Source organism: Flavobacterium hibernum (assembly GCF_000832125.1).
Taxonomy (GTDB): domain Bacteria; phylum Bacteroidota; class Bacteroidia; order Flavobacteriales; family Flavobacteriaceae; genus Flavobacterium; species Flavobacterium hibernum.
On the sequence record NZ_JPRK01000010.1, the window covers coordinates 57,672 to 115,342 of the forward strand.

The window sequence follows — 57,671 nt, forward strand, 5'->3', positions numbered from 1 at the left end:
TGTACAGCCATTAATGATGCGTTCTCTTTACAGTATTGGTGATATCCGAATTGTTTTCCCGGATCCTGCTGTAAAAGGTGTTATTGATTATGAATCTAATAACGATTATAAAGCAAAATCTCATCACGATGCCTTAATTGTAAAAGTTAAAGCTGAAGGGCAAGAAAAAGAGGTAAGACTTTTAGGTTCTAAAGGTAGTGTGGGCGAGCCACAAACCGTTAAAATTGGTAAAATCGAATACAGCTTATTCTACGGAAGTAAAGCTTATGTTTTACCTTTTAAAATAAAATTAAACGATTTTATCGCAACAAAATATCCTGGAACAGAAAAAAGTTATTCTGCTTTTGAAAGTAAAGTAACCGTTTTAGATTCTACCGAAACTTTTGATGCTGATATTTATATGAATCACGTTTTAGATCATAAAGGATATAGATTTTTTCAATCGTCATTTGATCCGGATGAAAAAGGAACCGTATTATCTGTAAACCACGATTTCTGGGGAACTTCGATTACTTATTTTGGATACTATATGTTATATATCGGATTAATGGCTATTATGTTTACCAAACATTCTCGTTTTGCTGATTTGAAACGTAAGCTTGACGGCGTAAAAAAGAAAAAAGAAAAACTTATTACCATTTTGGTTTTAATGATTAGTTTGAGTGGTTTTGCTCAAGCACCACACGTTCATACACCAGGTCACGATCATAATCATACAGCTGATCCAAATGATCATGCCAATCATGTTACAGCGGCGCCAAGTCAGAAACAATTAGATTCGTTATTGACGATTTATAAAGCACCGAAAGAGCATGCTGCAAAGTTTGGTCGATTGATTATTCAGGATGCTGGAGGTAGAATGAAACCTATTAATACTTTCTCATCTGAATTGTTGAGAAAAGTAAGTCAAAGTGATACTTACAATGGAATGAACTCTGATCAGGTATTCTTATCAATGACGCAATACGCTCAGGTATGGATACAGGTACCGCTTATTTATTTAAATACAAAAGATGATAGTATTCGTAAAATTATTGGTGTTGACAGAAAAGTAAAATTAGCTCCTTTTGTAAAGTTCTTTGACGAAAACGGAAACTATAAACTTTCTCCTTATTTAGATGCGGCTTACAAGGCAGCAAATCCAAATAGTTTTGAGAAAGATTTTATCGACACCGATAAAAAAGTAAACTTAATGGAATCTGCTCTAAGTGGTAGTATTTTGAAAATTTTTCCAATTCCAAATGATCCGGGCAATAAATGGATTTCTTACTTAGAATTACAGAATGCTGGCTTGAAAGGAATGGATTCTACTTATGTAAAGCAAATTTTGCCACTTTATTTTAGTGCGTTAAATAATGGCTCTATTTCTAAGAATTGGGATACTGCCGATCAATTGGTTGAAAGTATTAATGGTTTCCAAAAGAAATTTGGAAGTAAAGTAAGACCTAGTGATAAGAAAATTGATCTAGAAATCGCTTATAATACCTATAACATTTTACCAAAAATGATTACCTGGTATTCACTTGCCGGAATCTTTATGTTGATTTTTACTTTGCTAAATATTTTCTTCGATAAAAAGTTTTTACGTATAACAGTAAATGGTTTTCATATTTTAATAGGTATCATATTTGCATTTCATACAGTTGCACTAATTGCTCGCTGGTATATTTCTGGTCACGCACCTTGGAGTAATGCTTACGAATCAATTGTTTATGTAGCCTGGGCAACGATGTTCTTTGGATTGGCTTTTGATCGAAAATCAAAACTTACAGTAGCTTCTGCAGCATTTGTAACTTCTATGATTTTCTTTGCAGCAAATTTAAACTGGATAGATCCTGAAATCGCTAATTTACAGCCCGTTTTAAACTCGTATTGGTTAATGATTCACGTAGCGGTAATTGTTGCAAGTTATGGTCCGTTTGCATTGGGTATGATATTAGGTTTTGTTTCATTATTGTTAATTTTCTTTACGAATGAAAAGAACAAAGCCAAAATGGAATTGAACATTAAAGAGATTACCTATATCAACGAAATGGCTTTAACAATTGGTTTGATTATGTTAAGCATCGGAAACTTTTTAGGCGGACAATGGGCCAACGAAAGTTGGGGACGTTACTGGGGATGGGATCCAAAAGAAACTTGGGCTTTAATTTCGATTATGATTTATGCTTTTGTAATTCACGCTCGTTTTGTTCCTTCATTACGTGGTAAATGGTTCTTTAACTTAATGAGTATGTTTGCTTTTGTATCGATTTTATTTACATACTATGGAGTAAACTTCCACTTAGTTGGTTTGCATTCATATGCAAGTGGAGAAGCACATTCTTTAAGTTGGATTTGGTATTCATTAGGAACAATTTCTATAATTGGAGCCATAACATATCCTAAATACCGTAAGTATTACAAAACAAAAAAAGTAAAGAAATAGAGAATTATTTAAGTTCTTATTAATTCATAAAAAAAGGTTCAACTTATGTTGAACCTTTTTTTGTTTAAATTTTTACTTGCTTAATTCACTTTATACAATTTCACCTTTTTTAAACCCGTTTGGATACATAATTGCAATTAAAACAATAATCAACAAGAAGTTATATTCTGCACCATTTCTTCCTCCGCCAACAACAAACCAGCCTTCCTGAAAATGAACGAGAATAATTCCCATAATCAAAACAAAAATGGTCACAAAACTTGCGAGCTTCACATATTTATTTAAAAGTAAAAGTACTGCAGCAACAATATGTGATAATTTTATGGACCAGGCTAGAAAAACACCAAAAGGAGCAAACCCAATTTGATTTAAATATAAATTTCCAAAGTCGTTAATCCCGTTATTAAAAATTCCAACAACAGAGTGGGTTAGGAGTATAAAAGCAACGGCAAATCTTAAAAGTAAAGTTCCATTCATAATTTGGTTATTGAGGTTGTATAATTAAAAAAAAAGCGCGTATTAATTCAATACACGCTTTAAGTTTTATAAATGAATCAGTTTTTAGACTTTTCCTAAAGTATACAATTGAGTCATTGTTGGAGTTAAACTTCCTCCGGCAGGCTCCAGTGTAATTCCAAAAGCTTCTGCTGAATCTGTTTGACTAACGGCAAATATTTTTTGGCTGTTTCCTTCAAAATTATCCAATAAACCAATACTAGTTGGCGTAAGAACTGGACTAAGTTTTAAAGACCAAACTTGGTAAACCATTCCTTTTGGAGGTTTTGGTAAACCAGCAGCATCAACATAAGTTGTTTTGGTATCTTTATTCCAGTAAATTTTTGCAAAAGAGTTAGGAGAAACAGCTTGTCCGCCAAGAGTTACACCAGTATTTTTAATATCTCTTACAATAGTTAAACTTTTTTCAATTTCTTTATTCTGTTGCCCTAGAAAAGCATAATCTCTTTCGATTTTGTTCTTTTCAGTACCAACAGTAGCAATAGCTTCTTTTGTTTTGGTAAGTTCTAAAGTTTGATAACCAAAGCCCAAAAGCAATAGTACAGCAGCTGCCCAGCCCACATATTGAGACCAGTTTGAAGCTGGTTTCATATCGACTACTTTGCCGTGTTTCAGTTCTAAACGAGCTTTTATCTTCTCAAAATTTGCTACCGAATGAAACGGAGAGAAACTTGAAGACAAAGCCACAATAGCTTTCTCGATCGAAATGATTTCCTGATGAACCTCAGGATTTTTCTTTGCTAGTTCGGCTATTTCTAAATTCTCAGTTTCGGTCAATAAACCATAAACATAAAGTTCTAGAATTCCTGATTCTATATATTCTTTTGCTTCCATTATATTTTTAGATAATTTCTTAAGTCATTAATACAGTTTCTGTTATGTGTTTTGATAGTTCCCAGTGGCATTGCCAATTCTTCTGAAGCTTCTTGTTGGGTATATCCTTTGAAAAATAATAAATCAATAATCTCAATACATTTTGGTTTTAACTTCTTTACAAATTCTTGAATTCCAATAGTATCAATTCTATTAACGAGTTTATTACTGTCTTCTAACAGATTTACGAAATTATCCGATGAAAGGTTTTTTTGAGTGTTACTAAAATTTTTAGATCTCAATTTATCGATAGAGGTATTTCTAGCAATATTAAGGATCCAGGTATAAAAACGTCCTTTACTTTCGTTATACGAATCAATGTTTTTCCAGATTTTTACAAAAACTTCCTGCAAAACATCTTCAGCTTCTTCACGATTTTTTACTAAAACATTAATGACCGAAAATAAACTTTTTGCATACATATCATACAAATGGGTAAAAGCTCTTTCGTCTTTCTTGTAAATTAAAACTAATAATTCTTCTTGACTCATAGATTTGGGTTTTAAGTTAAAACAAAAAAAATAGAAACATTTTTATTGGCTCGAGATAAAGATAATTTATTTTTTTGTGAAAATTAAAAATTTTTTAACAGTCTTAAACCTAGAAAAATAAGGAGTTTAAAAAAAACATCACTTTTTTTTTACTTTTTTAAAACCAAAAGCAATCCAATTACGTAAATGCTATTATAACATCAAAATAATATTTAGCAAAATAGCAAAAGGATAAAAAACGAATCAGAATTAAAATATTCGTTCTGAAGATGTTTATAAAGACGTTGATGAAATTTAACATTTATTCAAAATAAATTGTAGAATAAATCTCAATAATTAAAACCAAAATGTCATGAGTTACGTAAATGAAATTAAGATACTAATTATGGCTTTGACATCTGTATTAGCCGTAACAAATTTCAATAGTAAAATGATTTGTTCAAGTATTGTTCTAAATCAGAATGAAGATTTTGTTTGTAAAATTATAAATAGTTGATGTCTTCGGACTTCCAACCGAAAATTTTAAAAAGAATTTTAACTATCAATTCATGCCCAAACTAAAGAGTTAAGAAATAAATGCCCGCAAAATATATATAAGAAGGTATAAAATTCTAAAAATATAATTTTCACAATAACCGGGACATCAACTATAATTACAGTATATAAGCCAAAATGCACAATAATTATTTCATGGTTTGATTTGTTTGTATGGGGGAAGCCTAGCGTCTGATTAACGCTAGGCTTATTTTTTTATTTAACTTATGTTTAATAAAAATAAAGCCTTCAAAGCCATTCTGTAAAAGAGAATTTAACTAATTTTATAAAAAAATACAAGATGAAAAAAATAGCATTTATAGCCTGTTCCGTTGTCTTTTTGTTAAGCACACAAATTCAGGCTCAATCAAAAAAAAGTAAATTATCTAAAACAGATAAAGACATGACAAAAGAAACGATTTACCAATTTAAGGTTGATGATTTATCTGGAGACACTTTTGATTTTGCTTCTTTAAAAGGCAAAAAAGTGATGATTGTAAACACAGCATCAAAATGCGGATTAACCCCGCAATACAAAGATCTTGAAGCAATTTACAAAGAATACAAAGATAAAGGTTTTGTAATTGTAGGTTTTCCAGCCAATAATTTTGCTTCTCAAGAGCCAGGAACGAATAAAGAAATCGAAACATTTTGCCAACAAAATTACGGAGTAACTTTTCCAATGATGGACAAGGTTTCTGTAAAAGGAGACGATATGTGCGAAGTGTATAAATTCTTGACTCAAAAATCTAAAAATGGCTTACAAGATTCAGAAGTTGAATGGAATTTTCAAAAGTATCTGATCAATGAAAAAGGACAACTGGTAAAAGTCATTAAACCAAAAACGTTACCAACAGATCCTGAAGTTATCAATTGGATAAAAAGTTAATTAGAATAACTATCTAAACCATAAATCCACAAATTTGAATGCAAATTTCAAGTTTGTGGATTTTTTTTTATGAAATAAATTCTAAGAAACAGAAGTTTGATTGATTTTCTTTTTAAAGATTTAAAACTTCCAAAATTCGTTTTTCAATTTCGGGTTCTGAATCAGAATGTCCTCCGTTTTGAATATATAGAGTAGATTTTTTTAATTTAGCATGTAATTCTTCGGCGTATATAATAGGACAAATCGCATCATCTCTACCGTGAATTATAGTGATTGAAATTTCATCTAAAACGCTGCTATTTTCAAGTATATAATTCTCTTCAAGAAAACAATAATTACTTAAATAATGTGCTTCCATAATAGCCAAAGAACGATATGGAATTTGTTTTAAAATAGCATCAATTTCAGAGTCAGTAATTCCTTTCTTGTAAATAGATAATTCATAAAACACCCATTCATAACAATAAAATTCTTTGTTTTCTGGAGTTCCGTACAACATTTGGTTAAGATAGTATTCAGCAATACTTAAAGTTGTCGCAGGAGAAACCCTGTTTTTAAATCTATTCCATTCTTTAGGAAATTCAATTTCGACACCTCCATTTAAATAGTATTCAATAGCATCTTTATTACCTAAAAATACGCCTCTCAATAAAAGACTTTTTACTTTTTCTGGATTTTGAATAGCAAATATAAGTGATAGAGTAGTTCCCCACGAACCACCAAAAATATTTATTTTTTGAATACTAAAATGATTCAAAAGTTTATTTATATCCTCAACAAGATCTTGAGTTGTGTTGTTTTCTATACAGCCAAAAGGCTTACTTTTTGAAGCTCCTCTTTGGTCAAAAAAAATCACTTTATGTTTCTTAAAGTCAAAAAAACGTTTATCATCTTCTGAAAATCCAGCTCCTGGTCCACCATGAACAAACAAATATGGTTCTCCATTTATATTACCACAAACTTCGTAATATATTTCATGGATTTCACTAACTCTAAGATGACCTTTTTGTATTTGATAAGCTATTTTCAATTCTCTTTATATAATTAAATTAAGAATGTTAATGTCTAAAAATCTAAACCAATATCAATTGCATAAAAACCAAATCAAGCCAATGATCAAATTTGTAACCTACTTCACGAATAGTTCCAGTTGCTATAAATCCAAATTTTTCATGAAAAGCAATACTTCCGGCATTATCGGCGTCGATTGCGCCAATCATAACATGATAGCCTTGCTCTTTTGCCAAACGAATTAACTCGGTTAATAATTGAGATCCAACACCTTTTCCTATCACATTATCAACCACATAAACAGAATGTTCTACTGTGAATTGATAGCCAATTTTTTCACGAAATTGACCGTAACTTCCAAAACCAACAACTTCGCCATCTAAATCGGCTACAACAATAGGAAGATTTTTTGCTTTCTTGTCTTCGAACCATTTCGTTTGCACTTCAATAGTTTGAATGTCATAACTATAATTTGCCGTAGTATGTAAAATTGAATGGTTTACAATTTTTAGAATTTTTTCTAAATCGTTTGTAGTTGCCGGTCTAAGAATCACGCTCATGTTGCTATTTTTTTCTACCTTTTCTCGAATGACATATTTCAATTCAATTCGCGAATTTGGGGCTATTTTTATTTTTTATTAAGTTCTGCGAGTAAAGAATCAACTTCCTTAGCATCCCAATTCATTTCCTTCGAAATATCTTTGGCATCTTTGGCATATTGCAAAGCCAATTTCTTGTCTTTTATTTTATTATAAAGTCTTGCCAAGAGTAAATTTCCATCATAAGAATCGTTTAATTCTAAAGAATGTTTTACCCATGAAATGGATTTTTTTAAACTCTCAGTATCAGAAATATGCTTCAAGTAAGTTTGTCCAATTTCTTTTAGGAAACTAGCATCATTCCAAACTAATTTTTGAGTATCGTCAAGTGTTACTTTTTTATAAAACTGCCATTTTTCAGTTCTTTCAGCCAGAGTCAAGTCAAATTTAAAAACAAGAGAATCCGTTTTCTGTAATCGAATAGATTTTGCAATTTCTCTTTGTTTGTAATAATTTATCGTGTCTAAATTGTCAACTAGCGGACGAAGCATTTCATTAACAATACTTTCAATTTTTCTATCTACACGGTTTTGAGAAGCTACTGCAGCAAACTCTTTTTGATGATTTAAAACATATTGAAATTCTCTGGATTTAATATCAGTAACTCCGTTGGCAATAACACGCCAATTGGTTTCGCTCAACAATTGTGCATCAGATTGTGTATTAAGATAAATATGAGTAGGAACAGACAGATCTGTTCTATCTTTTCCCTTCTTTAAAGTGTTTAAGTATGTAAAATACTTGTCAGAATTGCTAGGATCGGCCAGAAACTGTTTTTCTAAATAAGGTAATTGCATTGTAGGATTCAAAGCATAATTGGCTTCAGCCAGAAAATCAGCTTTTTTTAATTCACCTTTCAATGCATATAAAAGTGTTTCATCATTAGGATCGATAAACAAAAACGTTGGCAATGATTTGGTATTGAATTTATTTTTAAGAGTAATTCCTTCCTCTTTTTCAATATCCTTCCAAGTGCATACATAGTTTTTCTTTAAGAAATCCATGACATTCGAATCACTAAAAACTTCTTTTTTCATAAGATTACAATGCGGACACCAATCGGCATAAAGCATAACAAACAAAGGTTTTCCTTGAGATTTAGCATTCTCTAGCGCAGTTTTGTATGGAACATTATCCGGAACAAACTGATTTTGAGAGTTTACGATTTGTAATGAAATAAAAAGCACTAATGTATATATGAAACGCATAAAGACTCTATTTTGTATTAAAATTCATTATTACAAATATATTCCCTTTTTACAAAAGCGCACTTAATATATTCCTATTTATAAGTTAAATCCAATGCGAAGTTTGTAACTTTGTGATATCAAAAAGAAATTAAACTTGTACATTTCTTTTCAAAAAAGTAATACGCCATAAGAATGATTTACCCCAAAATAGCGCTTGCACAAAGCATTATCGAAATTTGTTTAGCAAAAGGAATCACCAATATTATAATTTCTCCAGGATCAAGAAACGCACCTTTAACGATAGGATTTGCACAAAACCCAAACTTTAAATGTTACAGCATTGCCGATGAGCGCTGCGCAGCTTTTTTTGCTTTAGGAATTGCACAGCAAACCAAAAAACCAACTGCAATTGTTTGCACTTCGGGATCTGCATTATTAAATTATTATCCGGCTGTAGCCGAGGCATTTTATAGTCAAATTCCGTTAATTGTGATTTCGGCAGATCGTCCGCAAAGCAAAATAGATATTGGAGACGGACAAACCATTCGCCAGCAAAATGTTTTTCAAAATCATTCCGTTTTTAATGCCAATTTGGTAGAAGAAGCTTCTGTAGAAAATGATTTAAAAATTAATAAAGCGATTGAAACAGCCATACTACAAAAAGGTCCGGTTCATATTAATGCGCCTTTTGAAGAGCCTTTGTACGAAACTGTTACAGCACTTTCTGTTGATCCAAAAATTACATATTCTGACGAAATTCTTGGAACTAAGCTTATAGAAAATGAAGCTGAATTTGTCTCAATTTGGAATCAAGCCAAGCGTAAACTAGTTTTGGTTGGTGTAAACGAAGCCAATACAATTGATAATGTAATAATTGAAAGCTTTGCCAAAGATCCATCTATTGTAGTCTTGACAGAGACAACTTCTAATTTACATCATCCAAGTTTTATTAATAGTATTGATACTTTAATTACTCCTTTTGATGACTCTGATTTTAAAGACTTTGAACCAGAAATCCTAGTGACTTTTGGCGGAATGATTGTATCGAAAAGAATCAAGGCTTTTTTAAGAAAATACAAACCACAACATCATTGGCATATTGATACTTTGCGTGCTTATGATACTTTTAACGCGTTAACACAGCATTTTGTAATGCAGCCCAATGATTTTTTTAATGCGTTATTATCAAAAACGATTTTTACAGAAAGTAACTATTTCTCTCAAATCAATTCAATTTACGAATCAAGAAAAGTTAGAAGAAACGAATATGTAGAAAAGATTCCATTCTCAGATTTTAAAGTGTTTGAGAAAGTAATAGAATCTTTGCCTGAAAACAGTCAGCTACAAATTAGCAACAGTTCAGCCATTCGATACGCACAATTAATTGATATCGATAATTCGATCGAAGTTTTTTGTAACAGAGGTACAAGTGGTATCGATGGTAGTACATCTACAGCAATTGGAGCAGCAGTTGGCAGTAATAAACAAGGTGTTTTTGTAACAGGTGATATTAGTTTTTTATATGATAGTAATGCTCTTTGGAATTCTTATGTCCCAAAAAACTTCAAAATTATTTTAATTAATAATGGAGGAGGAGGAATTTTTAGAATTTTGCCCGGACATGAAGAAAAACCAGTTTTTAATACTTATTTTGAAACTTCACATCATCTAACAGCAGAGTATTTGGCAAAAATGTATGGTTTCAATTATCTGACAGCTTCTGATGAAACAGCTTTAAAAATAGGAATTGACGCATTGTATTCGCAAAATGAAACTCCGTCTATTTTAGAAATTTTTACTCCAACTTTAGTAAATGATGTAGTTCTAAAGCAATACTTTAAAGAATTAAATATTTAGTAAGTTAAATATTGTTAAAATTTACTTAAACCTCAGTTTTAATTATAATTTTGATTGCATTAATTATAACTAATATAAAATTATGAGCGCAAGAGAAGAATTAATTAAAAAGTATGCTGCTGATCTTAAGGAAAAGTGTGGAGTAACTCCTAACATGGATTTGCTAACGAAAGTAACCATTGGATGTGGACCATCAATTTATAACGCGGATTCATCAACTGTGGCGGGATCGCAACAATCAGAATTAGATACCGTTAAGAAAAATTTCTTAATTAAAAAATTAGGTCTTACAGATGGTCTAGCTTTAGACATTGCAATTCAAACTGTTCTAGAACAGTACGGTAAAACCAATAAACATAAGTACAGAGCTGTTGTTTATTACCTTTTAACTTTACACTTTAAAAAAGAAAGTGTTTATAAATAAAGCAAAAGAAAAGCGCCATTTAGGCGCTTTTTTTATGTCATTTTATCGAATTGGAATAGGAAAAACGGGCAAACTCGCATGACCTAAGGCATCAACAGTTTGTACTGCAAAAAAGTAATTGTCTTTAGAATACGGAATTTCTATTTGAGTATCTTTTGTAAAAAAGGTTTTTCCCCAATGCGAAGATGATGTTTCCCTCATTAAAATTTGATAACCGTATTGTGCTTTCCCATCTGGAGACGACCATTTTAAAGTAGAAGAGTTTGATAATTCCTTAACTTCAATTCCAACACTTGTTGGTGCTTTTGGCGACCACGCAAGATTGGCAAGAGTAGCCAGATTAGAACAAGTGTTTTTTCTTAAATATTCAAAATCCATAAATTCAGGAAGATCGCCGTATTTGATATTATTCTCGGTTCTTAAATCCTGATGCTGATGATTGAAATTTTCATTCATCTCGCAAAAACGAACAGCAGTAAAACCATTCTGACTAAAAGGTGTATGATCGCCTCCACGTAAAAAACGATCATTTCTATACACTAATTTCACTTTTAATTGATCTACGTATTGCTCTGTAACAGTTTTAATATAACGTGCCAATAATCTAGACGGACTATCATTGTCGCGACTTGTAGCTTTTCGCATTTTAGCTTCGTCTTCGGTTTCTAAAAACGGAATTGTTTCACTAAAGATTCGAACCTGAGTATTATCTCTTAAATTAGTGCCGCTGGATAAACTGTTACCAATCATATCGTTATTAAGCATTGCAACAATATTCCAGTTTGATTCTTTTGCTAATTCTGCCAAATGTCTTGCACCATAAAGTCCTTGTTCCTCGCCAGTTACAGCAATAAAAATAATAGTAGCAGGAAAAGATCTCTTACTCATTATTTTGGCCAGTTCTATTACCGCAGCCACGCCAGAACCATCGTCATTGGCACCTGGAGCATCAGATTTTACATTCATAACGTCCGAAACTCTCGAATCTAAATGTCCGCTAATAATAAGAATTCGATTGTCATTTGGGTCAGTTCCTTTTAAAGTTGCCATTACATTTCCAAGCTGACTGTCTTTAGCAATGCGTTTTCCATCGGCTTTAACTTCAAAATAATCAATTTTAGAGGTTAGTCTTCCATTCGACTCTAAAGCAAATTTATCAAACTCAGATTTTACCCATTGTTGTGCCGCACCAATACCTTTTGTTTTACTTTTTGTGTCACTCAAAGTATGTCTCGTTCCAAATGAAACTAGCTTATGAATTGTAGCTTCGAGGTTTTCAGCTTTAATTTCGCTTATCATCTTTCTAATTTCAGGGTCTTCAACAACTTGAGAACTTGAAATGTGCGTGAATGACAAAAAGATAAAAATGGCGTAAAAAATGGTCTTTTTCATTGATTTGGGATTAATTTACAGGTTCTCAAATTTAATTAAAAAAAGGAGAAACCGAAAAAAGATGTTTTGTGCCTTTTATCTAAAACATTTTTAGGTTTACCATTTTCAAACTTCGTACATTTGCAGCTTAGAAACTTAGTCGCTTATTGGCTTAGAACCTTAAAGAATATGATTGAATTAGGAAAATACAATACCCTTACTATATTACGTGATACCAAAGTTGGTTTATTTTTAGGAAATCCTGAAAAAGACCCTGAGGGAATTCACGATATTTTATTACCAAATAAATACGTTCCAAATGAGTTTGAAATAGGCGAAGAGCTTATTGTTTTTGTTTATTTGGACCACGAACAACGCCCGGTTGCTACAACGCTTGAACCTTATATTTTATTGAATGAATTTGCTCTTTTGAGAGTGAATTATATTAATAATGTTGGTGCTTTTATGGATTGGGGAATGGAAAAAGATATTCTTGTTCCGTTTAAAGAGCAAGCGCGTCCAATGGAAAAAGGAAAACGCTATTTAGTTTATCTTTATATGGACGAAAAAACCAATCGTTTGGTTGCTTCAAGTAAATTGAATCAATTTTTGAGTAATGAAAATTTAACGGTTGAAAAAGGAGAAGAAGTAGATTTGATCGTTTCGCATATTACCGAGTTAGGAATCAATGTGATTATCAATGAGAAACATAAAGGTTTATTGTATAAAGACGAAGTTTATGATGACGCAATAAGAACCGGAGACAGAATGATTGGATTTATTAAAAACATTCGTCCTGATAATAAAATAGATGTGGCTTTGCAAGTGCAAGGTTATCAAAGTATTGAACCAAATGCAGAGAAAATTTTAGACGAATTAAGAGCTAATCGTGGTTTCTTACGATTAAATGATAATTCGCACCCTGAAGACATTAAAACGGTCTTGAAAATGAGTAAAAAGACCTTTAAAAAAGCAATTGGAGCTTTGTATAAAGATAAACTTATCGAAATTAAAGAAGACGGAATTTATCTTGTAAAAGAATAAATTTTCTGAAATTCAAAAAAAATTAAATTCCAAATTCCAGTGCTTTATATAGTATTGGAATTTGGAATTTTTTTATTGGAATTTAGTTTTCGTTAGAATTTAAACGAAACTAATACAAACAAGAAAGGCTACCCATTACGAGTAGCCTTTCTCTTTTTTATTCTAGTTTTAAAAAAAATTGTAATTAAAAAAAAACAGAAATAAAATAAATTCGAATCCATTCAAAAAATAATAGCTTTAAAAATTTTAGAAATTACTTCCTGAACCGGTATGTCTTTAAACAATCTATACATTCATATTTAAAAGCGAAAAAATCAATTTCACGGCTAGACCATTGGTTTAATAAAATAACTTATAGAAAGTTTTAGTTAGTATTTCTCCTCTTTTCGTAATCAAACTGATACTAATTACTTAAACAATTCTAGCATTTAACCTTAGGTGTTACTATTTCCTTTTCGAAGTTTCAACAAACGCGTAAATCATTTGCTCATTAATCAAAGGCTTATGAATAAAAACCGTAAAAAAATGAGCGACAAATTTTTTAAATTTTCTCAAAAAAATCATTTTTTAGGTTAATAAATCAGTGAAAGAAAATCAATCTTATATCAATAAAATAAAATGTATCTCATTGATTTCTAGGGTGTAAAATTACTTATTAATTTTCGAAACTAATGTTAAAAAATGTTATTTTTTGTTCCTCGCATCCATTTGTTAACATTGAAAGATATTTTCAGGCAGACTAAAACCAAATTGAGTAGGTAAAAATGTAAAAATGCTTTATTTTTACACTATAATTATTTAAAATAAAACAAATAGAAATGGATTGGATTACTGCCAGAGAATTTGAAGATATAACTTATAAAAAATGTAACGGAGTTGCCAGAATTGCATTTAACAGACCCAATGTTAGAAACGCTTTTCGTCCTAAAACAACTTCAGAATTATACCAAGCTTTTTACGATGCACAAGAAGATACTTCAATTGGAGTAGTTTTGCTTTCGGCAGAAGGACCATCAACTAAAGATGGAGTTTATTCTTTTTGCAGTGGAGGAGATCAAAATGCGCGCGGACACCAAGGATATGTGGGCGAAGATGGTCAGCACCGTTTAAATATTCTTGAAGTACAACGTTTAATTCGTTTTATGCCAAAAGTTGTTATAGCAGTTGTTCCTGGTTGGGCAGTAGGTGGCGGACACAGTTTGCACGTAGTTTGCGATATGACTTTAGCCAGTAAAGAACACGCCATTTTTAAACAAACTGATGCAGATGTAACGAGTTTTGATGGTGGCTACGGATCTGCGTATTTGGCTAAAATGGTAGGTCAGAAAAAAGCACGTGAAATATTCTTTTTAGGAAGAAATTATTCAGCTCAGGAAGCAATGGATATGGGAATGGTAAATGCTGTAATTCCTCACGATGAGTTAGAAGACACCGCTTATGAATGGGCACAGGAAATTCTTCAAAAATCTCCAACTTCTATAAAAATGCTAAAATTCGCCATGAACTTGACTGACGACGGAATGGTTGGACAACAAGTTTTTGCTGGCGAAGCAACTCGTTTAGCTTACATGACCGAAGAAGCAAAAGAAGGAAGAAACGCTTTCTTAGAAAAAAGAAAACCAAATTTTGGAGAAAATAAATGGCTTCCATAAGTTCTAAATTAGTATGCAGTCTCAGTCTCAGTCACATTCTGAAAACTGAAACTGAGACTGCTAACTTTTTAAACGATCAAAACTCTAAAATCTAAAATCAAAAAAAGAATGAAACATTGGATAGAAGCCGCTAGATTGCGCACATTACCTTTATCAGTTTCGGGAATCATAGTTGGTAGTATTTATGCTTTATCAAACCCTACAGAAACAATCAATACACCAACAGAAGTATTTAGTTGGAAAATTTTTGGTTTTGCGCTATTAACAACGCTTGGTTTACAAGTTTTATCCAATTTTGCCAATGATTATGGCGATGGAGTAAAAGGTACAGATAACGAAGATAGAGTAGGACCAAAACGTGCTATTCAAAGTGGTATAATTACGCCGCAACAAATGAAAAAAGCGATAATTATTACCTCATTATTGACGTTATTATCTGCAATCATCTTGATTTATTTTGCGTTTGGCGAAAGTAATTTTGGATACTCAATCTTCTTTTTACTATTAGGAATTGCAGCAATTGTTTCGGCAATTCGTTACACAGTAGGTAATTCGGCATACGGATATAAAGGATTTGGAGATGTTTTTGTTTTCATATTCTTTGGACTTGTAAGTACTTTAGGAGTTAATTTTTTATACTCAAAAGAAGTTGACCCTCTATTAATTTTACCTGCAATTTCAATTGGATTATTAAGCGTTGGTGTTTTAAACCTAAACAATATGCGCGATGAAGAATCAGACAGAAAATCTGGAAAAAATACAATTGTAGTGCAAATTGGTGGAGCAAAAGCTAAAATTTATCATTTTTCATTGATTATTACAGCAATGCTTTTAGTGGTCATTTTTGCCATTTTGAGCGATTATAATTTCGATCAATATCTATTTTTATTGGCCTATATACCTTTAACAAAACATTTAATTACCGTTTATAAAAATCAAGATCCTAAGTTGTTAGATCCAGAATTAAAAAAATTGGCACTTAGTACATTCTTGCTTTCAATATTATTAACCGTATGTATGATTTCATTGATTTCAGACATAATTGTTAATCTTTTCTTAGGCGGAAGATAATACAAAGTTCAACTTTTAAATTTAAAACAAAATGAAAATTACATTTTACGGTCATGCGTCTTTAGGAATTGAAGTTGGAGGAAAACACATTATTGTTGATCCTTTTATAACAGGAAATCCGCAAGCGTCTGCAATAGACATAAACACATTAAAAGCAGATTATATTTTGCTAACACACGCACATGGCGATCACGTTTTAGACGTTGAAGCCATTGCAAGCCGAACCAATGCAATAATCGTTTCTAATGCCGAAATTACAAGTTACTACGCAAAACTAGGACTTAATGCTCACCCAATGAATCATGGCGGAAGCTGGCAATTTGATTTTGGAAAAGTAAAATATGTAAATGCAATTCATTCAAGCTCTTTTCCTGACGGAACTTATGGTGGAAATCCTGGTGGTTTTGTAATCGAAGGCGAGCATAAAAACATTTATATTGCCGGGGATACAGCACTTACAATGGATATGAAATTAATTCCATTACGTACAGAGTTAGATTTAGTAATTCTTCCAATAGGAAATAATTTTACTATGGATGTTGAAGATGCTATTATCGCTTCAGATTTTGTCGAATGCGATAAAATCCTTGGATATCATTACGATACTTTTGGTTATATTAAAATTGACCACGAAGACGCAATACGTCAGTTTTTTGATAAAGGAAAAGATTTGATGCTTCTTGAAATAGGAGAATCTATAGAATTGTAATAAGGAGCTAATCCTGCTATCCGCTATATCTTTTGTGCCGAACACCGGCACAAAAGGATATCGCTACTATCAGGGCTAAGACAACTTGATTTCATAAGAAAATTTTGTATGGACGAAATTAAATTTATTTGTGAATGTTGCGGTAAAGAGCACGAGAGCTGGCCAGCAATAACCTACAATTCCCCAAGTAGTTATCACAATCTTTCGACTCAGGAAAAAGATGAAATAGCTGTAATTGACGAAGATTTTTGCGTAATAAAACATTCAGATCAAGTGGATCGATTTATTAGATGCGTATTAATCCAAAAAGTTAACGATCATTGCGAAGATTTAGAATACGGATTTTGGGTTTCACTCAGCGAGAAAAGTTTTAAGGATTATCTCGAGAACTTTGACAACGAAAATCATGAAACACAATATTTTGGCTGGCTTTGCAATTATATTCCAGAATACGAATTCTCAAATAGTATTCCAACAACAGTAGTTACTCAAAAAGGCAACAATAGACCTGAAATTTTTCCGCATAAAGATTTTGACCATCCTTTTGTAAAAGATTATTACGAAGGAATTACAAAAGAAGAAGCAGAGAATAGGATTTATAAAATGCTAAAAAATTAGGCTTGAAATTTGTAGACCACATTTAAACTAAATTTTATAAAATGAATTTTAAAAAAATAGCCCTATTTCTTTTCATTACAATCTCTTACAGCACTTACGCTCAAAAAGATGGATTTTGGGATAAGGAACGTGCTACAACAAAAGAAATTATAGTTTCGGCACGAGATCGAATCGTTCTAAAAACAGAAGATCTACCCGTTGGAACTACAGAAATTGTGTATCGTATTACGCTTTTAGATGAAAATCAAAAAATGGCTAACAGTTTAGTTTCTTTGCTAAAATCAATTCCAGATCCAACAGGAGTTAGTCAAGGTTCAGCTGGTGCAGTATTTTTAATGTCTAAAATTTCAGGAGACGATACTTGTACCTATGCACTTTTTACGTCAAGCGAAAATGCAAAAAAATATATTGATGATGGTAAGACAGATAAAGCCTGTTACGCCCAAGCAGATCCATTAAGTAAAGACGCTAAACGATTATCACTCGATAAATCGTCTTGTCTTACCCAAAACACCACAACAATTTGGTTTGGTTTTCATAGTAAAAACTGGCTTTTAAATCAAAAAGTAGTTTTAGAAGTTGTGCCGTGGGTCGACACAAAACTAAATCGCGGTTGGAATCAGGAGAATAAAAACGAAATCATAAGTCTTTGTAAAACATCGACAATGGCACAAAAAATGGCCAATTCTGATGATTTTTGTGTTTGCATTTTAGAGAAAATAATGAAACAATACCGTTATACCGAGTTTCAAAAATTGTTAGCAATTGAGAAAACAAAAGTTTACAAAGACTTTGGAAACTCGTGTTATAAAGACGTTGATATTTCTAAAAACGTTTATAACGATTTAAGAGTTCAAGCTTCGGCTCTAATAAAATCGCAAAAATACAACGAAGCAATTCAGAAATTAAATACTATAATAAACGACGGAAAAGCATCGGCATTAGATTATAGTTCCATTGGTTATTGTTATATTTTGACCAAACAGTACGGAAAAGCTATTAAGTTTTTGAAAGAGGGCGAAAAATTAGATGATACCGAGCTATTAGTAAAACTAAACTTGGCGCACGTTTATTTAATAAGTGATGATTACAGCGAAGCAAAAGCAATTTATAGAAAATACCAAACTCAAAATGTTACCGATAGTTTAAGCTGGAAAGAAAAAACAAAACAAGATTTTACCATTTTCGAAAAAGCTGGTTTGCCATCAAAAGATTTTGATAAAATTTTAAAACTGTATAACTAGAATAATTTCCAACATATAAGTTATATAAGATAATTTAAGTTTACTTACTAAGCGTAGTATTTTTAAATGAACTTATATAACTTATATGGTTTAAAAAAGATATGAAAGCAACCTACCATAGATATATGCTCGAATTCAAACGCCCTTCAGGAACTTCCAGAGGGATTATGACTGAGAAAGAAACCTGGTTTATCGTTCTTGAAGAAAATGGTAAAAAAGGAATAGGCGAGTGCGGAATTCTTCGTGGCTTGAGTGCTGATGATCGAGATGATTATGAAGAAAAACTTAAATGGACTTGTGAGAATATTCATTTAGGAGAGAAAAAACTTTGGGAAGCATTACTAGAATTTCCATCGATACAATTTGGTGTAGAAATGGCTTTTTTATCTCTTAAAAGCAAAAATCCATATTTATTATTTCCTTCAGATTTTACCAATAATACAAAATCAATTGTTATTAATGGATTGGTTTGGATGGGAGAATCTTCGTTCATGAAAGAACAAATTGAAGAGAAATTAGAAGCTGGTTTTAATTGCATTAAACTTAAAATTGGCGCTATAGATTTTAATAAAGAACTCGATTTATTAAAGTTTATCAGAAGCCATTTTTCGGCCGATCAAATTGAAATTAGAGTAGATGCCAACGGCGCATTTGCTGTAGATGAAGCTTTAGATAAACTACAGCAACTAAATAAATTTCAGCTTCATAGCATCGAGCAACCAATTAAAAAAGGAAATATTCAAGCCATGGCAGCGTTGTGTCAAGCAACACCATTTCCTATTGCTTTAGATGAAGAATTAATTGGCGTATTTTCATTCGAAGAAAAAGAAAAATTACTACAGGAAATTAAACCACAATATATAATACTCAAACCAAGTTTTGTTGGCGGTTTTAGAGGAACTCAGGAATGGATTACCTTAGCCGATAAGTATAATATTGGTTGGTGGATTACTTCGGCATTAGAAAGTAATATAGGACTTAATGCTATTGCCCAATGGACATTTTTACAAAATTCAAAAATGCCACAAGGGTTAGGAACCGGAGCACTTTATACCAATAATTTTGATTGCCCTCTAGAAGTAAAGGAAGGCAAACTATGGTATAATAAATCTACGAAGTGGAATTGTGATTTTTTTGATTTACTATAGAAATAGGTTCAAAGGGACAGAGTTACAAAGGTTCAAAGGAAAAGGCTCAAAACAGCAAAGATAAAAACTTATTAATTTAAGTCTTATTTACCTTTGTCGCTTTGAGCCTTTGAACCTATTTTAGGCAATTTAATTACTCTTTTCCGCCATCCAGAGCCTCTTGCCAGTCTTTTAGTTCTTGCCATTTGCCTTGATAAGCCAATAAAGCTTGTTTTGGCCATGTTCCAGGATTATGGATTGCATAGTTTTCGCCTGCTGCATCTAGAATCGATTGAAGTTTATCAATGGTAGATTCAGAAAGAGCGTGCCAAGTTTTTATTCCGGCATCATTAAACAAAGCTTCAATTTTTGGCCCGATACCTTCAACAATTTTTAAATCATTTTCTTTTATTTTCTTACCAAAAACTGTTGCAGCAAGCGCGCTGTCAAAAACTATCGTTGGTACCGCTGCTGCAAAAGATTGTGAAGCCGAAATTTTAGATTTGGCTGCCAAGTCAGCTTCTAATGAAGCTATTTTTGCATTTAAGTTTTTTGTATTGGCTTTGCATGCATCCAAATCAGCTTGTAATGACAATGCAAGTGAATCATCTCCCTTAGAATTCATTTTTCCTAGTAAGTAGCCTAAAACTCCACAGATTAACCCCACTAGCGCAGGTATTAAGATACAAGGTATATTCATAATAGTATATTTTTGATTAATTATTTGATTGTAATTACAGTTCGTCTGTTATTCGCTTTTCCTTCAGCAGTTGTGTTTTCGCCAACAGGTTCATCCGGACCTTTTGATTCCGTAGTAATTCGAGAACCATCAATACCGTTTTTCGATAAGTACTTTTTAGAAAAATCAGCGCGTTTTTGTCCAAGAACAACATTTGCATCACGATTTCCAACATTATCACTATGACCAACGGCCAAGATCAGCGCATCTTTAACATGTTCCATATATTTAACCAAGTCCGCCACTTTTTGTTTCTCAACATCAGTTAGTTTATCACTAGATTTATTAGTGTTAAAATGAAGTACCAAAGGATCACCATTGATTTTCTCTTTTAAAATAACCCATTCGTCAGTTGAAGTTGGAGTTACTTCCAGAGCTTCAAATTTGTACTCAGCAGGTCCTAAAAGCGTATCCAAATCTGTTTTCCATTTATCAATTACCTCTCCCTTTGTATTAAATTGATCACCGGATAAACCCTTAGAAATAAAATACTTCTTGATGTCATTTGCCCTTGCTAAACCAAGATTTTCAAATGTTGTAGTGTTTTTTTCGTCAGAAGTAGCATAACCAGTAATGGTCACTTTTTGCTTTGGATTGGCAATTAGAAAAGTTTTAAGATTTTCAATTCCAATTGATACAGAATCACTAACAGGCTGGACGACTGCGAAACTGTTTTTAAGGAACTTGATGTTATCATTAGTATGATAATCAATTCCGGAACCATTTAGAATAAAAGGGACAAAAATATGCTCCTCAGCGACAACTACAGGTACTTTTTCGGTATCAACAGCTGGTGTTTTCATAGTGCAATTGCAACAAAAATTCACATACAGGAAAGTCCCTAAAATGATTGTTATTACAATGCCTAATAGATAAAGTGCTTTTTTAGACATAAGTGATAAAGTTAAGATTCTATCAAATTTAACAAAAAAATAAATACAGAATACATTAACAACGAGTTATTTTAAAGTTATGTTTCTAGTTTTGAGATAATTATGAAATCATAAGTTCGAAGCATGAGTATTTGTAAATGTCAATTAAAAGACTCCATTAAATTGAGTAACTTGCATAAAAATTAAATTTGAATAGTAAAATGGTCGAAATAGAAAGAAAGTTTTTAGTGAAATCTGATGATTTTAAAGAACAAGCTTTTACTCAAAATAAAATAGCTCAGGGCTATTTAAGTTCTGTTCCTGAAAGAACTGTTCGCGTTAGAATTAAAGGTAACAGAGGTTTTATTACGATTAAAGGAATAGGTCATCAAGGCGGAATGTCACGTTTTGAATGGGAAAACGAAATTCCTTTGGACGAAGCTCAGGAATTGCTTAAACTATGCGAAAAAGGCAAAATTGAAAAAACTCGTTTTGAAGTAAAACTAGGAAAACACATTTTTGAAGTCGACGAGTTTTATGGTGAAAATGAAGGTTTGGTAATGGCAGAAGTAGAGTTAGAGTCTGAAAATGAATCTTTTGAAAAACCGGAATGGCTTGGGGAAGAAGTAACCAATGACGAAAGATATTATAACGCCTATTTGAGTAAAAATCCATTTAAAGATTGGGAGAAATAAAATTATGAATGAATACGATTTAATAATTGTAGGAGGCGGGCCAATTGGTTTAGCTTGTGCAATTGAAGCGCAAAAGAAAAATCTAAAATATTTAATTATTGAAAAAGGCGCAATTGTAAATAGTATTTTCAATTACCCTTTGTATATGACATTTTTTTCGACTGCCGAAAGACTTGAAATTGGAGATATTCCTTTTAATTGTTTAGCACCAAAACCTGGTCGTCAGGAAGCCTTAGAATATTACCGAAATATTCATCGTTATTTTAAATTCTCGATTCATTTATTTGAAAAAGTTAGTCAGGTTAAAAAGTTAGAAAACAAGCAGTTTGAGGTTGTTACAAATAAAAATATTTATCTGTCTAAAAATGTTATAATAGCGACAGGCTTTTATGATATTCCAATTCAAATGAATGTAATAGGCGAAGAACTACCAAAAGTTCGCCATTATTATAAAGAGGCTCACGAATATGCTTTTAGAAACATTTTAGTTGTTGGCGCTAATAACTCGTCTGTAGATGCAGCTTTAGAGTGTTGGCGAAAAGGCGCGAATGTTACAATGGTTATTCGTAAAAACGAAATCAATAATCGTGTAAAATATTGGGTAAAACCTGATATCGAAAATAGAATTGCCGAAGGTAGCATAAAAGCTTATTTTGAATCAAATATTACAGAAATTCACGAAAACGAAGTTGAAATTGAAACTCCAAACGGTAAAGTTGTGATAGAGAATGACTTTGTTTTGGCGCTAACCGGTTACAAGCCTGATTTGACTTTTCTTGAAAAAATGGGAATTCAACTTTCAGAAGATGAATTAAAAACACCATCATATAACCCAGAAACAATGGAAACAAATGTTGAAGGTTTATTCTTGGCAGGCGTAGTTTGTGGCGGAATGCAAACTCATAAGTGGTTTATAGAAAACTCTCGTGTTCATGCTAGTTTAATAGTGGATCACATTAGTTCAAAATAAAAAGTTTGCCACAGATTAAAGATTTCCATGATTAATCAATTAAATCCTTTAATCTGTGGCAAAAAAATTAAGAACTACAAGAAAGCATTGAACAACCTACTTTAGATCTTGCCCAATCTGGTCGTTTTGCAAACCATTTTTCAAATTCCGGCTGTTCATCATAGGGTTTTTGCAACAGCAAATATAACTCTTCAATCAAAGAATAATCATCTTTGTCAGCGGCGTCAATGGCTAGTTGCGACATATAATTTCTTAAAACATATTTTGGATTAATTTGGTTCATTTTTTCAGAACGAACTTGATCTGAAAGTTCTTCAGTATTTAATCTTTGAAGATAAACTGTAAACCATTTTTTCCAAGATTCTAAAATATCGCCTTTAATTTCTTCAGGCAAATAGAACGAATCTTTAATTTTTTCAATCGCTTCATCCACAGAATCTGATTTTTGAACTTTACTTAAATTTCTAAAAAAGATAGTCATATCAGTTTCCGATAATTGCAAAACAGTATCTAAACCCGAAATTAATTTGTCGTCAGCTTCAGTTGAAGTAAATATTCCTAATTTACTTAAAAACATTCCTTTATAATCACGATCAAAATCAGTAATAAACGATTCTAATATCTTTTCTAAAGGCTCAGCTTCATTAATTAACGGATAAAGTGCATTAGCTAATTGATATAAATTCCACTGCGCAATTTGAGGTTGATTCCCAAAACGATATCTTCTGTTTTGACTGTCAGTAGTATTTGGAGTCCAACTCGGGTCATAATTTTCAAGCCATCCATAAGGGCCATAGTCGATAGTGATTCCGTGAACAGACATGTTATCGGTATTCATAACGCCATGTACAAAACCAACACGCTGCCAATGCAAAATCATTTCGCGGGTTTTATCAGCAACGGTTTTAAAGAACTGTAAATATTGATCTTTTGGCTCTCCTTTTATTTCCGGAAAATAATGTTTGAGATTATATTCTACAAATTGCTTTAAATTTTTGAGTTCATTGCGAGCACTAAGCATTTCAAAACTTCCAAAACGAATAAAAGACGGAGCTACGCGGCAAACAATTGCACCTTTTTCGTAAGCAGGATTTCCGTTGTACAAAATATCACGTAAAACCTGATCTCCAGACAACATTAATGAAAGCGATCGGGTAGTAGGAACTCCTAAATAATACATTGCTTCTGCGCACAAATATTCTCTTACTGAAGAACGTAAAACAGCCAAACCATCGGCAGTTCTAGAGTAAGGAGTTTTTCCTGCACCTTTTAGTTGAAGTGTAAAATTTTGATCATTATGTTCGACTTCTGTTAAGTTAATCGCGCGACCATCACCCAGTTGTCCAGCCCAATTCCCGAATTGGTGCCCTGCATAACACATCGCATACGGACGTGTTCCAGGAAGAACTTCTTTTCCTGAAAAAGTATTTAAAAATGATTCCGTTTGGATTTCATCAGCTGATATACCAACCAATTCTGCCACTTCTTTCGAAGCATGAATAAGTTTAGGATTTGAGGGTTTTGTTGGATTTACATACGAAAATAATGCATCCTTAACCTGACGAACTTCATTTTCTTCGTTTGGGTCTGCAGGTAATTCGACAGTAAATCGATTATTTATTTTTAAATTTTTCATTAGAATTTATTTTGTAACCACAGATTAAAGGGATTTAAATGATTCTTCAAAAACCTCAGTGAGATTTTAAAGTAAGTAAGGAAAACCATTCTCCTCCCTTTAATCTGTGGCATAATCTTTTTAGTCAACCAATTGATTCGCGTACATTTTTTTTAGCCTTTGAATTTTAGGATCAATTACGATTTGGCAATAACGCGCTTCCTGATTGTTATTATAGTAGTTTTGATGATCTTCTTCGGCTTCATAAAAAACTTCAAAAGGAGTTAATTCTGTAACAATTGGGGTTTCATAAAAATGTTTAACTTCCTCAAAAACCTCCTCTGCAATTTCTTTTTGCTCTGCATCATGATATAAAATGATCGAACGATATTGAGTTCCGCTATCAGCTCCCTGACGATTTAAAGTTGTTGGATCATGACTTGTCATGAATATAAAAATCAAATCATGATATGAAATTATGTCAGGGTCGTAAGTAACCAGAATAACCTCGGCATGACCAGTTCTGCCCGTACAAACTTCGCGATAGGGAGGATTCTTGATAAAACCTCCAGAATAACCTGATTTTAAGGATTCTATTCCTTTTAAACGCTGAATTACAGCTTCAATACACCAAAAACATCCGCCACCAAAAGTAGCTACTGATAAATTTTCCATAAAATAGTATTGTTTTAAGTTCTATTGCCCCATTAATCCGATAGAATATTGTGATAAATTATTAAAAAAAAGAGTATTTAATTAAAGATACTAAACGGTTATTTAATGTTTGAAGTTTACAATTGATAAATTCGCAATTCTATAAAAAAGCGATATATTTGCAATCAAACACAGGCACACTAATGAATAGCAAAAATAATACCATCAGTTTAGAAACCTATTTTCAGGATTTTAGACAGCATATTGTTGGAATTGAACAAGAATTTACATCTCCATATGGCAAGAAAAAGATCATTTATACAGATTGGACTGCCAGCGGAAGGTTATACAGACCTATTGAAGAGAAGCTTTTGAATGATTTTGGCCCTTTTGTGGCAAATACTCATACCGAAACTACTGTGTCAGGTACTGCCATGACAAAAGCGTATCATCATGCCAGAAATATCATTAAACGTCATGCAAATGCAAATAATGATGATGTTTTAATTACTGACGGAACTGGAATGACTGGTGTTGTTAATAAATTTCAGCGTATCCTGGGCCTAAAAATTCCTGAGAATTTAAAGGATTGTACTGTAGTTCCTGCCGAAAAAAAACCAGTAGTTTTTATTTCACATATGGAGCATCATTCTAATCAAACATCTTGGTTAGAGACTATTGCCGATGTTGAGATTATTCCTTCATGCGAAAAAGGACTTTTTTCTCTAGACAATTTAGCGCAGTTATTAGAAAAATATAAAGACAGAACTATAAAAATTGCTTCGATAACTTCATGTTCGAATGTAACAGGATTAAAAACTCCTTTCCATGAAGCTTCAAAATTAATGCACCAACATCACGGTGTTTGCTTTGTAGATTTTGCTTGTTCGGGACCGTATGTAGAAATCGACATGCATCCTGAAGATCCTGAAGCTTATTTGGATGCCGTTTTCTTTTCTCCACATAAGTTTTTAGGCGGGCCAGGAACTTCTGGCGTTTTGATTTTCAATAAAAAGTTATACAATAATATGATTCCTGATTGTCCTGGTGGAGGAACAGTAAGCTGGACTAATCCGTGGGGAGAACACAAATATATTGACAATATTGAAGATCGCGAAGATGGTGGAACTCCGGGTTTCTTGCAAGTTATTAAAACTGCATTGGCAATTGAGCTAAAAGAAGAAATGGGAATTGAAAACATTTTGCAACGTGAACACGAAATTGTTGATTTTGTATTTAATGAATTGGATACAGTGCCAAATATTAAAATTTTGGCAGGACAACATAAAAATCGTCTAGGAGTTGTTTCCTTTTTTATCGAAAATCTTCACTTTAATTTAGGTGTAAAATTATTGAATGATAAATTCGGAATTCAAACTAGAGGAGGATGTAGTTGTGCCGGAACTTACGGACACTTTTTGCTGCATGTAGATCAAGAAACGTCAAACAAACTGGTTAATGAAATTACTATTGGTGATTTGATAAAAAAACCAGGATGGATTAGAATGTCGATTCACCCAACTACAACTGATGAAGAAATTGCTTTTGTTTGCGAAAGCATTAAAGATCTAGCTAAAAACCACGAAACTTGGGCTTTAGATTATTCTTACAATAAAAATACAAACGAGTTTGTACATAAAAATGCCACTTCGTTTGAAGACGAATTGGTTGCAGGTTGGTTTAAATCTTAAATTAACGCAGACCTTAAAATAAAAAATAAACCCGACAAGTTTTTAAAAATTTGTCGGGTTTATTTTTTCTTGAAAATTGTTCTATTTTGTTTCTTGAAACTTTTTTAGAGACAATAATGCTTGTTCCTGAATTTTTTTCTGAAAAAAACCAGTCCATCCTAATAAATATCCTGTAACTCCAAAAGCTTGTTTTGACCATTTGTAAACATCAAAACTGTCAATATGTTTAATGATTAACCCGTCTTGAAAAGTAAACTCGGCAGATATTCTATTGATTACGTTTCTATTAGTTTTACTAAAGTTATATGTCGCAATCCATTTTGCTCTACCAGTAAAATCATCAGCCTTTATGTCTGAAAATTCTATTTTAATATTGCCTTTGCTTTTTAAAATCAACATTTTCCACATGTCAGAAACTTGTTCTTCTTTTAATAAGCCAAAAGCAGGATCTACAAAATGAATTTTTGGATGGTAGCATTCGCACATTGTTTTGGCGTCAGCGTTTGCAAAAGCAGTATAGAATTTTGTTATTAATGCCTCGTTAGGATTCATAAAATGGAAAAATTTAGAGTATAAATATAAGATTTATTATATAGCCAATAAATTTATAATGCACTTATTGCAGCTGCTGTGTCGAATGTTTTTTTTGATTTATCAAATGCAGTCGAAAAGTAAGACATTTTGTTTGAAGCTGTAAAATAACCAGTTTGATCTCCAAAAGTATTTGAAGTTCCTTTAATTATAAATCTAATTGCTTTGATATCAGTCTTTTTTAATTTAATCATTTCGGCTGGAGTAAAATAATAGTAAGATGAAGTTTTACCATCGACGGTTTCATTGCTGTTTTTATCTGTGCAAGCAATAACATCACCGTTTACTAAATCGACATAAACTCCACCGGAGATTCTGGTTTTGTCGTTTGAGATCCCTATAGTTAATTTTAAAATTCCTCCTTTATCTGTTTTCGCAATCTGAACATCTGCTTCGCCTGTAAAAACATATTTTTCGCAAATAAAAGTATAAGTCTGAGTTGCCGGAAAAGGTTTTGAGCCTTTTACAATCATAGTTTCCTGAGCATTTGCAAAAGTCGCGATTAACAGTATTATAAAAAAAGGCAGTTTTAAATTCATAGTCTATACTTTATTATTCAGTTGTTTTAGCATCAAATTTTTCATCCCAATCCATAGATTTTATGGCCGAAATTAAATTGTCTTCATTTACAAAAATGCGCAATTCTTTATTGGCCACTTTTTTGGTATAAAGAGCGCGGTAACGGTAAATGACTTCTTTTTTAGTTTTATAAACGCCATCAAGTTTTAAATCTATAAAGCTTCCGTAATACTGTCTAAATCTTTGACAAGTTTTAGTCAAGCGCTCTTCGGTTGTGTTTTCCATAACCGATTTGGTAACTTCAGTTTCATTAAAAGGCTTAAACTTTGATGTATTGCAAGTTTCTAAAACTCGCTTTCCTAATTCATAAGCTTTCCTCTGCTGATTAGAGTTTACTTCCGCACTGGAAACTTTTTTAATTTTCAAATCTTCAGTATCTCTACTAATCGTTTTAGATTTACATCCAATTAACAACAACAAACATATGATCAATCCTGCTTTCTTCATAACTATTTAAGTAATTTTTAATAATAAGTTGGGGTCGGGGCAATTTTCTATATAAAAGTTCAGGTCGTTTGTACTGCAAACGCCGGGATAATCGCCAGAATACGCTTCAATATTGTGTATAATCTGAAAGTGTAAATGCGGAGCATAATCTCCATTAACGTCTGAACTCCCTAAGTTTCCAATCTGTTCACCCTTATTAAAAAATGTCCCAACGCTAAGGTTTTCTATACTTTCTAACGATAAATGTCCGTATAAAGTATAAAAAATTTCATTTTCGACTGTATGTTCTAATATTATAGTTGGTCCATAATCGCCTAAACCAATATTGTTTTTAAAGCTATGTACTTTTCCATCAATTGGTGCAATAACTCTCGTACCTACTTTAGTCCATAAATCTAAACCAATATGAATATTTCTTTCTGAAATAGAATCATTTTTAAAAATAGTACTTCTTTGATATAAAGTCCGACCTTCAATATATCCGCCAAAAGCAACTTCGGCATTATTCTTTTTTAAAAAATTAGAAATAAAAAGTTCGAAATCGTCTGCATTTTCAGGTTTATTAGCGATTAATTCGGAATTGGTTACAGATAAATCTAAAACAATATATTTTGAAAGTTCGATGTTTGAGTCAATAACTGTAGTAGGCGGTAAGGATTTTAAAATCGAGGGAAGAGGTTTCATAAATTAGGTTAGTTTTTCAATAATTATTAATTCATTATGCACTTCTATGCGGGGCAGCATTTTTGCAGTGAATAATTGAGGGTTTATTTCAGAAATATATTTTTGGTTTCGAACATTATGAGATTCATCCAAAATCATAGTATTAAAAAGAATGAAACCTTTGTTTTGCAAAAGAGAACAAATGTGTCCGCTAAAAAAGCTTTCAAATAAAAAGTTTGGCATTTTGATGTCTTCAAAAACATCAATAATAATTAGATCGTACTTGTCTTTTGTTTTTAAAACAAATTCAAATGCATCATCTATAACAACTTCAAGCTGTTTTATTTCATTTAGATTAAAATATTCGTTTGCGATTTTAATTATGTCAGGATCAATTTCTACACCAGTAATTTTTCCTTTAAATGAAATTTCGTCAACCAATGTTTTAATTACGCTACCACCGGCAACTCCTAATAATAAAATATGATCCATTTTCAGGATAGCTTCATAACTAATATTTCGAAGTCCATACCTTAATATACGTTGCAAGCTTCCGTATGAGTAATTTGTATTTTCAGAATCCAGTACCAATTCGCCATTTGCCCAAGTAACTTCAATCATTTTGCTTCTTTGGGATTTTTTTTTAAATATTTTAACGGGAATAAGGTAACTGAATAATTTTTGAATCATTTTTAAATGCTTTTACTCAAAAATACCACTTTAAATCTTTTATTTTGCACTATAAAATAAATTTTAATGAAAAAACAATTCTATAAATTCATCTTTCTAAAGCTAATGGGCTGGAAAATAGTAGGAATTGAAAATGCCGAAGTGAAAAAATGTATTCTAATGGTCATGCCGCATACAAGTAATCATGATTTTTATTTGGGAATTTTTACTCGTGGAATATCTGGATTAGAAATGAACTGGGTTGGAAAGAAGGAACTTTTTAGATTTCCATTCGGTTATTATTTTAGAAGTGCAGGAGGAGAGCCATTAGATCGCACTGGCGGATTAAATAAAGTGGACTCTATTGCATCTATTTTTGATCGAAAAGAAGTTTTCCGTTTAGCCGTTGCTCCGGAGGGAACTCGTAAAGGTGTAAAAGAAATTAAAACCGGATTTTATTATATTGCGCTTAAAGCAAATGTTCCTATTGTGCCAGTTGCTTTCGATTGGGGTAAAAAAGAAGTTAGTTTTGGCAAACCGTTTTTCCCTACGGGAGATTACGAATCTGATTTACAAATTCTGAAAAAACATTATGAAGGTGTAATTGGTAAAATTCCCGAAAACATGACTTATTTGTAAATTTTCAATATTTTTTCTAGTTGCGTGAGAATCGCTCAAACGAAAAATATTTTCAAAAATTTTCAAATACACAAAAATTAAAAACTACGGGGCATATGCCTTAAATGTCCCGTTTTTATAAAAAATTACAATTTTCTCAATTTCCCCTTCTTCGGGATTTATTTTTGAGTTTTGGCTTCCTGCAAAATTTTGCATTTCTGGTTTTACTTCTTCCTTATGATTAACGTCTGAAAATAAATCTCCAACACTATTATTTTCATTTGCTGAAAAAGGAGTAGAAGGGATTTTAATTTCAGAAATAGTATCAGTTCTTTTTTCAATAGTTTCTTCCTCGGTTTTAGGAAAACTTCCTTTACCATTTAAAATCCAGTATAGATCTACGTCGGGAAAAACTTCAAGAATTTTCATTACAAAATCTAAGCTAGGTTTGTTTCGTCCTGAGAGCAGGTGAGACATACTTGATCGTTGCACACCAATTCTATCAGCAAAAGTAGAGGCATTTAAAGCGTAATAGTCTAGTATAATTTCAAGACGTTTTACAAAATCATCGATGTTTACCATTGTAAATTATTGTTTAAAATCCGAGGGTTTACAAATGTAACTAAAAGATATCATTAAAGCAATTTTACAGTTGTAAATCATATATTTAAGAGATAAAATAGAGCAGTGTTACTTTAAATAAAGATGTGTAAGTAATTGAATAACAATGGGTATTTTTATATTAATTAAAGAAATAACAAATGTTAACTTCTTCTGTAATAAATGCAAGGTTTAGACTAAAATATCTGTTTACAATTCTAAATTCTTTTATATTTCCGCTGTTTACAATTGTAAAAATAAAGATGTTTACTTTTGTAAACTAATCAAAAGACAATGAATTTAGAAGAATTATTTGACCAAAACAAAGAACAATCAATAGAAGGTAGATATCTAACTTTAGATCATATTGAACCTTTATTAGAAAAACTCAATACTAATAATCAGGTAAAAGTTATTGGTAAATCTGTTTTAGGAGAACCTATATATAGTTACGAAGTTGGAACCGGAGAAACTCGTATTTATCTTTGGTCGCAAATGCACGGAAATGAGAGCACCACCACAAAAGCGCTTTTTGATTTTATAAATGTGCTCAATAGCGGATCTGAATTTGCAGAGAAGCTTTTAAAAAACTTCACCTTTTATAGTATTCCAATATTAAATCCTGATGGAGCAAGACTTTATACTCGTGAAAACGCCAACAAAGTTGATTTAAACCGAGATTCTCAAAATCTAACTCAACCAGAAAGCAATGTTTTAAGAGAAGTTTTTGAGACTTTCAAACCTCATTATTGTTTTAATCTTCACGATCAACGAACCATTTTTGGCGCTGGCTCAACAGGAAAACCTGCAACAGTTTCATTTTTAGCACCTTCTTATAATGAAGAAAGAGAAATAAATGATAATCGTTTAAAAGCTATAAATGTTATCGCCGGAATTAATGATGTTTTGCAAAAATACATTCCGGGACAAGTTGGACGTTTTGATGATTCGTTTAATATCAATTGTATAGGAGATACATTTCAGTTTTTAGGAGTACCAACAATTTTATTTGAAGCAGGGCATTTCCCTAATGATTACGAGCGAGAAATCACTCGAAAGTTCATATTTTTCTCACTTATTTCGAGTTTTGAACTGATAAGCGAAAACGTTTTAGTTGATAATAGAATTAATGATTATTTGAATATTTCACAAAATAAAGTGGTTTTTTATGATTTTATGTATAAAAATATCAAAATAAATTATGATGGTATCGAAATTATTACGAATTTTGTCGCACAATACAAAGAAGAATTGATTGAAAATAAGATTCATTTTAATGCTTACATAATTGAAGTAGGCGAATTGGAAAATTATTTTGGACATTACGAATATGATGGAAAAGAAGCTATTTATTCCGATGATCTCAGTAATTTTCCGAAATTGAATCAAAAGGCAGATTTTTATTTAAATAAAAATGTTAAATTTGTTAACGGATTGATAAAAAGTTAATTTTTATGTGAATTTGTTGTTTTTTATATATATTTTTATACTTTGTAATAGCAATTAGTAATATTAATTAAAGAATTATGAGTAAATTTCGTTTAGATGAAGTAGATCACCAGATTTTAGATATGTTAATAGACAATACGAGAGTTCCGTTTACTGACATTGCAAAAAAACTATTGATATCTGCTGGTACAGTGCATGTTAGAGTAAAGAAAATGGAAGACGCAGGTATAATAATGGGGTCTTCATTGGCTTTGGATTATGATAAATTAGGATATTCATTTATTGCATATGTAGGGGTGTTCCTTAATAATACGTCTCAAACTAAATTTGTATTAGAGCGAATCAACCAAATTCCATTCGTAACAGTAGCATCTGTAACGACAGGAAAATTTAACATCTTTTGCAAAATTAGAGCAAAAGACACTAAACACGCGAAAGAAGTTATCTTCATGATTGATGATATCGAGGGTGTTTACAGAACAGAAACTATGATTTCATTAGAAGAAAGTATAAACGATAAGAAGCGTTTGATGCATACTATTTTTAAAAATATGTAATACTTTCTTGAATGCTATATTAAAATATAACCTCAAGTTTATTCTTGGGGTTTTTTTATGACTAATTAACCAAACAACTATAACACGATTATGTATACGTTACCCAAAATTGAACGTTTTAATCAAGATGTTCTCTCAAAATACCACATTTATAATAGTGTATTTATAACATTGCCCTTTGATTCTATTGATAATACTGGAGTTTTGCTGCCATTATTTACAGAAACTTGCGAAACAGGATTTAAAAAACAAGAAACTCCAAAAGAGATTTTTGATTTTTTCTCAAATAAATTTCTAAATAATGCTTCTGAGACTGAAAAAATCGATCTTATGTTTCGATTTATTCAATATATAGAACGCCAAATTGTACTTTTTGATGCGATTGAAGATGCTGCTTTTCCGGAAGTGAATAACATGGAAGGACGTGGTTCTTTGCGTGATATTAAAGAGAAATCTGATGCAAAAGAGAAAGATGATGAATTGATCGAATTCTTAGAAAACTTTAACGTTAGAACTGTTTTAACAGCGCATCCAACACAGTTTTATCCTGGGCCAGTTCTAGGAATTATAAATGATTTGACCGAAGCTATTCGTTTAAATGATTTATTGAAAATAAAACAATTATTGGCGCAGCTTGGAAAAACACCTTTTATCCAAAATGAAAAACCGAATCCATACGATGAGGCGGTTTCTCTTATTTGGTATTTAGAAAATGTATTCTATGCTACCTCTGGAGAAATAGTACATTATTTGCAAAAAAATATCCTTCAAGGAAATGCAATTCAAAATCAGTTAATCAAGCTTGGATTCTGGCCAGGAGGAGATCGTGATGGAAATCCTTTTGTTACTACAGAAATTACCTTAAAAGTTGCTGAACGTTTACGTACTTCGATTTTGAAGTGTTACTACATCGAAATGAGAAACTTAAAACGTAAGCTAACATTCTCAGGTGTAGACACTTTAGTAGCAGAACTTGAACATAAACTTTATCGTTCTGTTTTTTATTCTAAAGGCGAAATTTATATCACATTAGAAGAATTGTTAACGCAATTAAACCTAATTAGAGATATAATTATAGAAAAACATCAGTCTCTTTACTTAGACGAATTAGAAGCATTTTTAGTAAAAATTAATCTTTTTGGTTTTCATTTTGCAACTTTAGACATACGTCAAAATAGTAAAATTCACGACGCAGTATTTAAAGATGTTGTAAATCATTATTTGAATTCTGGATCATCGATATTTCCTTCAAATTATTTTGAACTTTCAGAGTCAGAAAAATTAGTTGTTTTATCTAAAGTTAGAGGAGAATTAAACCCTAGTGATTTTGAAGATGAAATTACCAGATCTACATTAGAGTCAGTTCAGGCAATCAAAACAATTCAGGAAAACAATGGAGAGTTTGGAGCAAATCGTTATATTATTAGTAATAATGAAAGTGCGCTGAATGTCATGGAAACTTTTGCCATGATCCGATTAAATAATTGGGAGAATCCTACGGTTGATATCATTCCGCTTTTTGAATCCGTTGATGATTTGCAAAATGCTCATGAAATTATGGAGCAATTGTATACTAATCCAGAATATTCTAAGCATTTGCAAGCGCGAGGAAATAAGCAAACGATCATGTTAGGTTTCTCTGACGGAACCAAAGATGGTGGTTATTTAATGGCTAACTGGAGTATTTATCAAGCAAAAATTGCATTGACTGAAATTTCTAGAAAATACGGAATTAAAGCTATTTTCTTTGATGGTCGTGGTGGACCTCCAGCTCGTGGTGGTGGAAAAACACATAAGTTCTATGCTTCTTTAGGACCAAAGATTGAAAATAACGAAATTCAGATTACTGTTCAAGGGCAAACTATTAGTTCTAATTTTGGAACTTTAGATTCTTGTCGTTATAATATTGAGAATTTATTAAGTGCCGGCGTAACGAATCAGGTTTTTAGTAAGGAGAAAAATGAATTGAGTACTGAAGAAACTGCAATTTTAACTCAGTTGGCTGATTTAGGATATGATAAATATTTGAGTTTTAAAAATCACCCAAAATTTATTCCGTATTTGGAAAAAATGAGTACGTTGAAATATTACTCTAAAACAAACATTGGAAGTCGCCCTTCTAAAAGAAGCAAATCAGAATCTTTAGATTTTGCCGATTTAAGAGCAATTCCTTTTGTAGGTTCTTGGAGTCAATTGAAACAAAATGTACCAGGATTTTTTGGTGTTGGATCTGCTCTAAGACATTTTGAAGAAACGAATCAATGGGATAAAGTTCATGATTTATATCACAACTCATTATTCTTTAAAACGCTTCTTGAAAATAGTATGATGTCATTGGCTAAGTCATTTTTACCACTAACAGCATACATGAAAAATGATCCTGAATTTGGTGAATTTTGGCAAATTATTTACGATGAATTTTCAGAAACGAAACGTCTTTTGTTGAAAATTGCAGGTCATAAAACTTTGATGGAAAACTATCCTGATGGTATAGCATCTATTCAAGTGAGAGAGCGTATCGTATTGCCATTGTTGACAATACAACAATATGCTTTGTTAAGAATTAATGAATTAAACAAAGAAAACAACAGTAACGAAGAGTTGATAAAAGTATACGAAAAAATTGTTACAAGATCACTTTTTGGAAATACGAACGCAAGTAGAAATTCAGCTTAATTAGAAATTTTTCTAGATTGTGTAACTAAATAAATATCTTAAAATGAGTATCACGAAATTAACTGAAAGTGAATATTCCGGGCCTTTTGCAAATTATGTTCGAGAGGCGGGAGAAATTAATTTGATTGAGGAATTAGAAATTTCCCTTCACGCATTTATTAGATTTGTTCAAAATATTCCTTTGGATAAATTTGATTATCGTTATGCAGAAGGAAAGTGGACAATCAAAGATATTATTCAACATTTAATTGATAGCGAACGTGTTTTTGCTTATCGCGCTTTGAGATTTTCCAGGAATGACAAAACTCCTTTACCGGGTTTTGAAGAAAATGATTATGTAAATAATACAGATGCAAACAAAAGAAGTATTCAGGATTTATTAACTGAACTTTCTGCTGTAAGACATTCTTCATTATTGTTTTACAAAAGTCTTTCTGAAGAACAACTTGCAAGAATTGGAACCGCTTCAACGCATCAACTTTCGGTTCGCGCGTTAGGCTTTGTAATTATTGGACATCAAAAACATCATCAAAAAGTATTTGAAGAAAGATATTTATAGATATTTAAAAATTAAGATAAAAAATCCTGTAAAGTGTATTCTTTACAGGATTTTTTTTATTTACATAATTTTGTGTGTCAAGTTAAGGAACTCTATAAGGATGATCGAGCTATTTACGAAAATCCTTTAATTTCTCAGTGTGAAATAAAATGCAAAACTAAAATTGTCATTTCGACCAAAGGGAGAAATCACACTTATGAATCGACAAAGGATGAAACTTTCTTTATGGATTTCTAGTGTGATTTCTCCCTTTGGTCGAAATGACAAAATAAACCAAAAGGGGGTTTAATTATTTATTTCGTTCAACAATAGCAAGACCTAATCGAATTTTATCATAAGATAATTTTTCATCAAAATGATCAAAATATGGCTTTAAGGCCGTTGGATATTCTAAATCGATTTGTGCTTTATGTAATAACATAACTTCATCATCAGAAACAAACTGACTCAAATCGATATCATTTCCATCAACATATAATTTTGCTAAATGCGAAATTATAGTGGTTAACCCTAAATTTCGTTGTACGGCAATTTCCTTTACAGAAATTCCGCTTTGAAATAATTCTAAAGTTGTTTTATAAGTGTTGCCTTCTTTTTTCGACTTCGCTTTTTTCTTTTTTGCATTTTCGTAGTAAACGATTGCATCAATAAACTCTTGACCGTATTTTTCTAGTTTTGCATTTCCAACTCCATCAATAGCAAGAAATTCTTCATCGCTCATTGGTCGCAAAGTTTCCATTTGTCTAAGTGATGCATCACTAAAAATTACATAAGCAGGAACTTCTTCGTCCTGAGCAATTTCATAACGTAATTTTCGAAGTATTTCAAAAAGAGAACTTTTTGCTGCTTTGGTTTTAGTTTCTTTAATTTCGTTTTTATCAATTACTTTTTTAACAACTGTATTTAATTTTACATTTTCTCCCTCAAACAAAACTTTTTTAGCAAAAGGAGTTAATAAAATTTTATTGTGCTGATGAAAGGCAATTTCGCAATATCCCAAATTGATTAACTGAATTAAGTACTGATTCCAATCATACCATGAAATATCGGCACCAATTCCGTACGTTTTTAAGCTTTGATAATTTTTTTCGTAGATATACGCGTTTCTCGAGCCTCTTAAAAAATCTACAATTACAGCCAAAGGCTCAGATTCTTGCAAACGACTAATTGCCGACAATGCTTTTTGCGCGAGAATCGTACCATCGAAAAAAGTTGGAGGATTTTTGCAAATATCGCAATTACCGCAATTCTCTTTAACCAATTCGCCAAAGTAAGAAAGTAGAATTTTTCTGCGACAGCTTAAAGCATCGGCATATTGCTTCATTCTTTCTAGTTTTGCCAACTGAACATCAGAATTTAAACCTTCAGAAGCAAATTTCTGAAGCTGAATTACATCGGCATAACTTTCAAATAAAACAGTTTCAGCAGGTAATCCGTCACGACCTGCACGACCAATTTCCTGATAATAACCCTCAATGTTTTTTGGTAAATTATAATGTATAACCCAACGTACATTAGATTTATCGATTCCCATTCCAAAAGCAATAGTTGCACAAACCACTTGACAATCATCATTAATAAATTCGTCTTGAGTTTTTGCTCGTATCTTATTATCTAAACCCGCATGATATGCTTTTGCCGTAACACCACTTTTTTGCAATTTCAACGCCAGTTCTTCTGTAGTCTTTCTGCTTAAACAATATATAATTCCAGATTCGTTAGGCTTTTTTTCGACAAAATCAATTATTTGTTTTACGCGATCTAATGCTGGACGAACTTCTAAACTTAAATTTTTTCGATCAAAAGAGGCTACAAAAGTTTTTGGGTTTCTTAATTTTAATTGTTTAGTAATATCTGTACGGGTTGCTTTATCTGCAGTTGCAGTCAGTGCAAGAACCGGAGTAGAAGGGAAGCGGCTTTTTAAATATCCTAAATTAGTGTAAGCTGGTCTAAAATCGTGACCCCAAGACGAAATACAATGTGCTTCGTCTATCGCAATTAAACTAACAGTCAATTCGTTAAAAACTACATCTAAATAAGATAAGCTTTCTGGAGCAATATAAACAAGCTTAAAAGTATTTGATTTTAAATTGTCGATATAAAATTGCTGTTCTTCACTAGATTGACTACTATTTATATAACAAGCAGAAATTCCGTTTGTTTTTAAACTATCAACCTGATCTTTCATTAAAGCAATCAAAGGAGAAATTACAATAGTTATTCCGGGTAAGACTAATGCCGGCAATTGAAAACAAATTGATTTTCCTCCACCAGTTGGCATAATCGCCAATGTATCTTGTCCCGAAAGGATTGTATTTATAATGGTTTCCTGATTGGGTCTGAATTTTTCAAATCCAAAGTTTTCTTTTAATTTGGCATGTAGAACTTCTGAAGTCATTGGGCTGATATTTACAGATTGTTAAATATAATAAAAAATATTAAATATAGTATTTTTCTTATATTTAAAAACCTTTTTATAACTAATAAAAAAGGAACCCGTATAGAGTTCCTTTAGTTTATTTTGTAAGAGATGAATTAATCTTCATCATCTTCATCTTCGTCTTCGTCAGCAATATCGTCTGGATCTCTATCTTCATCATCTTCGTCTCCACCATCAGTATCTGGTTTGTCTTGAGTGTCATCATCATCGTCATCATCTGCATCGTCATCAAGATCAAGTCCTTTTACTGGTTCGATTGTATCAACGTCAAGATCGATATCATCGTCTTCGTCGTAATTCTCGATTCTGTCAGCAAGTTTAGTACTAATTTTTACTAAATAAATAGTGTCTTCAGTACGAACTTCAACAGCTTCGATCAATTCGTTTTTAGCGTTTCTAAAACGGATAACATCCGAATCGTCATAACCATCAGGAAATTTTTCTACAAGAAGGTTCAAAATTTCATTGGTAAGTTTAGCGTAGTCTACTATAACTCTTTTCATAAATATCCTATAAATCTAATAAGTAAGCAAAAATTAACGGAGCAACAATTGTAGCATCCGACTCGATAATGAATTTTGGAGTTTTGATATCTAATTTACCCCAAGTAATTTTCTCATTTGGAACTGCTCCAGAATACGAACCATAACTAGTTGTTGAATCTGAAATTTGACAGAAATAACTCCAAAACGGAATATCATGCATTTCCATATCTTGGTACAACATTGGTACGACACAGATAGGAAAATCTCCTGCAATACCACCACCAATTTGGAAAAATCCAATTCCGTTAGTGCTATTTTTTGGATACCAATCAGCAAGGAATGTCATATATTCAATTCCAGACTTCATGGTAGAGGCTTTTAATTCACCTTTAATTACGTATGAAGCAAAGATATTTCCCATTGTACTATCTTCCCAACCTGGAACAATAATAGGTAAATTTTTCTCAGCAGCTGCATACATCCAGCTATCTTTTAAATCAATTTCGTAATATTCTTCTAAAACTCCTGATAACAACATTTTGTACATGAATTCATGAGGAAAATAACGTTCTCCTTTATCATCAGCATCTTTCCAGATTTTGTAAATGTGTTTTTGTAAACGACGGAATGCTTCATGCTCAGGGATACAAGTATCAGTAACACGATTTAATCCTCTTTCTAATAAAGCCCATTCGTCTTCTGGTGTTAAATCACGATAGTTTGGCACTCTTTCGTAGTGAGAGTGTGCTACTAAGTTCATGATATCTTCTTCTAGATTGGCTCCAGTACATGAAATAATTTGTACTTTATCTTGTCTAATTATTTCGGCAAAAATTTTACCAATTTCTGCTGTACTCATAGCGCCAGCCATACTTACCATCATTTTAGCACCATTTGCTAATTGCTGTTCGTATGCTTTTGCAGCATCAACTAAAGAAGCAGAGTTAAAGTGTAAATAATGTTTTTCAATAAACTGACTGATTGGTCCTTTCATTTTTTTTGTTTTTTTTGTTTTTGAATTAAAAGTTTAACCTTTTAGATGATACTGCAAATTAATAATTTTATAGATATTAACATTTAATTTGCAGGTTTTTTTTTATGCTTTTTTTGTATAACCTAAAATCTTCAATACATCATCAGAAGTTTGTTGTTCTGAGAAAACCTCAGTTGCCAAAATTCCATTTTCATCGCGATCTATCAGAATATGTTTAGGTTGTGGAATTAAACAGTGGTGTAAACCTCCGTAACCTCCAATGGTTTCTTGATACGCACCAGTATTAAAGAAACCAATATATAATGGCTTTTCTTTGTTGTATTTAGGCAAATAAATAGCATTCATATTTTGTTCTGAATTGTAATAATCGTCACTATCACAAGTCAAACCTCCTAGTAAAACCCGCTCGTAAGTATCATTCCAACGGTTAACCGCCAGCATAATAAAACGTTTATTTATTGCCCAAGTATCTGGCAAAGTAGTTATGAAAGACGAATCAATCATATTCCATTTTTCTCTATCATTTTGTTGTTTTTGATACAAAATCTGATAGATTGCGCCACCGCTTTCACCTACTGTAAATGATCCAAACTCAGTAAAGATATTTGGTACATCAACTTCGGCTTCATCACATGCAATTTTAATTTGATTGATAATTTCATCAATCATATATTGATAATCGTACTCGAAAGCCAATGAGTTTTTAATAGGAAAACCACCTCCAATGTTCAAACCATCAAGAGTAGGGCATTCCTTTTTTAGCGCAATGTACACTTTTATACATTTTACTAACTCATTCCAGTAATACGATGTATCGTTTATTCCGGTATTGATAAAAAAGTGAAGCATTTTCAGCTCTAGTTTATCATTTTCCTGAATTTGTTTTTTATAGAATGATACTATGTTTTTGTATCCAATTCCTAATCTAGAGGTATAAAACTCAAATTTAGGTTCTTCCTCAGCAGCAATACGAATTCCAATTTTAAATTTTCCTTTAATTTCAGCCTGAAGTAAATCTAACTCTTCGTAATTATCAATAATCGGAATAGTATTTTTATGTCCGTTATTAATTAATCTCGCAATGTTAGATATATATTCATCTCTTTTAAAACCATTACAGATAACATATGTACTTTTATTGATTTTACCATTTTCAAGCAAATTTTCTACGATATTAACATCAAAAGCTGAAGATGTTTCTATGTGAATGTTATTCTTGAAGGCTTCATTCATAATATACTCAAAATGAGAGCTTTTTGTGCAATAACAGTAGTAGTATTTTGCTTCGTACTTGTTTTTTTCCATTGATTTTCTGAACCAAGCTTTTGCCTTGTTTATGTTTTCAGAAATCTGTGGTAAATAAGTAAATTTTAATGGTGTACCATATTGTTCAACCAATTTCATCAAATCAATATTGTGAAATTGTAAGTTGTCTTTATTTAATTTAAATTCCGTTTGAGGAAAGTAATATGTTTGATTAATTAGATCAGAATATTTTGTATTCATTTATATTTCAATATTTTAAGAATGTATTTTTAAATTTAGTAAACGGTGCTAAATCTATAAATCAAACTCTAATATTTGCAAATACAATTTGCAGCTTTTCATGTTCTGCTTTCGAGTATTGAAAAACATCAAAAAACAACGGACTTTTACTATTATAAAAACGGTTCAACATCCTTAGCAAGGAACTGTTGAGTCTGTTTCTATAAGAACTAAATTGTGTTTGTTTATTGTTTGTTTTCATTGTGGCAAATGTAAAAAATAATATATACCTAAAGCAATGCTTTTTATTAAAAAAAGTTTAAGATTTATAATCCTCAAACGCATCTAGAATCAATTTATTTTCAACCGATTGGTTAATTTTTATTTTTCCGATTCCTTCAATTAACGCAAATTGAATTAAACCGTATTCATTTTTTTTGTCGTGAATTAGTAATTCTAAGATTGGTTCGATGTCATTTTCTTCAATTTTTACATCGTCGTAAATGCTTTTAATTGCAGTTTTAATTTCGGCATATTCATCTGCTGTAATTAAATTTTTATGCAATGAAATATAACTTTCGAGAATCATTCCAATAGCAATTGCTTCACCATGTAATAGTGTTTTTTTAGATTCACTCTCTAAAAAGTAACTTTCTATAGCATGACCTAGAGTATGTCCAAAATTTAAGGCTTTACGAATACTTTTCTCAGTAGGATCTTGTATTACTATATTGTTTTTAATTTCAACAGAACGGTAAATCAGTTCATCTAATGCATTGTAATCAATTGCGGCTAAATCTAAAAATTGTTTCCAATAAGCTGCATCATAGATAAGACCGTGTTTTAGCATTTCTGCCAAACCAGAACGCATTTCGGCTTGCGACAATGTTTCAAGATACTGCGTGTCAATTAATACCATTTGAGGTACGTTAATTACACCTATTTGGTTTTTAAGATTACCTAAATCGACACCTGTTTTTCCACCAACAGACGCATCAACCATAGATAAAAGGGTAGTAGGGATATTGATAAAATCTACACCGCGTTTAAAAGTTGAAGCAACAAATCCTCCTAAATCTGTCACAACACCACCACCAAGATTAATTACAAGTGATTTTCTGTCTGCTCCAAGTTCCGTTAAGACATTCCAGATCTGAATGCAGGTTTCGATATTTTTATTAGCTTCTCCGGCCTCAAATTCAATAATTTCAATATTTAAATCCGTTTCAAGTAAAGGCAAAAATTTAGGCAAACAATGCTCATTCGTTTCATTATCAACTATAATAAACAAATTTGAGTATTTGTTTTCTTTTAGATGTTTATTTAAAGCTTCGTAAGCATTTTCATTAAAATGAACTAGATAATTATTGGCTTGAATAGATTGCATATTTCTGTAGTTAATTGAAAACGCAAAATAAGGCATTTTTACCTAAATAATATTCAAACTTTGGCTCTAATTTGTTTTAAAATGAACGATTCTAAATTATAATAAGAACTATTTGCAAATACTAGTCAATGATTCTTGTGCAGGAGCGTAGTTTTTACTTTTTGATATATTTAGGTATTTACAAGCTTTAATTTTTTCATTTTCTTTTAAGTAACAAATAGCTAAGAAAAACTCTGTTTTTCCATCAGTTAAACCTGGATATTTTAATGCAGCTAATAAGTAATTTATTGCTTTTTTAGTTTGCCCAACTTTTAAATAATAAAATCCTATATTTTGCGATGCATAAATACTGTTTGGATCAATTTCTAAAGCTTTCTTATAAGTTTCAAGTGCTTTATCCATTTTTTTTTCGTTTTCAAGTTTTTGCCCTTCAGTAATATAATCTGCAACTAAAAGATCATTTTTCTTCTTGATTAAATCTTTTTCATCAGTAATACTTGAATTGTAAAGATTCGATGTAAGCTGTTTCGCCAAGGGATAATTTTTATTTTTCGATAAGTTTAAATATTTTAATGCATTTATTTTATCATTTTCTTTTAAGTAGGTCAGACCAATAAAAAACTCAGTCTTCCCATCCTTTAAGCCTGGATATTTTAAAGCATCCATTAAGTACTTAATAGCTTTTTTATTGTGCCCTTGCTTTAAATAATTGAAACCAATATTTTGTATTACATAAATATTTTTTGGATCAATTTTTAAAGCTTTTCCGTAGGATCCTAAAGCCTTATCTAATTCAGAAGCATTTTCAAGTTTCTGCCCTCCTTTAAGATATGTTGAAACTAAAAGTTGATTTTTTTGTTGCAGTAAAATACTATCTTTTGGGAATTTTTTCAATCCCTTATTAACAAAAGCCATCAAACTCGAATAATTATAACCCGAATAATGAAGACCTTTAGTAACAAGAATCCATGTTTCGCTCATTGGCCTGTACTTGTCAAACAAAGTATGTTCTTTTAGCAATTCCAATGTATCTTTTTTTTCTATTGCATATTTAACAGCTGAATTGTAAAGCTCATAATTTCTTGGACGTAAATAGAAAGCTTGTTTTGAATAAATATATGCACTATCCAAATCTCCTTTGTGCCTAGAAATAACTTGTTTGTAAAATTCAATGCGCCCTGAATAACCATTAATTTTACTTGCTTTAGCAAAATATTTTAAAGCTTTATCATATTGTTTTTCACGTACATAATATATCCCTGCGTACTCATAAAACGATTCTGAACTACTTAGGGTATTTGGGTAACTAGGTATTCTTTTAACTACTTCATCACCTGTTAGCGTTCCTTTCTCTTTCATGTTAATATCATCAGTAGCAAGTAAATACTCAAGATTTGAAGCTTTATAAATTAAAAATGAAGAATAACTTGTCGCTATTGATATTACTATTAAAATTCCAAATATTATTTTTACAGTGCTTTTACTGATGCTTATTTCTTTTTGACTATAATTGTTTAGCACGGTAAAAGCTAGTATTAAACTAAAAAATATTGACATCGTAGGTCTGTACATAGGAAAATTGAATACTGAATCTATTCCATAAACAATGAGCAGCATTAAAGTTAAAAGCGCAATTAGCTTTGTATCAGCAGAATTTGCTTTAAGTAAGTTTTTCAAATTGATGACGAAAACTAAAAGAAACAATGACAGATAAATTAAACTATTCACAATTCCTGTTTCAGCTAATATTTCAAGAAAATCATTGTGCGCATGTAATGAAACAACATTATCATTTGAAACAGTCCTTTCGTAAGGAATAGACTCCACTTGATAATTTCCCAATCCAATTCCAAAAATGGGATTATTTTGGCTCAATTTTAAAGTATTTTCCCAATAAGCAAGTCTCGCTTGTGAAGATGCATCATTAGTAGAAATTTGGCTCAATCTGTTTTCTAGTGACACATAGCGACCTTTATCTTTGGACTTCTCAAAAATTGAATTTGCAAATAGTACAGCTATTAGAATAGGAATTATTAGGTATAAAATTTTTATAAAACTTAATTTACTAAAGGAATCTTTTAATAAATAGGTTGTATAAATAGAGTAAATTATAAAAAGATTAATTAGTGGTGTTCTTGCACCTGTTAGAAAAATTACGGAAGTTACTGAGAATAACGCTACCAATAGAAAATACTTTTTATACCCCGTAAAATGTACTATTCCAAGTAAAATAAAAGGAACTTTGATCGTAAGACTTGCAGCAAGAATATTAATGTTTCCAGTATTTCCTTTCATTGCACTCAAAAGATCGATTACAGATGCATTTCTTGGAATAATTATAAAATTATATAATTGTTGACATGCCTGAACGAAAGCACTAATTCCTACAATTAAAACTATTTTATAGAGAAGATCTAATTTGTCTTTTAATAGTATTGCAAGGTTTATGAATAAACAAAAAACAATTACAATTTCCGTTAATTTAGTAAAAACTAGTGAAGTATTCTTTGCTACAAAAAATGATATCGAACAAAGAATAACAAAAGCTAAATAAAGTTTAAAAATAGAACTACGTCTTAATAGTGGAAACACAACAGCAGCTGTTGCACTATAGTTGTAGTAAAAATAAACACCTAAAAAAAGATTAAGAATAGATAAATACAAAAATTGTGGATTGATAATTTCCAAACTTTTAAAATATGGAAAAAAATCAATTAAGAGCAGTAAAACAACGACCAAAAGAACCATCAAATTCGATGTTGATTTTCCTTTTCTTGTCTGGTTAATAATTTTATCAATTTCGTTTGTTTTCATTTTGCCTTTTTCGCAAAAATACAATAAATAAAGTAAAATCTTACTTTTTGAGGATGAAATTAATCTTCTCCAATATTTTAAATAAAAACGCCACTTACTTTAACATTGATAAAATTGAAAATTATGATTACGTTTATTAAATAATATTCAAAACAGTCTTTATATTTGCACAAAAAACTGACCTTAATGGAAAAAATATTCGACAATACCCAAGTTGCATTTTCGTTAAAAAGCGATACAGAACTAGACAGAGCTTATTTTCTTTTTAAAATGATCGACAGTCAACCTTTAGTAAGAATAGGAACTGCTGTTACAAATTTTGCGCTTAAAGCAAACTTACCTGTAGAAGGATTAATTCGTGCAACCGTTTTTGACCATTTTTGTGGTGGTGTAAACGAAGATGATTGTATCACTGTGGTAGATAAAATGTTTACTAAAGGGGTTTCATCTGTTTTAGATTATTCAGTTGAAGGAAAAGAAGAAGAGGAGCAGTTTGATGCCGCTTTAGAAATGACTTTAAAGACTATTGAGTTTGCTAAAGAACGTTTAGCAATTCCGTTTGCGGTTTTTAAACCAACTGGTCTTGGGCGTTTTGAATTGTATGAAAAACTAGGAGAAAATCAAAAACTATCTCCAGCTGAACAAACGGAATGGGATAGAGTAGTAGCTCGTTTTGATTTAATTTGCAGTGAAGCGCACAAAAAAGACGTTTCTTTATTGATTGATGGTGAGGAAAGCTGGATGCAAGATGCTGCCGATGATTTGGTTACTGATATGATGCGTAAATACAATAAAGAAAAAGCAATTGTTTTTAATACTCTGCAGATGTACCGTTGGGATCGTTTGGATTATTTGAAAAAATTGCATGAAGTTGCCAAAAACGAGGGTTTCTTTATTGGAATGAAATTAGTTCGTGGCGCCTACATGGAAAAAGAAAACAAAAGAGCCGAAGAAAAAAATTATGTCTCGCCAATTTGTGTTTCTAAAGAAGCTACAGATATTAATTATGATGCGGCTGTACATTATATGTTAGAGCATTTAGATATGATGTCAATTTTTGCAGGAACTCACAACGAATTGAGTTCTTATAAATTGATGGAAATGATGCAAGAAAGAGGAATTGCCAAAAATGATCATAAGATCTGGTTTGGACAATTATACGGAATGAGCGACAACATCAGTTATAACTTGGCTGCAAATGGATATAATGTGGCTAAATATTTGCCATTTGGCCCTGTAAAAGATGTTATGCCGTACTTAATTCGTCGCGCCGAAGAAAATACTTCTGTAGCCGGACAAACTAGTCGCGAATTATCTATGATTAAAGCAGAACGCAACAGAAGAAAAGGGAAATAAATTAAAATTAAATTCCAATAAAAAAAATCCAAATTCCTATAGTTATAACTGGAATTTGGATTTTTTTTATTGGAATTTTTAATTTTTTTTAGAATGAAACCTGACATTGTAAAACAACCATTCCTAATCGATCACTTTGTTTATATTGCCCTGTAAGTGTTTTATCATAAATAGCCCTGTTTTGGTAGTTTAAACTAAACTTTGGTCCCAAAGTACCAGTTGTGTAATAATTAACACCTAGCTCGTACATCGTCATTGGAGTATTTAAAGCTTCTAAATCAGCAATTTGTGTTGCTGCGTAGGGCTGAAAACGTCCTTTTCTGTCTGCATTTTCAGATTTAGGAAAAAGATAACCAAATTGAGCGTAATAAATATTTCCGGTTCCCACACCAAGAAATCCTGCACCTGAACCATTAATAAGCGTGTTGTCTCCAATCGCTGGATTTGGCGTATTTACAGACTGAATGTAGTTTTTTCCATAGTTATTATTATTGAAAGCTGCATAAGCAGTTATTGCGTCACCTCTTTTACTAATAGGACTATCGTAAAACACATCAAAACCTAATACCTTCATATCATCATATGCAATCTTTGCATCGGGTGTTAAATGCCACATGGCGTTTGCTTGCGTCATATAACCTAAAGCTACATTAAAAACTTTTTTAGTTCCTAAATAAGTTCCTTTGTGGTAAGCATCTTCAATTGATTCTTTGTCTAAGAAAGCGTACGTTAGAATTCCCGAATATTGAGCTCTTGGAGTTTCTGTACTTATTGAAGAATACAGTCCTAAATTATTTGTTGTATTTCGGTACGGATTTGTGACAGCCACGCGATAATTAAACTTTCCTAAATAACCTTTTGCGTATATGCTTAAATTTCTATTTCCGAAAGTCGATGACGTATTACTAAATTGCTGATACATTGGCGTATCTAAAGTAAGCTGAGACGATGAGCTGTTTGCAGAATAACGTGTTGTTCCTGCTCCCCAAGCTGTTAATCCACCACCAATATGCAGTTTATTACTAAAATGATATTCTCCTAAGGCATCCATAACAGAAAGAGGAGCATTGGAAGGACCATTATTTTGAGTAAAATTTATATTATTTTGTCCCAATTGAAGGTGAAAAAAAATATTATCCGTTATCATTCCCATTGCCTGCAAACGCAAACGTCTGATTACAATATCGTAAGTTTCATCAACCTGAGTTGTTCCCACTTTACTACCGGGATTTAATTCAGAATATCTTCCCCAAACCTGAAGGTTCATTCCAAATTTGATATATTTTGCCCCATCAGGGCTTATGTTTACAACATTAAAAGGTTTTTCTTGCGCTAGAACAGAAATTGTATTGAGAACAATAAATAACAAAATGAGAACGATTCTTAAGTGTGGCATTTTTTTAATTTAAACAAGTGAATGATATTTTTATTTAAGAATTACTAAACTGAAGATTACTTAAGTTTTTATAGATACCATTTTCAAGATTAATTAATTCTTGATGCGTTCCTTCTTCAGTAATTTTTCCGTTATCTAAAACTAAAATTTTATCAGCATTTCTAATGGTCGAAAGTCTGTGAGCAATAATAATACTTGTTCTTCCTTCCATCAAAACTTCTAATGCTTCTTGAACCAATTTTTCACTTTCGCTATCTAAAGATGATGTAGCTTCATCCAAAATTAAAATACTAGGGTTTTTAAGTAATGCTCTGGCAATGGCAATACGTTGACGTTGTCCTCCGGATAATTTTACACCACGTTCTCCCACAAGCGTTTCGAACTTTTCAGGAAAACCTTCTACAAAGTTTAATGCATTTGCTTGTTTTGCAGCCAACATAATTTCCTCATCTGTTGCATCAGGCTTTCCGTAGGCAATATTTTCTCTAATAGTTCCTCCAAATAAAATCACATCTTGCGGAACGATACTCATGTTTCCACGAAGATTCTCTAAATCATAATCGTAGATGTTTTTTCCGTCAACAGTAATTTCTCCCGAAGTAATATCATAAAAACGTAAAAGTAAAGACGAAATAGTCGATTTTCCTGCTCCACTTGGTCCAACAATTGCAATTTTCTGTCCAAATTCTGCCGAAAAATTGACATCTTTTAAAACCTGAACTTCTTTTCGAGAAGGATAACTAAAAGCTACATTCTTAAAAGTAACATTTCCTTTAATTTTTTCTAATGGAGTCGTTTTAGGATTTGCGTTAATATCTTCCGGAGTTTCTTCAAGAAGTTCAAAAACACGCTCTGTTGCACCAACCGCTTTTTGAATTTGAGCATACATTTCGGCAATTCCACCAAAAGAAGCCCCAATAAATGTGGTATAAAGTACGAAAGAAATCAAATCTCCAACACCTTCAACTTCACCTTTTATAGTCAATGTAATTCCGTACCAAACCACAGCTACAACGCATCCAAAAAGACACAGAATAATAAATGAAGCAAAATAACCACGGTATTGACCGCCTTTAATGGCAATTTTTACAATTTCTTTTATTTTATTTTTATAACGTTGAATTTCGTACCATTCGTTTGCAAAAGCTTTCACATTACTAATTCCTTGCAATGTTTCCTCGACAATTACCTGACTTTCGGCAACTTTATCCTGAGTTTTCTTTCCGTATTTACGAATAAATCTTCCAAATATAACAGCAGCAACAGCAACAACCGGTACAATTGCCAACATCATTAAAGTTAATTTTGGGCTTATGCTTCCTAAAATTACAAAACCTCCAATAATTAAAATTAACTGACGTAAAAACTCTGCTATTGTTGTAGTAAAAGTGTCTTGTAATTGTGAAATATCTGCACTAATACGGCTATTCAGTTCTCCAACACGTTTTTGAGAATAGAATGACATTGGCAGTTTAACCAGATTCTCGTACAATGCAAAACGAATATTTGACAAAGAGTTTTCGGTAAAATTTACAAAAAGTGAGATTCTAAAAAATGAGAAGATTGCTTGCAATGTTAGTATTCCCATAAGCGCAATTGCAATTTGGTTGGCCTTATCGAGATCTTTATTAGTAACACAATCGACCAGCATTCCCATTAATTTAGGAAAGGCGAGGGCAGTAGCACTGGTTAATAAAAGAAAAATAAGCCCCAGGAAAAATTTCCATTTGTGATTTTTACCATATTTAAAAATCTGTAGTGCTTTTTGAAGTGAATTAGAGTCTAATTTAGCTTTAGGTAAATCATTTTCTTGAAATCTTGCCATTTGAGTATACAATTAAGGTATGCAAATGTATAACTATAGCCACTGAATACAAAAGAATATTACTAATTACCCTCTCAGATTTTGTTTTTTAACTAAATGATAAGAAATCAATAAAATTTATTCTACTTTTAAGAAGCTGAAAAATAGGTTAGTAATAAATAACTTGTAAAAGCATTTGATTTATTTTTAAAATAAGCTTGCAAATACCAAATCTAGCTGTATATTTGCACTCGCAATCACAAACGATAGCAACCTAGTAAAATAGGGCGATTAGCTCAGCTGGTTCAGAGCACCTCGTTTACACCGAGGGGGTCGGGGGTTCGAACCCCTCATCGCCCACAAAATTCCAAAAACTCCAAAGTCATATGACTTTGGAGTTTTTTGCTTTATATACATTTTATGAATTTTATTGTCTATATCTTATTTAGTGAAAGCAAAAATAAATTCTATATTGGATTTACCTTTAATTTAGAAGAAAGACTTATGCGACACAATCAAAAAAGTAAAGGTTTTACAGGTAATACAAATGATTGGAAGATGGTTTGTACTGAAAACTATGAAACGAAAGAATTAGCTCGTAAAAGAGAATTGCAGATTAAGTCTTGGAAAAGCAGAATTAAAATTCAAGAATTAGTTAAAAAATAAACATTAGCTCATTTGGTTCAGAGCATTCCGATTTTTAATCGGAAGCGTCTGGAGTTCGAACCCCTCATCCCTCACCAAGAAACTCCTTAATTTTTTAAGGAGTTTTTTTTGCGATCATACTTCATATAATTCGTTTTGTTTCAAAAATAATCTTAATTTATTTAAAAACACCAATCCTATCATTCTGTTTTTGTGTACTATTGTGAAAACTTTGACCTGATTAATTAACGCATTTACATTTAGAAAAAAGATGGATCTACACTGTAAAGTATTATCAATTAACCAGTTGGTAGTGATTTTTGCGAGGCAAGAATCTTATTAATATTTGCGAAATTATATGATAATAGATATTTGGAAGCAACCTGCAAAAGGTTTAACAAAAGAAACAATTGGAAGAACAGAAGAGCAAATTCTTCAAAAAGAAATTGAAATTGGATTTAAATTTCCGGCGCTTTATAAAGAGCATATGAAACTACAAAATGGTGGTCTTTTATGGAAAAGTGCTTTGAATTATAACGGAGAAGTAAATGAACTTTTGTGTAATGATGCTCGTTTTGATCCAATAATTAGTTGCAATGGTTATAAGACTTTAAAGGATGTTTTAGTAGAATATATGGACAAAGAGAAATTAGAAAATTCTTCAGATACAAATTTTCTTTATTTAGACAGACTTCCAATTCTTTCCACTATGAACGGTCATACAATATTGTGTTTTGACTATGGTTATAATGTAGAAAACGAATATGAAACACCCGAAATTGTATATTTTGAATTAGAGTGTGCCGAAAATGGCTACGAAGAGAGAATAAGATTAAAATCTTATGATGAATTAATTAATAATTTAGTTTATTATGGCTATGAATCGACTTCATTCTATATTGGTATAAAATCAAATGAATCAATTGATAAAATTGCTGAATTGATTGACAAATCACTTGAGCTTCAACTCGAAGTAAAGACAGATGATTATTACGGTTGGTACAACTTCGAAAAATGGTATTTGGGAAAATTAAAGCTAAATACAAGCCTGTTGGTAGATATTAAATTAACACCCAATCAATTTTTAAGTAACACATTCCTTTTTCAAAATAACAAAGAATTAAATTATGTCATTGATATTGATCTAAGACTTGGAGTAGATTCTTTTCAAGACAACTCCAATAACCTAAAATCAATTATAATGGAACAGTTTCAACCATTTTTATCGAATGTAGATTGGACTTTTTTAGAAATACCATTTCATAAGGAAAATAAAATTGAATTAGAAAAAATAATGCAAACGTTCTAGAAAATAGTTTATAATAAGAATTTCAGTTTTTTCAATCGCGCTAAGTTTTATCAATAATTAATGTACTTTTGGTTTAACTAAAACGCTATTTATAAAAGTAAAACATGAAAAAAATTATTGTAAGTATGTTTGTTCTAAGTCAATGTTTTAATGTACATGGACAATCGATCGATAAAATTATTACAAACAAAGAAGTAACTCGTATAGAAAAAATACTTTCGGCAGATAATATGCAGGGTAGGAGAACTTTTACCCCTGGTATTGACAAAGCATCAGCCTTTATAGAATCAGAGTTTAAAAAAATTGGTTTGCAAACTTTCAATGGAGCAACGAATTACAAACAAGAATTTTCGATGACTGCCTCTAAAGCAGTTTCTTCAAAAATTACGATTGATGGCAAAGAAATAAACAATAATCAAGTTGTAACATTCTCATATCTTCCTCAAGTTTCTTTAACTGAAAAAAGCGATATTTCGATTGTAAAAATCAATAAAGGAGATAACATTGGCAAGAAATTTAATGAATATTATAAAAGTGAGAGAAATCTTTTGGTATTAGTTGATCCTTCATTTAATAATATATTGCCTAATATTCAACATATTGATCTTCTTACTGCTAATCCTGGAAACAATACAATTACGTTTGTTTTTGGTACCACAGAAGCGACTAATTTTTCTGTTGAATTAACGAATTTAATCTCCAAAAAAACATTGAATAATGTTGTTGGAGTATTACCTGGAAAAACGAAACCAAATGAGTTTGTAATTTTTTCAGGGCATTATGATCATTTAGGAGTAGGCTCACCCGAAGAAGGCGCTAAGCATACTGCAACAGATTCTATTTATAATGGTGCCAATGATGATGCCGCTGGAACAACAGCAGTAATTATGCTTGCGAAATATTTTAAAAAACAAAATAACAACGAGCGCACTATTATTTTTACCACATTTGTAGCTGAAGAAATAGGAGGTTATGGAGCCAAATATTTTTCTCAACAGCTTGCGCCAGAAAAAGTAATTGCGATGTTCAATATCGAAATGATAGGAACAGAATCTAAATGGGGCAAAAACTCTGCTTACATTACAGGCTACGATAAGTCGAATATGGGGCAGATTTTACAAACTAATTTAACAGGAACAAATTTTACGTTTTATTCTGATCCTTATCCGGAACAACAATTATTTTACCGCTCAGACAACGCTACGTTAGCGAAGCTTGGAGTTCCTGCTCACACCATTTCTACTTCAAAAATGGATAATGAGCCAACATATCACACAGTCGATGATGAATTTGAGACGTTAGATATTGATAACATGACCCAAATAATAAAATCAATTGCAGTAAGTTCTTCTTCGATTATTAGCGGAAAAGACACACCAACCAGAGTAAATACTACTGAATTGAAATAATATAAGTAAATTTTAAAGAATCTAAAAAGCACTGAAAATGATTTGTTTTCAGTGCTTTTTTGTTTTTTGTCTTGTTTCGATATAAGTTTACTAATTTTATTAAAAGATTATCTAAACAGCTTCAAAACACTGACATTAAAAACACGATAATAAAATTTTGAATAATTCCGAAAGCCTAATGAGTTCATACACAATACTAGTAAGTATTATTAAGTAAAAATATTATATTTTTTTTCAAAATATGCTTGCAAATACCAAATCTAGCTGTATATTTGCACTCGCAATCACAAACGATAGCAACCTAGTAAAATAGGGCGATTAGCTCAGCTGGTTCAGAGCACCTCGTTTACACCGAGGGGGTCGGGGGTTCGAACCCCTCATCGCCCACCAAGAAACTCCTTAAGAAATTAAGGAGTTTTTTTTTTTACTTTTTTCTCAAAACTTTATCCATCAACTTAAATACATAATCTTGTCATTTCAATTGAAAGGACGGGATTACATATATATTCTTTTAATACTTTAGTTTTAAATACATATCTTAAACCTATAAATTCTTATCAGAAAAATTGTATTTTTGTTCAGCACTCTCAATGAACATCTGTAAATTATGTTTTTTACAGTTCCAAATTTATTACACTTAATTATTATCTTTGAATTATGAGTACACTATCAAAACCAAATCACATAGGGCGAAAAATTAGCCGTATTCGTGAACTTCGAGACATGAAACAAGAAGCTTTGGCGCAAGCTTTAGGAATAAGTCAACAAACTGTTTCTACTATTGAAAACAGTGAAACGATAGATGATGAAAAACTTACAGAAATAGCCAAAGTACTTGGAGTTACAGTTGAAGCAATTAAGAATTTCTCTGAAGAAGCTATCTTAAACATTATTGGCAATACTTACAATGATAGCAATGTTGTTAATGGAAATGCATATAGTTGTAACTTCAATCCACTTGATAAGTTGATAGAAATCTATACAGAGAAAGAAAAGTTATATGAGCGCTTAATTGAAGCAGAAAAACAGAAAATCGAATATCTGGAAAAAATAATAAAAGGAAAATAACCTTTAAAAAACAGAAACTCCTTAAGAAATTAAGGAGTTTTTTTTTATTTATGCTTTTCAAATAGCCATTTTGGAATCTCTTCGGTTATTAAAAACGGAATGATAATGTTATTATGATTTAGATTCTTAAAAGTGGTCAAAATCAAATTTTCGTTTGAAGATAATTTATCAAACAATTCAACACTTCCCACATAAGGATTCTCGTCGTCTTTTTCTCCATGAATAAGCCATATGTTTTTCTTGCTTAATTTTTTAAGATTTGAAAAATCAGGAACCGCAGCAACAGAAACCGTAGCTGCAAATTTGTTTGGTGCAATACTTAGTAAATTTTGCACAGTAGAACCACCCATCGAATAACCAATTAAGTAAATCTTATTTTTATCGATGTTTGGATATTCCTTCTCTATATTTTGAATCAATTCTATTAAGGCAAAAACATCATTTGAAGGTTTTAAAACTTGAACGCCGTCAACGTTTTTTTCGTAAACTGATGACCGTTTACTGAATTGCGGCGCTATTACATAACATTGATATTTACTGTAAATATAAGGTCGTAGCCAAATTTTCGAAAAAGGCTCAAGCTGATTTTCATTATCATTTCCAATTCGGGTAGAGTTATGAAAAGTAATTACTAAAGGATATCTCTGTTTACTACTATTATTTTTTGGTTTTAGAAGTCTGTAAGGAATTTGCTTATCTTGCTTGGTAAATATATTTTTTTCGAAACCATCCGTATTTAGACTGTTTAATATTTTTCTATTGTTTACAAAAGTTACACTATCAACAGTCGTTTCCCGAAACTCCTTTTTCTGCGCAAAAACAAAACTTGTAGTTAAAGTAAAAAAAAGTAAAACAAGAATTTTTTCGAAATTTATTTTAAACATACGATTTTAAAAAATTGTGGTTAAGACTATCTGGTTAGTTTTATTTTAAAAGATTACTTTCTTTGACAATTTTTCTAATTCCTTGTTCAAAATAATAGGCAATATCAAAGTTTTCGTTTGCCTGATTTTCCATAACAATCACGCTGGTTTTAGTTTTTGGGTAATATAAATTGACCGCTGTGAATCCTTCACTTGGATGAAAACCTGTATGTCCAATTTCCATTATAACGTCTTTATCGTTTATTCGCAATCCGTAGCCATAACCAATAGGTTTATCGCTAAAAAGCTGATGCGCATTGGTTATAGAATAAGCAATCATCATTTTGTAAGTCTCTGGCTTTAGCAACTTGCCGTTATGCAAGCATTCATTCCATTTTGCTAAATCAGGAGCCGAAACAATTAAATGACTTCCAAAATAATTATGAGCATCAAAATTTACGCGCTCGTTAAATCTCACCGTTCCATCTTTTTTTACTGTATGTCCTTTGGTCAAAATTTTATTACTTATCTCATTTGGGTAATAACTGTTGGTCATATTACATTTTTTAAATAAAGCAGTTACCAACTCCTCAAAACTTTTATGGCTTTGTTTTTCCAGAACCATTCCCGCAACATAATATCCAATATTAGAATAGCTAAAAGCTGTTCCTGGCGCAAATTTTAACGGTTTGTCTATATCTTCACTATTCAATCCCGATGTATTATTAAGCAATTGATTAACGGTAACAGTATCTGCCCAAGAATATTTTAAATCCGGTAAGTATTTGCGAATAGGAATTTGCAAATCTATCGTTCCTTTTTCTACTTCCTGCAAGATAAGTGTGGCTGTAAATTGTTTCGCAATTGACATTGTCGAAAATTTATCAGAAATTTTTAATGCTGTTTTTTTATTAAAATCAGAATAACCGTGTGCTTTTGCATATTTTACTTTTCCATTTTGTTGAATAAAAACAACTCCATTAAAACCTCTCGGGCTCGTTACGTGAATTAAGCTATCTATCTTTGCCTGATAATTATCAATTTTCTGCCCAAAAGAGTTATACGAATTAAATAAAATAGTAAAGGCAATAAAGGTTACGGTAAAATAGTGTTTCATTTAAGTATAGGGAAAATTAATGTGAATATTTTGGTTTAATTGTTTTGTCAAACGCAAATTTCTGACTTGCGTTTATTTGTTATAGAATATCATCAAACAATGGCATATTACGCCTAAGTTTGTAGGGTAAATTTCAGTTCTAATCTTTAACGAATATAGGAATTATCCTTAATAAAAATTATAATTATTTCGACCAAATACATATCAAGAAAAAGCAATTTTGCATGTGAGATTTCAAATTAAAGTTTAACTTTTCATACAAATGAAAATATTACATTTTAAGTCAATTTTTTCGAAAAGTATACTCTTCTGTATCCTTTAGGGAAATCCTTAATTTCACCAATCGGTTCATATCCATTTTTTAAATAAAAGTCTTCTGCTTGAAAATCAAATGTGTCAAGCATCGAAATTTCAGCACCTTTATCTTTTGCTATTTTTTCGACATGTTTCAAAATTTGCGTTCCAATACCTTTATTTCTGTATTTCTCATCTACCCATAAAATTTTAATTTCAAGTCCATTCCAATATCCTAGCCCCGCTAATATTCCTCCTATTTCCATTCCATTCTCATCTAGAGCTACAAATTCAAGCGGTGTCCAGATATCAGTAATTGCAGAAACCCTGCTTAAATTATACTCATTAATTCCACTTACTATTTTTTTGATATTTCCTTTTTACAGCTTTCAATTGTAAATTCAGCAGTTTTTTTCATTCAAGTATTCTTTTATTAGTTAGTGTTTTTTTTTATTATAAAAATAATCAGTTTCATTTATTCAATCTATTTTAAAGGCAATTACAACATTTCCG

At 31.5% G+C, this 57,671-nt stretch carries 52 protein-coding genes and 2 tRNA genes (1 of these 54 only partly in view); 26 read left to right on the forward strand and 28 right to left on the reverse strand.

What is annotated here, in order from left to right:
* A protein-coding gene (ccsA, locus tag IW18_RS12590; RefSeq protein ID WP_041518196.1) for a cytochrome c biogenesis protein CcsA crosses the window boundary here: on the forward strand, positions 1-2,428 show its 3' portion. Its footprint begins 785 nt before the window's first position; 2,428 of the gene's 3,213 nt are visible here — the last part of the coding sequence; its start codon lies beyond the left edge, outside the window; the stop codon is at positions 2,426-2,428.
* A 90-nt stretch (positions 2,429-2,518) separates the two neighbouring features.
* Here the strand turns inward: ccsA and IW18_RS12595 are convergent, their stop codons facing one another.
* From IW18_RS12595 to IW18_RS12605, 3 genes are all read right to left on the reverse strand, one after another.
* Entirely contained in the window at positions 2,519-2,905 is a 387-nt protein-coding gene (locus IW18_RS12595; protein ID WP_041518197.1) for a DoxX family protein, read from the reverse strand.
* A gap of 84 nt (positions 2,906-2,989) precedes the next feature.
* Complete coding sequence (locus IW18_RS12600) at positions 2,990-3,778, reverse strand: anti-sigma factor (protein WP_041518199.1); 789 nt, start codon at positions 3,776-3,778, stop codon at positions 2,990-2,992.
* Positions 3,778-4,308 (reverse strand): RNA polymerase sigma factor, encoded by a 531-nt coding sequence (locus IW18_RS12605; protein WP_041518201.1) that lies wholly within the window; start codon positions 4,306-4,308, stop codon positions 3,778-3,780. The genes IW18_RS12600 and IW18_RS12605 overlap by 1 nt, the downstream gene beginning before the upstream one ends.
* Before the next feature lie 835 nt (positions 4,309-5,143).
* Between IW18_RS12605 and IW18_RS12610 the strand changes: the two genes are divergently transcribed.
* On the forward strand, positions 5,144-5,731 hold the full coding sequence (locus tag IW18_RS12610) for a glutathione peroxidase (protein WP_041518203.1): 588 nt from the start codon (positions 5,144-5,146) through the stop codon (positions 5,729-5,731).
* A 112-nt stretch (positions 5,732-5,843) separates the two neighbouring features.
* Here IW18_RS12610 and pip read toward each other — a convergent pair whose 3' ends face one another.
* The 3 genes from pip to IW18_RS12625 all read right to left on the reverse strand — a co-directional run bounded on the left by pip (position 5,844) and on the right by IW18_RS12625 (position 8,549).
* Positions 5,844-6,761 (reverse strand): prolyl aminopeptidase, encoded by a 918-nt coding sequence (gene pip, locus IW18_RS12615; protein WP_084607950.1) that lies wholly within the window; start codon positions 6,759-6,761, stop codon positions 5,844-5,846.
* Between the two features lie 43 nt (positions 6,762-6,804).
* Positions 6,805-7,302, reverse strand: coding sequence for a GNAT family N-acetyltransferase (locus IW18_RS12620; RefSeq protein ID WP_041518206.1), 498 nt, complete (start codon positions 7,300-7,302; stop codon positions 6,805-6,807).
* A 68-nt stretch (positions 7,303-7,370) separates the two neighbouring features.
* Complete coding sequence (locus IW18_RS12625) at positions 7,371-8,549, reverse strand: thioredoxin family protein (RefSeq protein WP_041518208.1); 1,179 nt, start codon at positions 8,547-8,549, stop codon at positions 7,371-7,373.
* 174 nt (positions 8,550-8,723) lie between these two features.
* Between IW18_RS12625 and menD the strand changes: the two genes are divergently transcribed.
* Positions 8,724-10,388: a 2-succinyl-5-enolpyruvyl-6-hydroxy-3-cyclohexene-1-carboxylic-acid synthase gene (gene menD / locus IW18_RS12630; RefSeq protein WP_041518210.1), complete on the forward strand. Its 1,665-nt coding sequence runs from the start codon at positions 8,724-8,726 to the stop codon at positions 10,386-10,388.
* An 82-nt stretch (positions 10,389-10,470) separates the two neighbouring features.
* Positions 10,471-10,812: a DUF2853 family protein gene (locus IW18_RS12635; protein WP_041518212.1), complete on the forward strand. Its 342-nt coding sequence runs from the start codon at positions 10,471-10,473 to the stop codon at positions 10,810-10,812.
* A gap of 42 nt (positions 10,813-10,854) precedes the next feature.
* On the opposite strand, the gene IW18_RS12640 is transcribed toward IW18_RS12635, so the two are convergent.
* On the reverse strand, positions 10,855-12,204 hold the full coding sequence (locus IW18_RS12640; protein ID WP_041518214.1) for a M20/M25/M40 family metallo-hydrolase: 1,350 nt from the start codon (positions 12,202-12,204) through the stop codon (positions 10,855-10,857).
* A gap of 168 nt (positions 12,205-12,372) precedes the next feature.
* Between IW18_RS12640 and IW18_RS12645 the strand changes: the two genes are divergently transcribed.
* The 7 genes from IW18_RS12645 to IW18_RS12675 all read left to right on the forward strand — a co-directional run bounded on the left by IW18_RS12645 (position 12,373) and on the right by IW18_RS12675 (position 19,669).
* On the forward strand, positions 12,373-13,227 hold the full coding sequence (locus IW18_RS12645) for a CvfB family protein (protein WP_041518216.1): 855 nt from the start codon (positions 12,373-12,375) through the stop codon (positions 13,225-13,227).
* 818 nt (positions 13,228-14,045) lie between these two features.
* Positions 14,046-14,879 carry a 1,4-dihydroxy-2-naphthoyl-CoA synthase gene (locus IW18_RS12650; RefSeq protein ID WP_035681238.1) on the forward strand — a complete coding sequence of 278 codons (834 nt, stop codon included), beginning with the start codon at positions 14,046-14,048 and terminating at the stop codon, positions 14,877-14,879.
* Positions 14,880-14,987: 108 nt separating this feature from the next.
* Positions 14,988-15,950 carry a 1,4-dihydroxy-2-naphthoate octaprenyltransferase gene (menA, locus tag IW18_RS12655; protein WP_041518219.1) on the forward strand — a complete coding sequence of 321 codons (963 nt, stop codon included), beginning with the start codon at positions 14,988-14,990 and terminating at the stop codon, positions 15,948-15,950.
* Between the two features lie 31 nt (positions 15,951-15,981).
* The gene (locus tag IW18_RS12660) at positions 15,982-16,659 is read left to right on the forward strand and encodes a metal-dependent hydrolase (RefSeq protein WP_041518221.1); all 678 of its coding nucleotides are present in this window, start codon (positions 15,982-15,984) and stop codon (positions 16,657-16,659) included.
* 108 nt (positions 16,660-16,767) lie between these two features.
* Entirely contained in the window at positions 16,768-17,277 is a 510-nt protein-coding gene (locus tag IW18_RS12665; protein ID WP_052480160.1) for a DUF2199 domain-containing protein, read from the forward strand.
* Positions 17,278-17,318: 41 nt separating this feature from the next.
* On the forward strand, positions 17,319-18,521 hold the full coding sequence (locus IW18_RS12670) for a tetratricopeptide repeat protein (protein WP_041518223.1): 1,203 nt from the start codon (positions 17,319-17,321) through the stop codon (positions 18,519-18,521).
* A 101-nt stretch (positions 18,522-18,622) separates the two neighbouring features.
* Positions 18,623-19,669: an o-succinylbenzoate synthase gene (locus IW18_RS12675; RefSeq protein ID WP_041518225.1), complete on the forward strand. Its 1,047-nt coding sequence runs from the start codon at positions 18,623-18,625 to the stop codon at positions 19,667-19,669.
* 133 nt (positions 19,670-19,802) lie between these two features.
* Here IW18_RS12675 and IW18_RS12680 read toward each other — a convergent pair whose 3' ends face one another.
* Both IW18_RS12680 and IW18_RS12685 read right to left on the reverse strand, forming a co-directional pair.
* Entirely contained in the window at positions 19,803-20,348 is a 546-nt protein-coding gene (locus IW18_RS12680) for a hypothetical protein (RefSeq protein WP_041518227.1), read from the reverse strand.
* A gap of 20 nt (positions 20,349-20,368) precedes the next feature.
* Positions 20,369-21,190, reverse strand: a complete 822-nt coding sequence (locus IW18_RS12685) for an OmpA family protein (RefSeq protein WP_240475559.1) — start codon at positions 21,188-21,190, stop codon at positions 20,369-20,371.
* A 290-nt stretch (positions 21,191-21,480) separates the two neighbouring features.
* Here IW18_RS12685 and IW18_RS12690 point away from each other — a divergent pair, with 290 nt between their 5' ends.
* Complete coding sequence (locus IW18_RS12690) at positions 21,481-21,954, forward strand: CYTH domain-containing protein (protein ID WP_041518231.1); 474 nt, start codon at positions 21,481-21,483, stop codon at positions 21,952-21,954.
* A gap of 4 nt (positions 21,955-21,958) precedes the next feature.
* Positions 21,959-22,924: a YpdA family putative bacillithiol disulfide reductase gene (locus IW18_RS12695; RefSeq protein ID WP_041518233.1), complete on the forward strand. Its 966-nt coding sequence runs from the start codon at positions 21,959-21,961 to the stop codon at positions 22,922-22,924.
* A gap of 67 nt (positions 22,925-22,991) precedes the next feature.
* On the opposite strand, the gene IW18_RS12700 is transcribed toward IW18_RS12695, so the two are convergent.
* Both IW18_RS12700 and msrA read right to left on the reverse strand, forming a co-directional pair.
* The gene (locus IW18_RS12700; protein ID WP_041518235.1) at positions 22,992-24,560 is read right to left on the reverse strand and encodes a protein adenylyltransferase SelO; all 1,569 of its coding nucleotides are present in this window, start codon (positions 24,558-24,560) and stop codon (positions 22,992-22,994) included.
* Positions 24,561-24,680: 120 nt separating this feature from the next.
* Complete coding sequence (gene msrA, locus IW18_RS12705; RefSeq protein WP_041518237.1) at positions 24,681-25,214, reverse strand: peptide-methionine (S)-S-oxide reductase MsrA; 534 nt, start codon at positions 25,212-25,214, stop codon at positions 24,681-24,683.
* 182 nt (positions 25,215-25,396) lie between these two features.
* Here msrA and IW18_RS12710 point away from each other — a divergent pair, with 182 nt between their 5' ends.
* Positions 25,397-26,884, forward strand: coding sequence for an aminotransferase class V-fold PLP-dependent enzyme (locus IW18_RS12710; RefSeq protein WP_041518238.1), 1,488 nt, complete (start codon positions 25,397-25,399; stop codon positions 26,882-26,884).
* An 81-nt stretch (positions 26,885-26,965) separates the two neighbouring features.
* Here IW18_RS12710 and IW18_RS12715 read toward each other — a convergent pair whose 3' ends face one another.
* The 5 genes from IW18_RS12715 to IW18_RS12735 are packed head-to-tail and all read right to left on the reverse strand — an operon-like array spanning position 26,966 to position 29,854.
* Positions 26,966-27,436 carry a nuclear transport factor 2 family protein gene (locus tag IW18_RS12715; protein WP_041518241.1) on the reverse strand — a complete coding sequence of 157 codons (471 nt, stop codon included), beginning with the start codon at positions 27,434-27,436 and terminating at the stop codon, positions 26,966-26,968.
* Between the two features lie 53 nt (positions 27,437-27,489).
* Entirely contained in the window at positions 27,490-28,014 is a 525-nt protein-coding gene (locus IW18_RS12720; RefSeq protein ID WP_041518242.1) for a hypothetical protein, read from the reverse strand.
* Positions 28,015-28,027: 13 nt separating this feature from the next.
* Positions 28,028-28,501 carry a hypothetical protein gene (locus tag IW18_RS12725; RefSeq protein ID WP_041518244.1) on the reverse strand — a complete coding sequence of 158 codons (474 nt, stop codon included), beginning with the start codon at positions 28,499-28,501 and terminating at the stop codon, positions 28,028-28,030.
* Between the two features lie 6 nt (positions 28,502-28,507).
* Positions 28,508-29,185, reverse strand: a complete 678-nt coding sequence (locus IW18_RS12730) for a peptidoglycan DD-metalloendopeptidase family protein (RefSeq protein ID WP_041518246.1) — start codon at positions 29,183-29,185, stop codon at positions 28,508-28,510.
* A gap of 3 nt (positions 29,186-29,188) precedes the next feature.
* Entirely contained in the window at positions 29,189-29,854 is a 666-nt protein-coding gene (locus tag IW18_RS12735; RefSeq protein ID WP_041518248.1) for a spermidine synthase, read from the reverse strand.
* Positions 29,855-29,920: 66 nt separating this feature from the next.
* Between IW18_RS12735 and IW18_RS12740 the strand changes: the two genes are divergently transcribed.
* Entirely contained in the window at positions 29,921-30,472 is a 552-nt protein-coding gene (locus IW18_RS12740; protein WP_041518250.1) for a 1-acyl-sn-glycerol-3-phosphate acyltransferase, read from the forward strand.
* 84 nt (positions 30,473-30,556) lie between these two features.
* Here the strand turns inward: IW18_RS12740 and IW18_RS12745 are convergent, their stop codons facing one another.
* Entirely contained in the window at positions 30,557-31,033 is a 477-nt protein-coding gene (locus tag IW18_RS12745; protein WP_041518252.1) for a helix-turn-helix domain-containing protein, read from the reverse strand.
* Between the two features lie 312 nt (positions 31,034-31,345).
* Between IW18_RS12745 and IW18_RS12750 the strand changes: the two genes are divergently transcribed.
* From IW18_RS12750 to IW18_RS12765, 4 genes are all read left to right on the forward strand, one after another.
* Entirely contained in the window at positions 31,346-32,500 is a 1,155-nt protein-coding gene (locus IW18_RS12750) for a M14 family metallopeptidase (protein ID WP_041518254.1), read from the forward strand.
* Positions 32,501-32,577: 77 nt separating this feature from the next.
* Entirely contained in the window at positions 32,578-33,057 is a 480-nt protein-coding gene (locus tag IW18_RS12755; RefSeq protein WP_007805990.1) for an Lrp/AsnC family transcriptional regulator, read from the forward strand.
* Between the two features lie 90 nt (positions 33,058-33,147).
* Positions 33,148-35,733 (forward strand): phosphoenolpyruvate carboxylase, encoded by a 2,586-nt coding sequence (locus IW18_RS12760; protein ID WP_041518256.1) that lies wholly within the window; start codon positions 33,148-33,150, stop codon positions 35,731-35,733.
* A 43-nt stretch (positions 35,734-35,776) separates the two neighbouring features.
* Positions 35,777-36,292: a DinB family protein gene (locus IW18_RS12765; protein ID WP_041518258.1), complete on the forward strand. Its 516-nt coding sequence runs from the start codon at positions 35,777-35,779 to the stop codon at positions 36,290-36,292.
* Positions 36,293-36,581: 289 nt separating this feature from the next.
* On the opposite strand, the gene recQ is transcribed toward IW18_RS12765, so the two are convergent.
* The 6 genes from recQ to IW18_RS12800 form a co-directional block, all read right to left on the reverse strand.
* On the reverse strand, positions 36,582-38,690 hold the full coding sequence (gene recQ, locus IW18_RS12770; RefSeq protein WP_041518260.1) for a DNA helicase RecQ: 2,109 nt from the start codon (positions 38,688-38,690) through the stop codon (positions 36,582-36,584).
* Positions 38,691-38,827: 137 nt separating this feature from the next.
* The gene (locus IW18_RS12775) at positions 38,828-39,235 is read right to left on the reverse strand and encodes a hypothetical protein (protein WP_041518262.1); all 408 of its coding nucleotides are present in this window, start codon (positions 39,233-39,235) and stop codon (positions 38,828-38,830) included.
* Positions 39,236-39,242: 7 nt separating this feature from the next.
* A complete protein-coding gene (locus IW18_RS12780) occupies positions 39,243-40,211 on the reverse strand; it encodes a deoxyhypusine synthase family protein (protein ID WP_035681188.1) in 969 nt (322 codons plus the stop codon).
* 102 nt (positions 40,212-40,313) lie between these two features.
* Positions 40,314-41,717, reverse strand: coding sequence for a type III PLP-dependent enzyme domain-containing protein (locus IW18_RS12785; RefSeq protein WP_041518264.1), 1,404 nt, complete (start codon positions 41,715-41,717; stop codon positions 40,314-40,316).
* Between the two features lie 298 nt (positions 41,718-42,015).
* On the reverse strand, positions 42,016-43,083 hold the full coding sequence (gene aroB / locus IW18_RS12795; RefSeq protein ID WP_041518292.1) for a 3-dehydroquinate synthase: 1,068 nt from the start codon (positions 43,081-43,083) through the stop codon (positions 42,016-42,018).
* Positions 43,084-43,191: 108 nt separating this feature from the next.
* The gene (locus tag IW18_RS12800; protein WP_160113226.1) at positions 43,192-45,378 is read right to left on the reverse strand and encodes an O-antigen ligase family protein; all 2,187 of its coding nucleotides are present in this window, start codon (positions 45,376-45,378) and stop codon (positions 43,192-43,194) included.
* A gap of 705 nt (positions 45,379-46,083) precedes the next feature.
* Here IW18_RS12800 and IW18_RS12805 point away from each other — a divergent pair.
* Positions 46,084-47,253: a proline dehydrogenase family protein gene (locus IW18_RS12805; protein ID WP_041518269.1), complete on the forward strand. Its 1,170-nt coding sequence runs from the start codon at positions 46,084-46,086 to the stop codon at positions 47,251-47,253.
* An 88-nt stretch (positions 47,254-47,341) separates the two neighbouring features.
* On the opposite strand, the gene IW18_RS12810 is transcribed toward IW18_RS12805, so the two are convergent.
* Together IW18_RS12810 and IW18_RS12815 are read right to left on the reverse strand one after the other, a co-directional pair.
* Positions 47,342-48,649: a porin family protein gene (locus IW18_RS12810; protein ID WP_052480161.1), complete on the reverse strand. Its 1,308-nt coding sequence runs from the start codon at positions 48,647-48,649 to the stop codon at positions 47,342-47,344.
* A 34-nt stretch (positions 48,650-48,683) separates the two neighbouring features.
* Positions 48,684-50,474 (reverse strand): ABC transporter ATP-binding protein, encoded by a 1,791-nt coding sequence (locus tag IW18_RS12815; RefSeq protein ID WP_041518271.1) that lies wholly within the window; start codon positions 50,472-50,474, stop codon positions 48,684-48,686.
* 264 nt (positions 50,475-50,738) lie between these two features.
* On the opposite strand from IW18_RS12815, the gene IW18_RS12820 reads away from it, so the two are divergent.
* The 6 genes from IW18_RS12820 (at position 50,739) to IW18_RS12845 (ending at position 54,884) form a co-directional block, all read left to right on the forward strand.
* Positions 50,739-50,813 (forward strand) — tRNA-Val (locus IW18_RS12820).
* Positions 50,814-50,873: 60 nt separating this feature from the next.
* On the forward strand, positions 50,874-51,119 hold the full coding sequence (locus IW18_RS12825; RefSeq protein ID WP_041518273.1) for a GIY-YIG nuclease family protein: 246 nt from the start codon (positions 50,874-50,876) through the stop codon (positions 51,117-51,119).
* A gap of 337 nt (positions 51,120-51,456) precedes the next feature.
* Positions 51,457-52,407, forward strand: a complete 951-nt coding sequence (locus IW18_RS12830) for an SMI1/KNR4 family protein (RefSeq protein ID WP_041518275.1) — start codon at positions 51,457-51,459, stop codon at positions 52,405-52,407.
* A 104-nt stretch (positions 52,408-52,511) separates the two neighbouring features.
* Positions 52,512-53,816 (forward strand): M20/M25/M40 family metallo-hydrolase, encoded by a 1,305-nt coding sequence (locus tag IW18_RS12835; RefSeq protein ID WP_041518277.1) that lies wholly within the window; start codon positions 52,512-52,514, stop codon positions 53,814-53,816.
* A 312-nt stretch (positions 53,817-54,128) separates the two neighbouring features.
* Positions 54,129-54,206: transfer RNA gene (locus IW18_RS12840), tRNA-Val, on the forward strand.
* 267 nt (positions 54,207-54,473) lie between these two features.
* A complete protein-coding gene (locus IW18_RS12845; protein ID WP_041518279.1) occupies positions 54,474-54,884 on the forward strand; it encodes a helix-turn-helix domain-containing protein in 411 nt (136 codons plus the stop codon).
* A gap of 44 nt (positions 54,885-54,928) precedes the next feature.
* On the opposite strand, the gene IW18_RS12850 is transcribed toward IW18_RS12845, so the two are convergent.
* The 3 genes from IW18_RS12850 to IW18_RS12860 form a co-directional block, all read right to left on the reverse strand.
* On the reverse strand, positions 54,929-55,768 hold the full coding sequence (locus IW18_RS12850; RefSeq protein ID WP_041518281.1) for a carboxylesterase family protein: 840 nt from the start codon (positions 55,766-55,768) through the stop codon (positions 54,929-54,931).
* 40 nt (positions 55,769-55,808) lie between these two features.
* Positions 55,809-56,864, reverse strand: a complete 1,056-nt coding sequence (locus IW18_RS12855; protein ID WP_041518282.1) for a serine hydrolase domain-containing protein — start codon at positions 56,862-56,864, stop codon at positions 55,809-55,811.
* 278 nt (positions 56,865-57,142) lie between these two features.
* A complete protein-coding gene (locus IW18_RS12860) occupies positions 57,143-57,424 on the reverse strand; it encodes a GNAT family N-acetyltransferase (RefSeq protein ID WP_240475560.1) in 282 nt (93 codons plus the stop codon).
* Between the last annotated feature and the right edge of the window lie 247 nt (positions 57,425-57,671).

Bases quoted from the DNA above. Each gene is read 5' to 3' on its own strand.
- IW18_RS12685 (WP_240475559.1), bottom strand. From the start codon at position 21,190: ATGAAAACACCAGCTGTTGATACCGAAAAAGTACCTGTAGTTGTCGCT.
- IW18_RS12815 (WP_041518271.1), bottom strand. From the start codon at position 50,474: ATGGCAAGATTTCAAGAAAATGATTTACCTAAAGCTAAATTAGACTCT.
- IW18_RS12725 (WP_041518244.1), bottom strand. From the start codon at position 28,501: ATGAAGAAAGCAGGATTGATCATATGTTTGTTGTTGTTAATTGGATGT.
- IW18_RS12755 (WP_007805990.1), top strand. From the start codon at position 32,578: ATGAGTAAATTTCGTTTAGATGAAGTAGATCACCAGATTTTAGATATG.
- IW18_RS12640 (WP_041518214.1), bottom strand. From the start codon at position 12,204: ATGAAAAAGACCATTTTTTACGCCATTTTTATCTTTTTGTCATTCACG.
- IW18_RS12690 (WP_041518231.1), top strand. From the start codon at position 21,481: ATGGTCGAAATAGAAAGAAAGTTTTTAGTGAAATCTGATGATTTTAAA.
- IW18_RS12720 (WP_041518242.1), bottom strand. From the start codon at position 28,014: ATGAATTTAAAACTGCCTTTTTTTATAATACTGTTAATCGCGACTTTT.
- IW18_RS12605 (WP_041518201.1), bottom strand. From the start codon at position 4,308: ATGAGTCAAGAAGAATTATTAGTTTTAATTTACAAGAAAGACGAAAGA.
- IW18_RS12765 (WP_041518258.1), top strand. From the start codon at position 35,777: ATGAGTATCACGAAATTAACTGAAAGTGAATATTCCGGGCCTTTTGCA.
- IW18_RS12695 (WP_041518233.1), top strand. From the start codon at position 21,959: ATGAATGAATACGATTTAATAATTGTAGGAGGCGGGCCAATTGGTTTA.
- menD (WP_041518210.1), top strand. From the start codon at position 8,724: ATGATTTACCCCAAAATAGCGCTTGCACAAAGCATTATCGAAATTTGT.
- IW18_RS12850 (WP_041518281.1), bottom strand. From the start codon at position 55,768: ATGTTTAAAATAAATTTCGAAAAAATTCTTGTTTTACTTTTTTTTACT.
- IW18_RS12670 (WP_041518223.1), top strand. From the start codon at position 17,319: ATGAATTTTAAAAAAATAGCCCTATTTCTTTTCATTACAATCTCTTAC.
- IW18_RS12835 (WP_041518277.1), top strand. From the start codon at position 52,512: ATGAAAAAAATTATTGTAAGTATGTTTGTTCTAAGTCAATGTTTTAAT.
- IW18_RS12600 (WP_041518199.1), bottom strand. From the start codon at position 3,778: ATGGAAGCAAAAGAATATATAGAATCAGGAATTCTAGAACTTTATGTT.
- IW18_RS12825 (WP_041518273.1), top strand. From the start codon at position 50,874: ATGAATTTTATTGTCTATATCTTATTTAGTGAAAGCAAAAATAAATTC.
- IW18_RS12635 (WP_041518212.1), top strand. From the start codon at position 10,471: ATGAGCGCAAGAGAAGAATTAATTAAAAAGTATGCTGCTGATCTTAAG.
- IW18_RS12845 (WP_041518279.1), top strand. From the start codon at position 54,474: ATGAGTACACTATCAAAACCAAATCACATAGGGCGAAAAATTAGCCGT.
- IW18_RS12750 (WP_041518254.1), top strand. From the start codon at position 31,346: ATGAATTTAGAAGAATTATTTGACCAAAACAAAGAACAATCAATAGAA.
- IW18_RS12800 (WP_160113226.1), bottom strand. From the start codon at position 45,378: ATGAAAGGAAATACTGGAAACATTAATATTCTTGCTGCAAGTCTTACG.
- IW18_RS12620 (WP_041518206.1), bottom strand. From the start codon at position 7,302: ATGAGCGTGATTCTTAGACCGGCAACTACAAACGATTTAGAAAAAATT.
- menA (WP_041518219.1), top strand. From the start codon at position 14,988: ATGAAACATTGGATAGAAGCCGCTAGATTGCGCACATTACCTTTATCA.
- IW18_RS12760 (WP_041518256.1), top strand. From the start codon at position 33,148: ATGTATACGTTACCCAAAATTGAACGTTTTAATCAAGATGTTCTCTCA.
- IW18_RS12675 (WP_041518225.1), top strand. From the start codon at position 18,623: ATGAAAGCAACCTACCATAGATATATGCTCGAATTCAAACGCCCTTCA.
- IW18_RS12730 (WP_041518246.1), bottom strand. From the start codon at position 29,185: ATGAAACCTCTTCCCTCGATTTTAAAATCCTTACCGCCTACTACAGTT.
- IW18_RS12745 (WP_041518252.1), bottom strand. From the start codon at position 31,033: ATGGTAAACATCGATGATTTTGTAAAACGTCTTGAAATTATACTAGAC.
- IW18_RS12650 (WP_035681238.1), top strand. From the start codon at position 14,046: ATGGATTGGATTACTGCCAGAGAATTTGAAGATATAACTTATAAAAAA.
- recQ (WP_041518260.1), bottom strand. From the start codon at position 38,690: ATGACTTCAGAAGTTCTACATGCCAAATTAAAAGAAAACTTTGGATTT.
- IW18_RS12810 (WP_052480161.1), bottom strand. From the start codon at position 48,649: ATGCCACACTTAAGAATCGTTCTCATTTTGTTATTTATTGTTCTCAAT.
- IW18_RS12665 (WP_052480160.1), top strand. From the start codon at position 16,768: ATGGACGAAATTAAATTTATTTGTGAATGTTGCGGTAAAGAGCACGAG.
- IW18_RS12645 (WP_041518216.1), top strand. From the start codon at position 12,373: ATGATTGAATTAGGAAAATACAATACCCTTACTATATTACGTGATACC.
- IW18_RS12595 (WP_041518197.1), bottom strand. From the start codon at position 2,905: ATGAATGGAACTTTACTTTTAAGATTTGCCGTTGCTTTTATACTCCTA.
- IW18_RS12785 (WP_041518264.1), bottom strand. From the start codon at position 41,717: ATGAATACAAAATATTCTGATCTAATTAATCAAACATATTACTTTCCT.
- IW18_RS12855 (WP_041518282.1), bottom strand. From the start codon at position 56,864: ATGAAACACTATTTTACCGTAACCTTTATTGCCTTTACTATTTTATTT.
- IW18_RS12735 (WP_041518248.1), bottom strand. From the start codon at position 29,854: ATGATTCAAAAATTATTCAGTTACCTTATTCCCGTTAAAATATTTAAA.
- msrA (WP_041518237.1), bottom strand. From the start codon at position 25,214: ATGGAAAATTTATCAGTAGCTACTTTTGGTGGCGGATGTTTTTGGTGT.
- IW18_RS12610 (WP_041518203.1), top strand. From the start codon at position 5,144: ATGAAAAAAATAGCATTTATAGCCTGTTCCGTTGTCTTTTTGTTAAGC.
- IW18_RS12715 (WP_041518241.1), bottom strand. From the start codon at position 27,436: ATGAATCCTAACGAGGCATTAATAACAAAATTCTATACTGCTTTTGCA.
- IW18_RS12700 (WP_041518235.1), bottom strand. From the start codon at position 24,560: ATGAAAAATTTAAAAATAAATAATCGATTTACTGTCGAATTACCTGCA.
- IW18_RS12660 (WP_041518221.1), top strand. From the start codon at position 15,982: ATGAAAATTACATTTTACGGTCATGCGTCTTTAGGAATTGAAGTTGGA.
- IW18_RS12830 (WP_041518275.1), top strand. From the start codon at position 51,457: ATGATAATAGATATTTGGAAGCAACCTGCAAAAGGTTTAACAAAAGAA.
- IW18_RS12780 (WP_035681188.1), bottom strand. From the start codon at position 40,211: ATGAAAGGACCAATCAGTCAGTTTATTGAAAAACATTATTTACACTTT.
- IW18_RS12775 (WP_041518262.1), bottom strand. From the start codon at position 39,235: ATGAAAAGAGTTATAGTAGACTACGCTAAACTTACCAATGAAATTTTG.
- IW18_RS12805 (WP_041518269.1), top strand. From the start codon at position 46,084: ATGGAAAAAATATTCGACAATACCCAAGTTGCATTTTCGTTAAAAAGC.
- IW18_RS12860 (WP_240475560.1), bottom strand. From the start codon at position 57,424: ATGGAAATAGGAGGAATATTAGCGGGGCTAGGATATTGGAATGGACTT.
- IW18_RS12680 (WP_041518227.1), bottom strand. From the start codon at position 20,348: ATGAATATACCTTGTATCTTAATACCTGCGCTAGTGGGGTTAATCTGT.
- IW18_RS12740 (WP_041518250.1), top strand. From the start codon at position 29,921: ATGAAAAAACAATTCTATAAATTCATCTTTCTAAAGCTAATGGGCTGG.
- aroB (WP_041518292.1), bottom strand. From the start codon at position 43,083: ATGCAATCTATTCAAGCCAATAATTATCTAGTTCATTTTAATGAAAAT.
- IW18_RS12625 (WP_041518208.1), bottom strand. From the start codon at position 8,549: ATGCGTTTCATATATACATTAGTGCTTTTTATTTCATTACAAATCGTA.
- IW18_RS12710 (WP_041518238.1), top strand. From the start codon at position 25,397: ATGAATAGCAAAAATAATACCATCAGTTTAGAAACCTATTTTCAGGAT.